Annotated in this window: 56 protein-coding genes, 1 pseudogene and 1 riboswitch (1 of these 58 cut by a window edge); of the genes and pseudogenes, 45 read left to right on the top strand and 12 right to left on the bottom strand. The window is 35.8% G+C overall.

Annotated features, from left to right (window positions below):
* Positions 1-605, bottom strand: the 5' portion of a protein-coding gene (locus J2Z26_RS14915) for an RMD1 family protein (protein ID WP_193534718.1). The gene continues 235 nt to the left of window position 1, outside the view; only the first 605 of its 840 coding nucleotides appear in the window; the start codon lies at positions 603-605; its stop codon lies off the left edge, out of view.
* Positions 606-755: 150 nt separating this feature from the next.
* On the opposite strand from J2Z26_RS14915, the gene J2Z26_RS14920 reads away from it, so the two are divergent.
* The 7 genes from J2Z26_RS14920 to J2Z26_RS14950 all read left to right on the top strand — a co-directional run bounded on the left by J2Z26_RS14920 (position 756) and on the right by J2Z26_RS14950 (position 6,922).
* On the top strand, positions 756-1,235 hold the full coding sequence (locus J2Z26_RS14920) for a GNAT family N-acetyltransferase (RefSeq protein WP_193534717.1): 480 nt from the start codon (positions 756-758) through the stop codon (positions 1,233-1,235).
* A 79-nt stretch (positions 1,236-1,314) separates the two neighbouring features.
* Positions 1,315-1,461: a hypothetical protein gene (locus J2Z26_RS14925; protein ID WP_193534716.1), complete on the top strand. Its 147-nt coding sequence runs from the start codon at positions 1,315-1,317 to the stop codon at positions 1,459-1,461.
* 118 nt (positions 1,462-1,579) lie between these two features.
* Positions 1,580-2,215, top strand: coding sequence for an FMN-dependent NADH-azoreductase (locus J2Z26_RS14930; protein ID WP_193534794.1), 636 nt, complete (start codon positions 1,580-1,582; stop codon positions 2,213-2,215).
* 389 nt (positions 2,216-2,604) lie between these two features.
* Positions 2,605-3,333 carry a tetratricopeptide repeat protein gene (locus J2Z26_RS14935; RefSeq protein ID WP_193534715.1) on the top strand — a complete coding sequence of 243 codons (729 nt, stop codon included), beginning with the start codon at positions 2,605-2,607 and terminating at the stop codon, positions 3,331-3,333.
* 140 nt (positions 3,334-3,473) lie between these two features.
* Positions 3,474-4,904 (top strand): S8 family serine peptidase, encoded by a 1,431-nt coding sequence (locus J2Z26_RS14940; protein WP_193534714.1) that lies wholly within the window; start codon positions 3,474-3,476, stop codon positions 4,902-4,904.
* Positions 4,905-5,016: 112 nt separating this feature from the next.
* The gene (locus tag J2Z26_RS14945; protein ID WP_193534713.1) at positions 5,017-5,769 is read left to right on the top strand and encodes a BsuPI-related putative proteinase inhibitor; all 753 of its coding nucleotides are present in this window, start codon (positions 5,017-5,019) and stop codon (positions 5,767-5,769) included.
* A gap of 259 nt (positions 5,770-6,028) precedes the next feature.
* Positions 6,029-6,922: a CPBP family intramembrane glutamic endopeptidase gene (locus J2Z26_RS14950; RefSeq protein WP_193534712.1), complete on the top strand. Its 894-nt coding sequence runs from the start codon at positions 6,029-6,031 to the stop codon at positions 6,920-6,922.
* 62 nt (positions 6,923-6,984) lie between these two features.
* Here the strand turns inward: J2Z26_RS14950 and J2Z26_RS14955 are convergent, their stop codons facing one another.
* Together J2Z26_RS14955 and J2Z26_RS14960 are read right to left on the bottom strand one after the other, a co-directional pair.
* Positions 6,985-7,638: a DsbA family oxidoreductase gene (locus J2Z26_RS14955; protein ID WP_319638022.1), complete on the bottom strand. Its 654-nt coding sequence runs from the start codon at positions 7,636-7,638 to the stop codon at positions 6,985-6,987.
* Positions 7,639-7,908: 270 nt separating this feature from the next.
* Positions 7,909-8,133, bottom strand: a pseudogene (locus tag J2Z26_RS14960) (TM2 domain-containing protein); the annotation flags it as partial.
* A gap of 723 nt (positions 8,134-8,856) precedes the next feature.
* Here J2Z26_RS14960 and J2Z26_RS14965 point away from each other — a divergent pair.
* The 28 genes from J2Z26_RS14965 to galE all read left to right on the top strand — a co-directional run bounded on the left by J2Z26_RS14965 (position 8,857) and on the right by galE (position 37,726).
* The gene (locus J2Z26_RS14965) at positions 8,857-11,319 is read left to right on the top strand and encodes a S8 family serine peptidase (protein ID WP_193534710.1); all 2,463 of its coding nucleotides are present in this window, start codon (positions 8,857-8,859) and stop codon (positions 11,317-11,319) included.
* A gap of 155 nt (positions 11,320-11,474) precedes the next feature.
* Entirely contained in the window at positions 11,475-11,624 is a 150-nt protein-coding gene (locus tag J2Z26_RS14970) for a hypothetical protein (RefSeq protein WP_209794364.1), read from the top strand.
* Between the two features lie 763 nt (positions 11,625-12,387).
* Complete coding sequence (locus J2Z26_RS14975) at positions 12,388-12,750, top strand: helix-turn-helix domain-containing protein (RefSeq protein WP_193534709.1); 363 nt, start codon at positions 12,388-12,390, stop codon at positions 12,748-12,750.
* Between the two features lie 53 nt (positions 12,751-12,803).
* A complete protein-coding gene (locus tag J2Z26_RS14980; protein ID WP_193534708.1) occupies positions 12,804-13,532 on the top strand; it encodes a YveK family protein in 729 nt (242 codons plus the stop codon).
* A complete protein-coding gene (locus tag J2Z26_RS14985; RefSeq protein WP_227413604.1) occupies positions 13,522-14,211 on the top strand; it encodes a CpsD/CapB family tyrosine-protein kinase in 690 nt (229 codons plus the stop codon). Before J2Z26_RS14980 ends, J2Z26_RS14985 begins: the two co-directional genes overlap by 11 nt.
* A 68-nt stretch (positions 14,212-14,279) precedes the next feature.
* Positions 14,280-15,170, top strand: coding sequence for a UTP--glucose-1-phosphate uridylyltransferase GalU (galU, locus tag J2Z26_RS14990; protein WP_193534792.1), 891 nt, complete (start codon positions 14,280-14,282; stop codon positions 15,168-15,170).
* Positions 15,170-15,862 (top strand): sugar transferase, encoded by a 693-nt coding sequence (locus J2Z26_RS14995; RefSeq protein WP_193534706.1) that lies wholly within the window; start codon positions 15,170-15,172, stop codon positions 15,860-15,862. The genes galU and J2Z26_RS14995 overlap by 1 nt, the downstream gene beginning before the upstream one ends.
* 146 nt (positions 15,863-16,008) lie before the next feature.
* The gene (locus J2Z26_RS15000) at positions 16,009-17,067 is read left to right on the top strand and encodes an EpsG family protein (protein WP_227413603.1); all 1,059 of its coding nucleotides are present in this window, start codon (positions 16,009-16,011) and stop codon (positions 17,065-17,067) included.
* A gap of 29 nt (positions 17,068-17,096) precedes the next feature.
* A complete protein-coding gene (locus tag J2Z26_RS15005) occupies positions 17,097-18,098 on the top strand; it encodes a glycosyltransferase family 2 protein (RefSeq protein ID WP_193534704.1) in 1,002 nt (333 codons plus the stop codon).
* An 18-nt stretch (positions 18,099-18,116) separates the two neighbouring features.
* A complete protein-coding gene (locus J2Z26_RS15010; RefSeq protein ID WP_209794365.1) occupies positions 18,117-19,235 on the top strand; it encodes a glycosyltransferase in 1,119 nt (372 codons plus the stop codon).
* Positions 19,236-19,280: 45 nt separating this feature from the next.
* The gene (locus J2Z26_RS15015; RefSeq protein ID WP_193534702.1) at positions 19,281-20,111 is read left to right on the top strand and encodes a 6-hydroxymethylpterin diphosphokinase MptE-like protein; all 831 of its coding nucleotides are present in this window, start codon (positions 19,281-19,283) and stop codon (positions 20,109-20,111) included.
* Between the two features lie 54 nt (positions 20,112-20,165).
* Entirely contained in the window at positions 20,166-21,182 is a 1,017-nt protein-coding gene (locus tag J2Z26_RS15020) for a glycosyltransferase (RefSeq protein WP_193534791.1), read from the top strand.
* Between the two features lie 54 nt (positions 21,183-21,236).
* On the top strand, positions 21,237-21,626 hold the full coding sequence (locus J2Z26_RS15025; protein WP_193534701.1) for a sugar 3,4-ketoisomerase: 390 nt from the start codon (positions 21,237-21,239) through the stop codon (positions 21,624-21,626).
* A gap of 55 nt (positions 21,627-21,681) precedes the next feature.
* Positions 21,682-22,818, top strand: coding sequence for a DegT/DnrJ/EryC1/StrS family aminotransferase (locus J2Z26_RS15030; protein WP_193534700.1), 1,137 nt, complete (start codon positions 21,682-21,684; stop codon positions 22,816-22,818).
* A 36-nt stretch (positions 22,819-22,854) separates the two neighbouring features.
* Positions 22,855-23,754 (top strand): glucose-1-phosphate thymidylyltransferase RfbA, encoded by a 900-nt coding sequence (rfbA, locus tag J2Z26_RS15035; RefSeq protein ID WP_193534790.1) that lies wholly within the window; start codon positions 22,855-22,857, stop codon positions 23,752-23,754.
* Positions 23,755-23,774: 20 nt separating this feature from the next.
* Positions 23,775-24,782 (top strand): dTDP-glucose 4,6-dehydratase, encoded by a 1,008-nt coding sequence (rfbB, locus tag J2Z26_RS15040; RefSeq protein WP_209794366.1) that lies wholly within the window; start codon positions 23,775-23,777, stop codon positions 24,780-24,782.
* Between the two features lie 19 nt (positions 24,783-24,801).
* On the top strand, positions 24,802-26,349 hold the full coding sequence (locus J2Z26_RS15045) for an oligosaccharide flippase family protein (protein ID WP_193534698.1): 1,548 nt from the start codon (positions 24,802-24,804) through the stop codon (positions 26,347-26,349).
* A gap of 68 nt (positions 26,350-26,417) precedes the next feature.
* On the top strand, positions 26,418-27,170 hold the full coding sequence (locus tag J2Z26_RS15050) for a 3-deoxy-manno-octulosonate cytidylyltransferase (protein WP_193534697.1): 753 nt from the start codon (positions 26,418-26,420) through the stop codon (positions 27,168-27,170).
* Positions 27,163-28,779, top strand: a complete 1,617-nt coding sequence (locus J2Z26_RS15055; protein ID WP_193534696.1) for an aldolase catalytic domain-containing protein — start codon at positions 27,163-27,165, stop codon at positions 28,777-28,779. The genes J2Z26_RS15050 and J2Z26_RS15055 overlap by 8 nt, the downstream gene beginning before the upstream one ends.
* A gap of 15 nt (positions 28,780-28,794) precedes the next feature.
* Positions 28,795-29,448 (top strand): HAD hydrolase-like protein, encoded by a 654-nt coding sequence (locus J2Z26_RS15060; RefSeq protein ID WP_193534695.1) that lies wholly within the window; start codon positions 28,795-28,797, stop codon positions 29,446-29,448.
* Between the two features lie 77 nt (positions 29,449-29,525).
* The gene (locus J2Z26_RS15065; RefSeq protein ID WP_193534694.1) at positions 29,526-30,419 is read left to right on the top strand and encodes a PIG-L deacetylase family protein; all 894 of its coding nucleotides are present in this window, start codon (positions 29,526-29,528) and stop codon (positions 30,417-30,419) included.
* Positions 30,420-30,488: 69 nt separating this feature from the next.
* Positions 30,489-31,628, top strand: a complete 1,140-nt coding sequence (locus J2Z26_RS15070; protein ID WP_193534693.1) for a GNAT family N-acetyltransferase — start codon at positions 30,489-30,491, stop codon at positions 31,626-31,628.
* 79 nt (positions 31,629-31,707) lie between these two features.
* On the top strand, positions 31,708-32,880 hold the full coding sequence (locus tag J2Z26_RS15075) for a GNAT family N-acetyltransferase (RefSeq protein ID WP_209794367.1): 1,173 nt from the start codon (positions 31,708-31,710) through the stop codon (positions 32,878-32,880).
* A 109-nt stretch (positions 32,881-32,989) separates the two neighbouring features.
* Positions 32,990-33,547 carry a D-sedoheptulose-7-phosphate isomerase gene (locus J2Z26_RS15080; protein ID WP_193534691.1) on the top strand — a complete coding sequence of 186 codons (558 nt, stop codon included), beginning with the start codon at positions 32,990-32,992 and terminating at the stop codon, positions 33,545-33,547.
* Positions 33,548-33,549: 2 nt separating this feature from the next.
* The gene (gene hldE / locus J2Z26_RS15085) at positions 33,550-35,031 is read left to right on the top strand and encodes a bifunctional D-glycero-beta-D-manno-heptose-7-phosphate kinase/D-glycero-beta-D-manno-heptose 1-phosphate adenylyltransferase HldE (RefSeq protein ID WP_193534690.1); all 1,482 of its coding nucleotides are present in this window, start codon (positions 33,550-33,552) and stop codon (positions 35,029-35,031) included.
* A 9-nt stretch (positions 35,032-35,040) separates the two neighbouring features.
* Positions 35,041-36,192, top strand: a complete 1,152-nt coding sequence (locus tag J2Z26_RS15090; RefSeq protein WP_193534689.1) for a glycosyltransferase family 9 protein — start codon at positions 35,041-35,043, stop codon at positions 36,190-36,192.
* A complete protein-coding gene (locus J2Z26_RS15095) occupies positions 36,167-36,673 on the top strand; it encodes a D-glycero-alpha-D-manno-heptose-1,7-bisphosphate 7-phosphatase (RefSeq protein ID WP_233459452.1) in 507 nt (168 codons plus the stop codon). The genes J2Z26_RS15090 and J2Z26_RS15095 overlap by 26 nt, the downstream gene beginning before the upstream one ends.
* 66 nt (positions 36,674-36,739) lie before the next feature.
* The gene (galE, locus tag J2Z26_RS15100; protein ID WP_193534687.1) at positions 36,740-37,726 is read left to right on the top strand and encodes a UDP-glucose 4-epimerase GalE; all 987 of its coding nucleotides are present in this window, start codon (positions 36,740-36,742) and stop codon (positions 37,724-37,726) included.
* A gap of 41 nt (positions 37,727-37,767) precedes the next feature.
* On the opposite strand, the gene J2Z26_RS15105 is transcribed toward galE, so the two are convergent.
* Together J2Z26_RS15105 and J2Z26_RS15110 are read right to left on the bottom strand one after the other, a co-directional pair.
* Positions 37,768-38,652, bottom strand: a complete 885-nt coding sequence (locus J2Z26_RS15105) for an LCP family glycopolymer transferase (RefSeq protein WP_472924479.1) — start codon at positions 38,650-38,652, stop codon at positions 37,768-37,770.
* Between the two features lie 336 nt (positions 38,653-38,988).
* Positions 38,989-39,273: a hypothetical protein gene (locus tag J2Z26_RS15110; protein WP_193534685.1), complete on the bottom strand. Its 285-nt coding sequence runs from the start codon at positions 39,271-39,273 to the stop codon at positions 38,989-38,991.
* 162 nt (positions 39,274-39,435) lie between these two features.
* Here J2Z26_RS15110 and J2Z26_RS15115 point away from each other — a divergent pair, with 162 nt between their 5' ends.
* Both J2Z26_RS15115 and J2Z26_RS15120 read left to right on the top strand, forming a co-directional pair.
* Positions 39,436-40,524, top strand: coding sequence for an SEC-C metal-binding domain-containing protein (locus J2Z26_RS15115; RefSeq protein WP_193534684.1), 1,089 nt, complete (start codon positions 39,436-39,438; stop codon positions 40,522-40,524).
* Between the two features lie 292 nt (positions 40,525-40,816).
* Complete coding sequence (locus J2Z26_RS15120) at positions 40,817-41,371, top strand: tetratricopeptide repeat protein (protein WP_209794368.1); 555 nt, start codon at positions 40,817-40,819, stop codon at positions 41,369-41,371.
* Positions 41,372-41,468: 97 nt separating this feature from the next.
* On the opposite strand, the gene J2Z26_RS15125 is transcribed toward J2Z26_RS15120, so the two are convergent.
* Together J2Z26_RS15125 and J2Z26_RS15130 are read right to left on the bottom strand one after the other, a co-directional pair.
* Positions 41,469-43,859: a S8 family serine peptidase gene (locus J2Z26_RS15125; protein WP_193534682.1), complete on the bottom strand. Its 2,391-nt coding sequence runs from the start codon at positions 43,857-43,859 to the stop codon at positions 41,469-41,471.
* A gap of 332 nt (positions 43,860-44,191) precedes the next feature.
* A complete protein-coding gene (locus J2Z26_RS15130) occupies positions 44,192-47,293 on the bottom strand; it encodes a S8 family serine peptidase (protein WP_193534681.1) in 3,102 nt (1,033 codons plus the stop codon).
* A 528-nt stretch (positions 47,294-47,821) separates the two neighbouring features.
* Between J2Z26_RS15130 and J2Z26_RS15135 the strand changes: the two genes are divergently transcribed.
* The gene (locus J2Z26_RS15135; protein WP_193534680.1) at positions 47,822-48,112 is read left to right on the top strand and encodes a hypothetical protein; all 291 of its coding nucleotides are present in this window, start codon (positions 47,822-47,824) and stop codon (positions 48,110-48,112) included.
* Positions 48,113-48,140: 28 nt separating this feature from the next.
* Here J2Z26_RS15135 and J2Z26_RS15140 read toward each other — a convergent pair whose 3' ends face one another.
* Together J2Z26_RS15140 and J2Z26_RS15145 are read right to left on the bottom strand one after the other, a co-directional pair.
* Positions 48,141-48,620: a hypothetical protein gene (locus J2Z26_RS15140; RefSeq protein ID WP_193534679.1), complete on the bottom strand. Its 480-nt coding sequence runs from the start codon at positions 48,618-48,620 to the stop codon at positions 48,141-48,143.
* A gap of 123 nt (positions 48,621-48,743) precedes the next feature.
* Positions 48,744-49,766 carry a hypothetical protein gene (locus J2Z26_RS15145; protein WP_193534678.1) on the bottom strand — a complete coding sequence of 341 codons (1,023 nt, stop codon included), beginning with the start codon at positions 49,764-49,766 and terminating at the stop codon, positions 48,744-48,746.
* Positions 49,767-50,259: 493 nt separating this feature from the next.
* A riboswitch (cyclic di-GMP riboswitch) is annotated at positions 50,260-50,349 on the top strand.
* A 22-nt stretch (positions 50,350-50,371) separates the two neighbouring features.
* Between J2Z26_RS15145 and J2Z26_RS22315 the strand changes: the two genes are divergently transcribed.
* From J2Z26_RS22315 to J2Z26_RS15160, 4 genes are all read left to right on the top strand, one after another.
* The gene (locus J2Z26_RS22315) at positions 50,372-50,494 is read left to right on the top strand and encodes a hypothetical protein (RefSeq protein ID WP_264467069.1); all 123 of its coding nucleotides are present in this window, start codon (positions 50,372-50,374) and stop codon (positions 50,492-50,494) included.
* Positions 50,495-50,713: 219 nt separating this feature from the next.
* A complete protein-coding gene (locus J2Z26_RS15150; protein WP_193534677.1) occupies positions 50,714-51,457 on the top strand; it encodes a YveK family protein in 744 nt (247 codons plus the stop codon).
* Entirely contained in the window at positions 51,447-52,148 is a 702-nt protein-coding gene (locus tag J2Z26_RS15155) for a CpsD/CapB family tyrosine-protein kinase (RefSeq protein WP_406565544.1), read from the top strand. Before J2Z26_RS15150 ends, J2Z26_RS15155 begins: the two co-directional genes overlap by 11 nt.
* A gap of 134 nt (positions 52,149-52,282) precedes the next feature.
* Positions 52,283-53,047: a tyrosine-protein phosphatase gene (locus tag J2Z26_RS15160; RefSeq protein ID WP_193534676.1), complete on the top strand. Its 765-nt coding sequence runs from the start codon at positions 52,283-52,285 to the stop codon at positions 53,045-53,047.
* 603 nt (positions 53,048-53,650) lie between these two features.
* Here J2Z26_RS15160 and J2Z26_RS15165 read toward each other — a convergent pair.
* Positions 53,651-53,998, bottom strand: coding sequence for a hypothetical protein (locus tag J2Z26_RS15165; RefSeq protein ID WP_193534675.1), 348 nt, complete (start codon positions 53,996-53,998; stop codon positions 53,651-53,653).
* Between the two features lie 11 nt (positions 53,999-54,009).
* Positions 54,010-54,372 (bottom strand): hypothetical protein, encoded by a 363-nt coding sequence (locus J2Z26_RS15170; protein ID WP_193534674.1) that lies wholly within the window; start codon positions 54,370-54,372, stop codon positions 54,010-54,012.
* Positions 54,373-54,754: 382 nt separating this feature from the next.
* Here J2Z26_RS15170 and J2Z26_RS15175 point away from each other — a divergent pair, with 382 nt between their 5' ends.
* Positions 54,755-55,618: a hypothetical protein gene (locus J2Z26_RS15175; RefSeq protein ID WP_193534673.1), complete on the top strand. Its 864-nt coding sequence runs from the start codon at positions 54,755-54,757 to the stop codon at positions 55,616-55,618.
* Between the two features lie 219 nt (positions 55,619-55,837).
* The gene (locus J2Z26_RS15180) at positions 55,838-56,110 is read left to right on the top strand and encodes a hypothetical protein (protein WP_193534672.1); all 273 of its coding nucleotides are present in this window, start codon (positions 55,838-55,840) and stop codon (positions 56,108-56,110) included.
* 268 nt (positions 56,111-56,378) lie between these two features.
* Here J2Z26_RS15180 and J2Z26_RS15185 read toward each other — a convergent pair whose 3' ends face one another.
* Positions 56,379-57,224, bottom strand: coding sequence for a GNAT family N-acetyltransferase (locus J2Z26_RS15185; RefSeq protein WP_227413600.1), 846 nt, complete (start codon positions 57,222-57,224; stop codon positions 56,379-56,381).
* A gap of 205 nt (positions 57,225-57,429) precedes the next feature.
* On the opposite strand from J2Z26_RS15185, the gene J2Z26_RS15190 reads away from it, so the two are divergent.
* Positions 57,430-57,648, top strand: a complete 219-nt coding sequence (locus J2Z26_RS15190) for a DUF1659 domain-containing protein (RefSeq protein ID WP_193534671.1) — start codon at positions 57,430-57,432, stop codon at positions 57,646-57,648.
* The last annotated feature ends 23 nt before the right edge of the window (positions 57,649-57,671 follow it).

Raw genomic sequence — 57,671 nt, forward strand, 5'->3', positions numbered from 1 at the left:
GTGATATCTGGTTTGTCCAAAATCATGATATAGGCTAGGGTATTATACTCGTGTCGCACAATTTTAGCAGTTGTTCGTGCCAGTTCTTTATTACCAATTCGTAACTTTCCCTTTTCTAGTCGATCAATCATATTTTCAAGCTTGTCATGGATTTTTCCAAGCTGCTCTTCTGTTTTCTCGAGAGCCACTGATTTAGCAATGACAGTTGAAATCAACTCTGGGTAGAATTCCTCGTAAGTAGGCACCACTACATACTCATCATCGTATTGAATTCGATCGGTCTCCTTAACATGCAATGAATAATCATCTGAATACTTATCAAAATGAGTTAAATCTACTTCAGGCTCAAAGGACTGGATAAACGTTAAAAATTTCTTAATCTCAGCGGGTTCCGAGTAATTGATAAACACAATGCTTCCAAACGAAAAGACCATAATCTGTTGGGTATCCTTCACTTCTTGCGGAAGGATTGACTGCAGGATATCACCTCTTAAAATTAACGGTTCCTCCCACGTGAATTTTTTCGGTATCCCGCAATGAACTGCAATTTTGTTCAAATCAATTTCATGTGTGATTGCAAATGCTTTAAACATGATCGGCTCCATATCGTTCCACTCTTTCTGAAATTGTTTTATTCATTTTATTCTGTGGGTGTTAAAAACATGTCTACGTGGATTTTTAATGAGAAAAGGAAATTGTGATTGGTTGGAGAATAGTATTTTTAGAAGTACCATTGAAAAAAAGTGAGGACATGTATGACAACGATTCAATTAGGTTTTTATAAACCAGAGTACCAAACTATTGTGGAAGATTACTACCTGCCACCAGAGCAGCAAGAATTTACAGCGCTACCTTCTGATGCATTAGAGGCATGTGAAACGGATTCGGAGCGTCATCCAGTTGTTATCCTATACGCGAATCAACCAGCTGGCTTTTTTGTCCTCCATGACTGGGAGGGTGTTAAAACATACAGTGATAATCAAGATGCTATTCTTTTACGAGCTTATTCAGTAAACCATTTGTTTCAAGGTAAAGGGATTGCTAAAAAATCATTAGAGATACTACCTCCATTTGTAAAGGAACATTTTCCGAAGAAAAGAGAAATCATCCTTGCTGTGAACCACGGAAACTCGGTAGCACAACATCTTTACCAAAAGGCAGGCTTTGTTGATAAAGGAATACGAGTAATGGTGAGAAAAGGGGAGCAATTTGTTTTCCATATGAATTTGAAATAGTTTGAAAAATTAGCTTTCCGTTGTGGCAAATAATTAGTAAAATATAGCTAATACTAAGTATGGAGGTGAATACATACAGATGGAATCTAAACCGCTACATTATGATGGAAGTATTCAAAATTCAGAGGCTTACGAGGCTTCTAGCCCGAACGAAACCTTCGTACTTACAGAAGAAATGAGAATGAATATAAGTGGAAATCCTTATGTTCTTGAGAAAAGCGAATAAACACATAACCCTTCTAGGTGTCTTTTAGTGAGACATCTTTTTTTATTTTTAAAAAGCATTAGTTTCTCTCTTTTAGCTAAAACTAAAATGCACAAACAGACGAGAGGAATGATTAGTGATGACTAAAGTCCTATACATAACAGCCCACCCTCATGATGATACAATGTCCTACAGTATGGCGGTAGGTAAAGCGTTTATCGACACATACCGAGAGGCAAATCCAGATCATGAAGTGATTAATCTTGATTTATATTCAATAGATGTACCGGCAATTGATGTTGACGTTTTTAGTGGCTGGGGAAAGCTCCGGTCTGGTCAGGATTTCGAAGCTCTATCTGCTGAAGAAAAAACAAAAGTGGGCCGACTATCCGAACTTTGTGAGCAGTTTATTGCAGCAGACAAGTATGTTTTTGTCACACCACTATGGAACTTCTCTTTCCCACCAGTGATGAAGGCTTATATTGATTCTGTTGCTGTCGCGGGAAAAACCTTTAAGTATACGGAAAAAGGACCAGTGGGACTATTAACAGATAAAAAAGCACTCCATATTCAAGCGAGGGGCGGAATCTACTCAGAAGGACCAGCTGCAGCCATGGAAATGGGTCACCGCTACCTCGATATCATGATGCAATTCTTCGGAGTGCCATCATTTGAAGGCTTATTTGTCGAAGGACATGCTGCAATGCCAGACAAAGCAGAAGAAATTAAGGCAAATGCCATTGCTAGAGCGAAGGATATGGGGAAAACATTCTAATAGGTAGAGATGAAGGATGAAATCAACGGGATTTCATCCTTTTTAGGTGGTTTTATTAGGTATTGCTCTTGGTTATTTCCATTTAATTGGCAATACTTACTTAAAATCACCAAATACTTAACAAAAAACACAATTTACTTAACAAAATTCATAAAATACTTAACAAAATAGCCCAAATACTTAACTAAATCTGATAAAAACTTAATTAAGAACACATAACACCCTTTATTATGCACAAATGTGTCCACCGGGGCCTGACCCCCGGTGCTTTAAAGTGGAAAAGGACCTTCCCAAATTAACATCAAAACAGCTTTAAAGTGTTATACTAAGTTTATTGAGAATAGACCGGTTATAGGAAAAGCTAAAGTTACAATTATGAGGTGCGTTTAATGGATATTGTTAGTGGGCAAAAGGAATTACAATTAATTGACCGTCAAATTAAAGCGGAGCAATATGAAGATGCTGTCAATCATCTTGAAACCTTAATAAAAAATGATGTAAACGGTCAGAACTATCTAGAAGTTCGGCAAATCTATGCAGAGGCACTCCAATCGAACCCAATGTCTGCACCTCTACATGCTACGTATGGGTATTTGTTGCTCCTCAAAGGCTTTGAGGAAGAAGCACTAAAGAGATTGGAAAGGGCACTTAAACTCAATCCAACAAATCAGATCGTAAATAATCACATTCAAAAATTCTATATTGTCATAACAGAGGTAGCTAACCAAAACGAAATTGATAAACTACTAAATAACTCAGGTCCCGAAATTCAAAGATTAGTAAAAAATGCGATGATCAAGGAACTCCATGGTGACATAAAGGAAGCAAAAGAATTTTACCGTAAAGCAGCTCAACTCGATCCAGAAAATAAACTACTATTAATTTTACTTGAAAGAGCAATTGAAAAAGCGCACCCAATGTATCTCCCCCATCGGCTAATGAATAAAATCGGCGGGTCTGGAATCTTTTGGGTCATTGTAATGACCGTTCTTTTTATCGTATATTACATGATGTATTATGTAGCGGCCATTGTAATAGCTATTAGCTACATCTTTTTTCTCGTGTACATATGGAAAACTCCCAAGCTATATAAACGTATTAAAGGTAGGAGGAGATGAGCTACGAGTTCTCTCCCTACTACTTAAGTAGTAAAAAAATAGTACTTTCGCTCACCCCTTTTATGCCCTATGCAGAATAGTACCTATCCCAAAACGGTGCGATAATAGTGAAAACGATTACTGTTAAGGGAGTTGGCGAAATGAAAGGAAAAGCACTACTACTATCAATGCTACTGGCGATAGCAACGATTTTTGGATCCATTTATCCTGCTTCATCTTCAAAAGCAATATCTCTAAGCGAAACCTCCATCATCGATCCCAGCCTACTAAACTTATTATCTATAACTACAGAGTTACAAGAAGTCATTGTTACTTTTAAATCAGAAAACAGTCCTACAAACAATTACCTTGAGATTTTAAAGGGTGTAGGAATAACGCAAGGCTATACATTTCAAAGCTTACCAATGGCTGGAGCACTTGCAACCCCAAGCCAAATTCTAAAGCTTTCTAACAAAAGTCAAGTACACTCCATCTATTTGAATAAAAGTTTACTTTTTAACAACGAAGAGGCGACCGACCTAACCGGTGTTGATCTAGTGCGCACTGATGAAAAAATGAGACAGTTAAACGGCGGCTTACCTGTGTCTGGAAAAGGCATTGGTGTCGTAATTAACGACAGTGGAGTAGATGGAACGCACAAAGACATTCAATATGGTGACCATCTAGTTCAAAACGTACTAGGTTCAACAAATCTTCATGCTATTAATTCACTACTGCCTATTACGTATGTGGAAGATGTACCAACTACAGACCATTCATCAGGACACGGTACACATGTAGCGGGCATTGTTGGTGGAACAGGTGCAATGTCTAGCGGGAAGTACGAAGGTGTAGCACCAGGCGCAAACCTGATTGGCTACGGATCTGGTGCTGCCGTTGCAATGCTAGATACACTAGGTGGATTTGATTATGCACTAACTCACCAACATGAATACAACATCCGTGTCATCACGAACTCATGGGGCGCCACAAGTGATGCAGGTACAGATTTTGATCCGAATGATCCAATCAACATTGCTACAAAAATGCTCTACGACCGCGGGATTGTTACTGTTTTCTCTGCAGGGAACTCGGGCCCAGGCCAATCAACGATCTCTGGTAATTATAAAAAAGCACCATGGGTAGTAACAGTTGCAGCGGGTGATAAAAATGGCAACCTAGCAGACTTTTCTTCACGTGGTGTAAAAGACAAGGGTGGAACAGTCACGATCGATGGTCAAACGTGGAACTGGGAAGACCGTCCAACCGTAACAGCACCTGGAGTAGACATCATTTCAACAAGAGTTATTTCACCAATTACATTATTAGGAGCAACAAAAGACGTTGAATACCTTGACCCAGCACACATCCCGTACTACACAACAATGAGCGGAACATCGATGGCAGCACCACATGTAGCGGGGGTGATAGCATTAATGTTAGAAGCTAACCCTTTACTATCACCAAAAGACGTGAAGCAAATCTTACAATATACAGCTACTACAATGGAAGGTTATGAATCATGGGAAGTAGGAGCGGGCTACGTGAACGCTTATAAAGCAGTAGATATGGCATTTAAGAAAAAGAAATAGTAGTTCATTAGTGGTGTCCTAAAGCTGGCACCACTTTTTACTTTTATCTTGTAACGTTTTTGTAATACACACCGTCTACTTATATGAAAGACAAATTAACGAGGTGATAGAGATGAAATTAAATAAAAGTATTTTAAATGTAGTATCTACAATGTTTCTAACAGTTGCATTAGTAGGTTGTGGAATGACAGTTGAAAACCAAGTTGAAGAAGGTAAGAGTGGCTCAGAGGTTGCTGAAAAGCCAGGGAATGTAGGAATTGTAGAAGGTTCTTTAAAAACAACACTTGAAAAAGTGGAAGGTACTGCGTATAAGTATACTTTTACGATTCAAAATGATAAAACAGAAGACCTAACACTAGTATTCCCATCATCACAAGAATACGATTACAGCATCAAGAATGAAAAGGGAGAAGTTCTATACACCTTTGGTATGGATAAATCATTCTTGACAGTGATTACTGAAAAGGTACTAAAACCAGGTGAGAGTTTAGAATTTGAAGTAGACTTTTCAGAAGGCCTGCAAAATGTTGAATCAGGGAAGTATACATTGGAAATTTGGGCAACATTACAAGATAACAATGGGTTAAGAGCTAAGGTCGATGTTGATTTTGACAAATCTACTTTAGAAGCTGAACCAAATTTAGTTGGAGAAGTATTTACTACTGAACCAGTAACCTATGTCGGTCAAATCGACTTGAATTCAATTGAAATCATAAACGAAGAAGGGTTGGCTGAGGTTTATCGTTTATCAGACTCAGCAAAAGAGCAAGTGGCAGACTTAGTCGAAGAAAGCACAATCACAATTGACTTCACAATTGATTCAGACGGACAGCGTGTGGCTGAATCGTTTACAGTTAAAAATTAATTAATTGGCACAAAAACGGAAAAAGCTTGAGGGAAATATCAATCCTCAAGCTTTTATCTATTTTATGTGGGGATTTATTCAAGGTATTTATCGAATTAACGCATCGGGGGCCTGACCCCCGATGCGTTAATTCGGTAAAGTGACATTACATATTTAGCAGAAATGTCCATTTTTACAAAAAGAAATCCATATTATACTGGGCCCCTTTTCTATATAATGATGGTAACTATGTTACCAACCAAAAGGGGATACCAAAACGATGCTATCAAACATAAATCTTACATCCTCCGTCACAAAAAGAGACATTGGACTAATTCTTATCATTACGATCCTCGTAGATCTTGTCTTATACTTTACTAAGTTTTCTAGCTTCATGTTCACACTTTATGATTTACTGTTGATGATTACGTTTTACGTCGGGATTAAGCTTCATCATGTTCTTAGGGGCAACGATGATGGTCAACCAGAAGACAGAAAGTCCCTACTAAGTAAATTCGTCATCGTCTTTATTGCTTTTTACTGTGCAATGACGGTTATCGACTCATTATCTTACTCTCTTTTTGAATCGTACTGGGATAATCATGAGCAATATGTGGAGGATTCGGCAGCCTATGTAGATTCTGCAGTAGCTGAACCGCCTAAAGAGAACGCAACTGCCGAGGACATGACCTACTATGTCTTTAGTATCATCGATTCAGTAGGCTACGAGTTTCTGAGCTCGATTCTTGCGGGAACGGAAGAAATCTGGAGACTCGGTTATATGATTCTCATTTTGCTAGTACTAAAGGCAATCTTCCAAAAGAAATGGGATAGTGGAAACCATAAACCTTTCATAATCACAGCCCTGGTACTTAGCTCCTTCATGTTTGGTTGGAGCCATACTTTCGCATCTTATTACGACGACACATCTGTTTATATTGGTACTGTCATTCTATACTCAGCAGCTGGTATCATTTTAGGCTCACTTCTTTTATGGGCAAAAAATTTATGGATCCTCGTCGCGGTCCATTCTCTATACGATGTGCTCGTAACTATCTCTTGGTACTACTTTAATCTTGCTTTAGAAGTAACCATTCTTCTTTTACTAGTTGCCTATGCTTTAAACCACGTAGGGGCTAAGAAAAAGGTCGACATGCAACAACAAACTTTTTAACTTTAAAAAAGAACTAGTTTCCGATTTCTATCTTAGAAATCAAGGAACCTAGTTCTTTCATTTTATTTCTTAGGAATTTCGCACCCATCATCGTCACAATTAAGACCATCTTGGTTGTTTAGTACAACAATTTGATCTTCTGCGGAAATTTTTTCAAGTGCCTGTACAAATACTTCAGTTGGTTGTGCACCAGTTAGAGCATATTTTTTATTAATCAAGAAGAAGGGAACGCCTGTAACACCAATCTGTTGTGCAGTACGTTCATCAGCACGAACATCTTCTGCCATCGCATCACTTGCTAACATTTGGCTTACTTCTTCCCGGTCTAATCCAACCTCAACTGCCAAATCTGTAAGTGTGTCATGATCCCCGATATGCTTGGATTCTGTAAAGTAAGCATACAAAATCCGCTCAGTCATCTCTTTCATTAATCCCTTTGTTTTAGCAAACATGACCAAACGGTGCGCATCAAACGTATTTGTTTGAACTAATGTATCCATTTGAAAATCCAGCCCAGCTTCCGCTGCCATTCGTACCATGTTATTACTGTTTGCTTTTGCTTGGTCAATACTCATACCATATTTCTTAGCTAAGCTTTCGTAAATACTTTCTTTTATATCTCGTCTCTTTGTTGGATCCAACTCAAAGCAACGATAAATGACTTCTACAGGTGTATTAAGTTTAGTAATGGCCTCTTCCAGACGCCTTTTGCCAATATAGCAAAATGGTCAAGCGAAGTCTGTCCACATTTCAATTTGCATGTGTATCCCTCCAGGTTTGTTATAACCTATAGTATACCTGCAGCCGTTGTAATTTACACGTAATATAACTTCTCAAGAATGGACTTCGGGAAAATGACTTTTATATTGCGCTTGAAGTCAAAATTATCGGACTATTAATAGTCTAAGTATTAAATCAAATACTACCGAATAAAGAAGGGTATCAGGCAAATGTCTGATACCCCTTGATTATATATAATATACTAGTTAAACCATTCTATATCCTTTATCATGTTTAACTGCAAATGATTCGTCGTTAGATAATAAATAAGCAATACCTTCAATTAGTCCAATAATTGCAGGAATATAAGTCCAACAAAATACCAAATATAATATTCCTAATCCCGATTTTCCTAAATAGAACTTGTGAATACCTATTCCACCTAAAAGTATTGCAAGTACTCCTGCTGTTACTCTACTTTTAGTATAGACTGGTCTCCTTACTTCTCCAGCCCCTGAAGAGGAACTTGAAGAACTAGAAGAAGAGCTTCCGCCACCACCACCTCCAGCATTCATAAATACCATAGGCTGATTGCTTTTATTATCTTCTAGTTTTTCTATTTTTTTATTATTCTCATCAAAAAGAGAATCAACACACTTTTTACAGTAATTTTTACCCTTAAGTTCAGTATTGCAGTCTTCGCAAATAAATTTACCACACCCTACACAAGTCCCAATTGATGACTTCTCACTATGTATATAGCAAGTAATACTCATGAATAATCCCCCTCTTTAAGTTATTACTTTAGTATACTACTATTTTCGATATGTTTCACCAATATATTACAAAAAATGAAATTTATTTCCATGGAAAAATGTAGATACAGCATAGACGTTAATATAGACAATTTTTTCTAAAGTATTATTTTAATAATACTAAAGCAGGAGAGATATTTACTCCAAATGTTACGACAATTTATAACCTTTGTGTAATAGGAAACACCTCACAAAATCGTGATAATTAGAGTAAGAGGTGCAGCTAGAGTGAATAGTAAGTCTGCATTCAGGTAAGAAGACTCAGCTTCTAGTATGGAGTTGTAGCTCCTAAGCATACTTGCGGTTACATCTAGCATTGACGAGGCCTTCGACAAATGGGTGGCACTTGTCGAAAAGGGCACTTGTCGAATAGCACCAATCACGAAAGGGGCAAAAAATATGAAGCGTTGGTTATCAATTGTGTTTGCGGCAGTTTTACTTTTTTCGAGTTTCTTCTCAGGTTTTCAAACAGCGAGTGCAAGTGAAACGAGTGGGGTTTCAATCGATCCACTTTTAGACAAAGCGTTCCAAGTGGAGGCTTTACAGCAAGTCATTGTATCGTTCAAGGGAGACGGGGCACCGAGTACAAATGCACGTCAACTTTTACAAGACATTGGAATTGGAACAGGAGTTACGATGCAGTCTCTTCCAATTGCCGGAGTTCTTGCGACAAAAGCACAGGTAGATCTTCTTGCTAAAAGTAGTGAAGTCCGCTCAATCTATTTAAATAGCAAACTTCAATACTTCAACGGAGATTCTACTGATATTACTGGCGTGGATAAAGTTCGCACGGATAATGAATTCCGTCAGCAAAACGGAGGTCTACCACTTTCAGGTAAGGGTGTTGGGGTTGTTGTCAACGACAGTGGTGTTGATGGTACACATAAAGATCATGAGTTAGGTAAAAATTTAGTTCAAAACGTTGCGGCAAACTTGAATCTGAATGCAATTGATCCGACTTTATTACCTGTTACTTACTTAGAAAATGTACCTAACACAGACACAAATTCAGGTCACGGTACCCATGTTGCCGGCACGGTTGGTGGAACGGGTGCCATGTCTAGTGGGAAGTATGAAGGAGTTGCACCTGGTGCTGACTTAATTGGGTATGGTTCTGGCGCGGCGCTTTTAATCTTAGACGGGATTGGCGGATTCGATTATGCGATCACAAACCAAGCGCGATATGATATCCGTGTTATCACGAATTCGTGGGGATCATCTGGTGACTTTGACCATAATCACCCAATCAATATTGCAAGCAAAGCAGCATACGACCGCGGAATCACAGTTCTTTTTGCAGCAGGAAATGAAGGACCTGGGGAAAATACACACAACCCATACGCGAAGGCACCTTGGGTTATATCGGTAGCTGCGGGTGTAAAAAATGGTAGTTTAGCAGACTTCTCATCACGAGGAACGAAAGGTGTAGGTGGAACATTCACGATGGATGGAGTCGAGTGGACGTGGGAAGATCGCCCGACAATCACAGCGCCGGGTGTCGACATTGTATCGACAAGAGTGCTAGCACCTGTTTCGAGCTTAGCTGCCGAAAAAGATGCAGCAACTATTGACCCAGCTCACTTACCTTATTACACAACAATGAGCGGAACATCGATGGCAACTCCACATGTAGCGGGAATTGTAGCATTATTATTAGAAGCAAATCCATTATTATCACCAGACCAAGTGAAGACAATTTTACAAGAAACAGCAACGAATATGCCAGGCTTTGAGGCTTGGGAAGTTGGTGCAGGCTATGTGAACGCCTACGCTGCAGTGGATAAGGCGCTTAATGGTAAAAATTATGGAGAGACCGTAAATCTCTATCAAACGTTTAATAACAATGTTGTGTCAACAACTGAACGAGTTCCTTTTTCAGTAAACTATAATCCACTGACTCTAGTATCTACCAATGCATATGAATTTAAGGTGGAAGAAGGTCTATCTAGCCTTGTAGCAAAAGCAAACGGAGCAGGATTGTTAGGAGAAACAGGAAATCCAATTAATCTAGTGTTAATTGCTCCAGATGGAACTGAATATAGCTCAGGTGTCAGCCTGTTGTTCCCACTTTACTATGACCGGACGGTGTCGGTAAACGCACCTATGGCTGGAACATGGAAAGCTGAAATCAGAGGTCTTCGTGGAAATGAACTAAACCCAATTGGGATCTCACTGCCAGAAGAAGTTCAGGGTACATTAGCTTTTTCAAAAGTAAGCGGGTTCTCAGGTCTGAATGACATTAACGGCCACCCTGCAGCCGGTGCAATCCAAATGGGAGTAAATGAAAGACTATTTGACGGGTATTCAAACGGTACATTCAAACCAGATCAAACGCTAAAGAGATCAGAACTGGCGAAATACTTAGTGATGGGAGCAGAAATTCGTCAAACACTACCGGCAGCAGCAACATTTACCGATGTAAAAGCAACTGACTTAAGCTTTGTCGAAGCCGTGCTTGCAAAAGGTGCAGCTTTCCGTGGAGCTCAATTCTACAATGGTGTTATGGTAGGCAAAAATGGAAAGTTTGCACCGAATGATGCAGTAACTAGAGCAGAACTAGCATACTCGCTCGTTCAAAGCCTTGGCCTACAAAAAGAAGCACAAGCCTTTACTGGAGATGTGACAGTGCAATACAAGGATGAACGCGTGAAAATCCAAGATGCAGGTCAAATCCCAGCTGAACTAAAAGGCTATGTCCAGCTAGCATTAGATCTAAACATCCTAAACGCAAACTTCTCAGTCACACAAGGACCATTTGACTTACAACCAAAAGTAACAGCAACATTCAGCCCAACAGCACAAGTCACACGTGGGGAATTTGCAGTAGGAATGACAAGATTCTATAATGCATACCTAAACTAGTTTGGGGCCTGACCCCCACCGCTTTACAGCGATGAAGGGTCAGGTGTTTTTTGCATTGATACTATAGAGTGTTTGTTAAGACGGTTGTTGCGAACTTATATGATAACTCAAACAATAAACAGGGTGTCCTATTGTACGCATTAGGACACCCTTAAGTGTGTTTTAGCGAAGTCGTTGTTTTGTTCATACTTAGAAAAGATGTAACAGCTTTCTCAGCCAACATCTCTGGATTTGTTCGAAAAAGAGTAAGAATAAAGATTATCAATGCAATCGGAACAAGAGTGATTATCAATGGGGTAACATAATTTTCCTATATCATCTTCTCCTTCTAAATGTCATAGCACGTCTCCTTAAAAGCTTGTTTAGTTACATGGATATACTGTAAAGAAGTTGTCCTATGCAAAGACCACAAAAGAAGTGAGTAGCTAGGGAATATAAATGCTGCTTCAAAAATAAAATTTCAGTTTTAAAACTCCTTCTTGATTGAAAAATTGCAAAGATTCTAGAAAGTTATTCTAAAAAAAAATTAGATTTTCGAAAGTGATAATAACTAAAACGCTATTACGATTATTTCTACTTTTTCTTTATTTTAGTATATGAACATCCTCAAAAGAATTGTAGTACTGTGTACCCTTATTAAGGAATTTATTGTTTGAATTTGTAAGAATACCAAATAAAATACAGAGGCTTGTCGTAAGAAAATTGAATTTATGAAGAATAACCAATGTTCTATATAGAAAAAAATGTGAGTATATAAGATTATAGTTCTAATGATTACGAATGAAAGAAGTCCTACTTTAAAGCAGTACTTGAAGAAAAAACAATATATATACTATCACTGTGTTCTTTATTAAGAACTAGCTTATTGTAAAGATAAGAGTGATATGGTGATGTCTCCTAACCACTACTAATGGAGGCACTCGGTTATGCTGTGGGTTGTTAAACCTTAGATGCTAGTCATCAAGAGTGTAGTGTGAGGCGGGGTTAAATGCCCCAATTTATATAAATATAGTTCTGTGGAAGGAGATTGACTGCGTACGTTAATAACTAATAGAGTGGGGTAAAAAAATGATTGGTAAAAATATAACGAACCTGAGGAGACAAAGAGGATATAGTCTTTCAGAACTAGCGGATTTAGCGTCCATCTCTAAATCATATTTAAGTAGTATCGAACGAAATATAAGCAAAAACCCCTCAATCCACATTATTGAGAAAATCGCAAAAATATTAAAGGTAGATCTTATTACATTATTGAAGACAGGGACAGAATTAGATAATCATCTGCTAACAGAAGAAGATTGGGATGAGTTTTTAAAGGACTTAAAAGAACTAGGAATTAAAAAGGATAGACTAGAGCATTACAAAACGTTAATAGAATTTATTAAATGGCAAAATGAACAAACCATTCAAGAAAGAGATGTCTTGTTGTGAAACCATGCCTAAACAAAATGTGGTAACAGACATAGACCGAATTGGAGGCTTTTATGGGAGGAGTAAATAGCATTAAAGACTTGTTTAGGGTAATTCTGAATAGGTGGCTACTTATTTTGTTAATTACATTAGTAACGACGGGAATCAGTGCTGTAATTACTTATTATGTAATAACGCCGGTATACCAAGCAAATACACTAATATTGGTCAATCAGAATGATTTAGGAACAAGTCAAATTGATTTATCCCAAATAAGAACAAATATTGATTTAATTAACACCTATAGTGTCATCATTAAGAGTCCAGCTATCTTAGGAAAAGTGATTCAATACCTTGACATCGAGGAAAATATAGATCAGCTTGATGCAAAAATTACCGTAAATAGTTATCAGAATTCTCAAGTGTTTTTAGTAAAAGTAGAAGATGAAAATGCAGAGCGTGCTGTTGAACTGGCAAATGTAGTATCACAAACTTTTCAAACGGAAATAAAAAGGATAATGCATGTAGATAATGTAAATATTTTAGCGGAAGCCACATTAATGGAAAATCCAGTGCCTATTCATCCTAAGCCACTGTTATATATAGCTATTGGTCTAGTGTTTGGATTAACGATGAGTATTGGTCTTGTCTTGCTATTGTGGTATTTAAATCACACGATTACGGATGGTCGTGACATTGAATCTACGATTGGTCTTCCGGTACTCGGATCAGTTGAAAGAATCGATATAAAAAAGTTAAAAGCAGCTAAATTAAATGTAGGAGTTGAAACAGTTGAGGGTTAAAAAGAACCGGAAAGAAGCACAATTAATTGCCCATAGATACCCAAAGCTACCAATAACCGAACAATACAGGCAAATTAGAAGCAGCATTATATTTTCTGCAATTGAAAGGGATATTAGAAGTCTAATCATTACATCCCCTGAACCTGGAGATGGGAAAACAACCACAGCTATCAATCTTGCAATTGTCTTAGCTCAACAAGATAAGAAGGTATTATTAATTGATGCAGATTTAAGAAATCCATCCATTCACCATAACTTTCTTGAAAGTAATAACGAAGGACTAGTAAATGTTCTAGCAAAAACACTCGCCTTATCTGATGCAATTATCCACACTCAAGTTCCGAACTTGGATATTTTAACAAGCGGACCCATTCCACCAAATCCTTCTGAATTATTAAACTCACAAGAAATGAATCTAATTATGAAAGAATTGAAAGAAAGCTATGAGTATATCGTCTATGATACCCCTCCTGTGCTAGCAGTTACCGACCCACAAATACTAGGAAATAAATGTGATGGTGTTGTTTTAGTTACACGGAGTGGTAAGACACGTATCAATCGTGCGAATGAAGCAAAAGAACTATTAGAAAAAGCTCAGTCACATTTGCTAGGTGTAGTAATAAACGGTATTGAATCTAAGAAATCCCCGTACTTTTATAGCCAATACCCTAACTGCTAAGGATAAACGGAATAGAGAATATGAATAAACGAAGTCCAACACAAGTCCCTCAGGAAAGGTCTGAAAATATGAAAAGAATTCGAAAGGCAATCATACCAGCTGCAGGATTAGGAACTAGATTTCTTCCTCTAACAAAAGCAATGCCCAAAGAAATGCTACCAATTGTTGATAAACCAACGATTCAGTATATTGTGGAAGAAGCTGTTGCCGCAGGAATTGAAGACATTATCATTGTAACAGGCAAAGGAAAACGATCAATTGAAGACCATTTTGATAGTGCATTTGAACTCGAAAATAACTTAATGCAAAAAAACAAGTTTGATTTATTGGAAAAAGTTCAAGCTCCTTCAAAAGTTGATATTCACTATATCAGACAAAAAGAGCCTAAGGGGCTCGGGCATGCAGTTTGGTGTGCGAGAAAATTTGTTGGAAATGAACCATTTGCAGTCTTATTAGGCGATGATATTGTTCGAGCGGAAGTTCCGTGTATTAAACAGTTAATCATTGAGTATGATCGAACACATTCTTCAATTATAGGAGTGCAACCTGTTCCAGAAAATGAAACTCACAGATATGGAATTATCGATCCGGGAAACAAAATAGGAAGACGCTATGATGTTCGTAACTTTGTTGAAAAACCATCAGTAGGAACTGCACCATCTAACTTAGCTATCTTAGGACGTTACGTCTTCACACCAGAAATTTTTACATTTTTAGAACAACAGGAAGTTGGGGCAGGCGGGGAAATTCAACTGACAGATGCCATCCAAAAATTAAATGAAATTCAAAGGGTGTTTGCTTATGATTTTGAAGGAAAACGTTATGATGTAGGAGAGAAATTTGGTTTTCTACAAACAACCCTTGAGTTTGCATTGGAAAATGAGGAGTTAAGGGATCAATTGTTGGACTATTTACGAGCGAAAGTATTGCATGAACCTTCATCACTAGAGGTGAATTGATGAAGACAAAGATGAATGTTAGTGTCACTAAAGTTGAGGCCTCTGAAGTGGAAATTACATCAAAGGCTACTAACAATCTTTTCTACCTTTTTGTTAAGCGATTGATTGATCTCATTGGAGCGGTTATTGGAATGCTAATGATTCTACCTTTTATCATTACCTTCTCTGTGATTTATAAGATAGGAGAAAATAAAGGGCCAATGTTTTTTAGACAACAAAGAATTGGTAAAGAAGGCAAAGTATTTTATATTTATAAATTTCGTTCAATGGTTGTAGATGCTGAGCGAAAGTTACAATCAAACAAAGTGCTTTATAAGAAGTATATTCGTAATAATTTTAAATTAGAGCAGCATGAAGATCCGAGGATTACAAAGTTTGGTAGATTCATAAGAGCAACAAGTATAGATGAATTACCTCAGTTTATCAATGTATTAAAAGGTGAAATGAGTCTAGTTGGACCAAGACCGGTTGTAGCAGAAGAACTTAAAGAGTACACTAATCGTTTAAGTGAATTTTTATCTGTTAAACCAGGAATTACAGGCTACTGGCAGGCAAACGGGAGAAGTAATGTGGGCTATCCTGAGCGTGTGGACATTGAGTTATACTATGTTATTCACAAATCACTATCACTAGATTTTAAAATTCTGATTAAAACAGTATGGCAAGTAATTAATAGACGAGGTGCATATTAAAGAGAGAACAGTAAATAGAATAGAAAGGGCCCCCTTATGATAAGAGATCTCTGCAAAATAAGATATATTTCAAGGAGACATTCATGTTAATTTATTTTATAGTGCCCTTAATGATAGTTTATTGTTATTTTCTTTCAAGGGTTACTATGTATAGAAATAGTGATAGGTATAATGATGAACGATTTGTTGCTAGAAATAATTCAACCATCTTTTTTTGGTTCATTATTTTGTTAGCATTTGCTTCCCTGAAGGGAGAAAATGTAGGTGTAGATTATCCAATGTATTATGGTTTTTTTCTCCAAGAAAACTATCATGCATTGTTGGAACCAGGTATTAATTTTATCTATGATATCGCTGTACACTTTGATAGCTTTTATATTTTTGCGGCCAGTGTTTACTTTCTATTTCTATTCTTTATTTTGCTCGGTATTTGGAGAAATAGTCCCAATTACTTAATTAGCATATTCCTATTTATCATCATGCACATTTATTACAATGCCTTTAATCAAATACGTCAGTTAATAGCCGTTTCAATCATCTTTTGTTTTGCCCACATCCTAGTATCGAATAAGAAGTTAGATAAGTTAATCTATTTTTCCATTTTATTACTAGCCCTATTATTTCATAATAGTGCTATTTTTCTTTTTATCTTATTTTTTCTTCCCAAAAAAACATTCCATCCAAAGGTTGTCATCCCTCTTTTTGTAGTGACGGCAGTCTTGTATTTTATACCATCCGTTAAAAATCAGATAGGGGAACTAATTATATCAATATCCGGAACATATGGAGAGAAGTATTCACAGGGTACGTATAATTTTTTTGGAGTAAATAAAGAAAAAGGCTTAATGCAATTCATTCCTGTCGTTATCCAAATGTTTATTGTTTCATGCTCTCTGTACTTAACAAAGTCTAAAGCGAATCTGCATATAAATGATCGTCTCTATCAATTTAGCACAAATGCAGTCGTCGTTAACCTTTGTCTTTATTCATTGGCAGGTATAGAGGCAATTGATCGATTACAAATCTACTTCTCTTGTTTTAATATTTACTACTACTCATATTTGCTGCACATCTTGTTTAATTATGAAAACAAACTTATTGGTCAGCTTTTTGCCTGTTTTATCGTTTCATTTTGGATTTTATATTATATCTTAAGGCTAATGATCAATGTCCACGGGGTTGTACCCTATAAATTATTTATCTAGCCAATTTTCCGTAAAAGGAGATCTTTACCATGAATGGATTAAGCGTAGTAATCCCCATCTATAATGTTGAGGATTATATCGAAGAATGCTTACAAACGATTGTGGGTAGTTTGAATGGTTTTGTGAATGTACAAATTATCCTTGTTAATGATGGTTCAAAGGACCGCTCTGGAGAAATTGCTCAAAAATACGCAAAAGAGCAACCTACTTTTCACTATGTATCAAAAGAAAATGGAGGGTTATCCGATGCGAGGAATTATGGGCTGAAGTTTGTTAAGTATGAATATGTGACTTTTATTGATAGCGATGATTATATCACTGAATTCTATTTTACTGAAGTATTTAGGGCATTAAGCAAACATCCAGATTTAATTATCTTCGATTGGATGGATATTGGGGATGATGGGTACAGAAATAGGGTGAAGGGCATGGAATTTTCTGATTCGTTATGGACAGTACAACCGAGCGCGTGGAATAAGGTCTATAAGACGAGCTTATTTACAGAGGTGATTTTCCCTAAGGGAAAGATTTATGAAGATGTTGGTACCATTTATAAACTACTTTGGTATGTAAAAGACTATTTGTATATCAATAAACCATTATATATGTACAGGAAGAATAGAGCAGGGAGTATACTAACGACCATTTCACCGAAGATAAATGATATCTACGATGCATTAGAGGATACTTATTCTTTTTATAAAGAGAAGGATGCATTGACGAAAGAGAATGTAGAGGGACTCTGCTATCAATATGTGAAAATATTGTTGTGGTCTAATATGTATAGACAATTAAAGTTCTATAAGTTTAACTTTATTGGCTTTTATAAAAAAATGAAGGAAACCAGAAAATTAGTATATAAGTACTTTAATAGCTGGAGACTTAATTCCATATTATTAAGAAATTCGACTTACTTCACAAACAGGTTTGGCGAGAACTATATTAGTAGGTTGGATAAAGTAGGTGGGGGCTATTTTTCAACTGCATACACTATTTGTATAGTAATCATTCGAAATATAAGGAAACGCTGAAAGGAAGAAATCATTTTAGTGGAAAGAATAAAGATATTATTTATTATGCAAAGTTTCCAGGGTGGAGGTGCTGAAAGAGTCACCCTTGATTTGATTAATCATCTTGACCGAAAAGTATATGAGCCGTCCATACTAGTGGTGAACTGTTTTGGCGAATTAGTTCCTTCTATTCCAAGAGATTTAACTATAATAGAAGTACTATCTAAAAACGAAAAAATGATAACCCATCCTATTAAGGTAATTAGTGCTGTAATTAAGGCTGCAAGAGAGGTAGATCTAATTTTTGGAACATTAGAAATGACCCCTACTTACTTAGCGTCTATTGCTTCGATCATTACTAAAAAACAAGCCATAGGTTGGATTCACACAGATGTACGGGAATATCCTAAGACAAATCATTTGGTGCATAAGTTTCTTATCCGCACCTTATATAAAAGGTTAAAAGCAATCATTGCTGTTTCAGAAGGGGCAAAAGTTTCATTTGAAAAGATGTTTCCGCAAATAAAGGTTCCAGTAGTAAGAATTTACAACCCTATTAGATTAGATGATATCTATAAAATGGCACCTGAAGAAAATGATGTAGAAGATACAGAACCCATCATAATAGGTATTGGACGATTATCTGAAGTAAAAGGTTTTGATCATTTGATAAAGGCCCATCACTACTTAGTAAAAAAAGGTGTAAAGAATAAGTTATTAATTCTCGGAGAAGGTAGCCAACGAAAAGAGTTAGAGGCATTAATACTTGATTTAGGTGTAGAAGAAAGTGTGACTTTAAAAGGCTTTGTTGAAAATCCTTACAAGTATCTGAGAAGTGCTAGTGTATTTGTGTTAAGTTCAAGATATGAAGGCTTTTCAGTAGTTATTGCCGAAGCGTTATCATTAGGTATTCCAGTAGTTTCTTCAAACTGCCACAGTGGACCTTCCGAAATTCTAGAGGATGGTAAATATGGGTCATTAACACCTATCGGAGATTATGAGGCCCTAGCTATCAAGATTATGGAAACCTTACATTCAGTTGATTTAGAGAACAATAGAAAAGAAAGAATCAAACGCGGGCAGGATTTTTCATTACAAAAGATCATACCTGAATTCGAAAGATTGTTTTTTTTAGTCCTCCACAATAGACAAATTTGATGTCTTATTTACTAACTATATGATAGGGAGGCATTATAAAAGTTGATGAAAAAATTAATAAAGCATAATAAGTATGTCTATTCTACAGTTATGTTAGGTATAAATCTTCTTCTATATATAATCTATATTTTTACCTTTAATTCAAGGTGCTTATTAAGAGTTAGTGGGTTTAATAGAAATACCCCTTATGAAAAAATAAAAAGGTTAAAGGATAAACATAAAGGAGAAAGGTGCTTTATTGTTGCTACAGGACCAAGCCTTTTAGTCGAAGATCTAGAAAAGATAAAAGATGAGATTACATTTAGTATGAACTCTATATTCATGTCATTTGATGAAACTACCTGGAGACCTACGTATTATGGTATCCAATTCCCGGAATTCTATGAAAAGTATAAGAACCAAATAGATACACTAGATGTTAAATATAAATTAGTGGGGGATGTAATTAAAAGGGCAAAGCTATCAGATCATGATTTTTTATTCCCACTTAATATGCTCAATCATAATTGGACTCATGCTAAGTATCATACAAAGTTTAGTTCTGATGCGTTTAAGGCTATTTATAGTGGATATACCATTACTTACTCATTAATCCAGTTAGCCGTCTATATGGGTTTTAGAGAAATTTATTTGGTTGGTGTGGATTGTAATTATGCTACCAATCAAAAGCATCATTTTAAAGACTACGGAATTGTAGATCCTTCATTTATATCAGTAGGAGATAAGATGAGAGTAGCCTTTCAAGAGGCAAAGAGATTTGCGGATGCCCACGAAATAAAAATTTATAACGCGACTAGAGGCGGAATGCTCGAAGTATTTGAACGAGTTGACCTTGACAGTTTAATAGAAAAAGAGAGGTATGTAAATTATAGGTAAGATAAGTAACGTTGCTTTTTGAAAAAAAAACTTAATCATCAGTTGGTGAGAAGAATGAATCTAATAAAAGTTAGTATTATCATACCAGTATATAACAATGAGAAGTTTTTAGACAAATGTCTTAGTAGTGTGATTAACCAAACCTTGAAAGACATTGAGATTATCATCATAAATGATGGCTCAACAGATGGGAGTTTACTGAAATTAAAAGAATATGAAAGCCAAAATTCTAACATTATTCTTCTAAATCAAAAGAATGCGGGGCAAGCCTCAGCAATTAATCGTGCTTTAGAGATTGCGTGTGGAGAATACATTGGGTTTGTCGATGCAGATGATTTCGTTGACCATCATATGTTTGAAACGTTATATCAAGAAGTGAAATGCAACAATCTTGATTTGATAATCTGTAATTGGACGAAAGTTGACACGAATGGCAAAGTGTTGAGCTATAATGATCATGATAAGTATGATAATAAAATCCTAGGAAGAGATGAAGTTATTCAAGAGTTTCTATTAAATGACAAGGAACTTGTAGAAGGCTTTTCGTGGAATAAATTAATTAAACGTACTTTGTTTATGGACTATAATATTCGCTATCCTAACATTAGGTATGAAGATATTCCCACAATATTTAAAGTGTTAACTAAGGTAAATAAATGTAAATATATTAATAAAAAACTATATTACTATGTACAGCACGGTGCTTCAATTACCAATACGAAGAATGTAAATAATATTATAGGGTTTATTGCTGCTGTTGAATTGCTGTATGACATCATAGTAGAAGAAAAGTTAGAATCAGAATGTATGGAAGCCTATTATATCTACAGAAGTAAATGCTTGATAGCAGAATATATCTTAACAATTGATGTGGTAAATCATTCTAGTGTATTAAGAACAACCTTTGATACTATTTTTCAATCAATTAAAATGAATCAGTTACTCAAACCCCCAATACAAATTAAACTTATCATTCAGTTATTCTTATATAAAATTCGATTATTGCCACAATTAATGCTAACGTATCAAAAATGTAAATCTTTATATAACAAATATCTGCTGCACTCTTAGAAAAGATTCTAAGAGTTTTTTTATTGGGCAGTTTTAAGTGGGTTGATAATATTAATGAAAAATTTACTTATAGAATTTCAGATTATCGCGGACAAAAGGGGAGGATTAGTTTCCCTTGAACAATTTAAAAATATCCCCTTTGATATTAAGCGGGTTTATTATATCTTTGACACCAAGCCTGATGAAGAAAGAGGGTTTCATGCACATAAAAATCTACAACAGGTTCTGATTTGTTTAAACGGATCATGCAAAGTAAGACTAGATGATGGAACAAACAAAAGAGAATATTATCTCTCTAAACCCAATCAAGGATTACTTATTGAGAAGAGTATTTGGCGAGAAATGTATGACTTTACTGAGGGGTGTGTTCTACTCGTTTTGGCAAGTGATTACTATGATGAAAACGACTATATCAGAAATTATGAAGAATTTAAAAGGAAATAATGAAACCACGGAATAACTCATAAGATTAAATTCGTTTCTAGAAAGAGGTATAACAATGATAAAATTCCTAGATTTACAAGCTATAAACCATAGACTTCACTCAGAAATGATAGAAAAGTTTAACGAATTTTTAATTCGCGGGAATTATATTTTAAGTGAAGAGGTTTCAAGGTTTGAACAAGAATTCTCTCAGTACTGCAATACTGAATTTTGTATTGGAGTGGGCAATGGACTTGATGCCTTAACACTTATTTTAAAGGGCTATGATATTAAAGAGGGTGATGAGGTAATCGTTCCTTCTTATACATTTATAGCAACGGTATTAGCTATTACGGCAACTGGTGCTACCCCTATATTTGTTGAGCCTGGTGCACATACATTTAATATTGATATAAATCGTATAGAAGAACAAATTACAGATAAAACAAAGGCAATATTGGTTGTTCATTTATATGGAGAAGCAGTTGATATGGATAAATTAAGTGTAATAGCAGATAAGCACAAGATAAAAATAATAGAGGATGCTGCACAGGCCCATGGTGCTGAAAGAAATGGAAGAAAAGTAGGGAGTCTAGGTGATGCAGCGGCATTCAGCTTTTATCCTGGGAAAAATTTAGGTGCCCTCGGTGACGGTGGTGCGATTACGACAAATGACAATGTGTTAGCGGATAAAGTAAGAGCTCTTAGGAATTACGGCAGCATACAAAAATATGTTCATTTATACAAGGGAGTCAACAGTAGATTAGATGAGATCCAAGCAAGTTTATTAAGGTTAAAGCTGCCATTATTAGACAGTGATAATGATACCAGAAGAGAAATAGCCAAAATATACAATGAAAATATAAAAAATCCTCATATTATACTCCCACAAATGCCTAGAGATGAAAAAAGTCATGTTTGGCATCTCTATGTTGTTAGAGTGGAAAATAGGAACGAGTTTCAGGAGTACATGAAGTTATGTGGAGTAGAAACACTAGTACATTATCCTATAGCTCCGCATAATCAAAGGGCTTACTCAGAATTCAAGACGATTCATCATCCTATAACAGAATCAATGTCAAAAGAAGTAGTAAGTTTACCTATTTCTCCAGTAATGACGATGGAACAGGTGAATTTTATCGTGACTGTTGCAAATAAATACAAATCTCCTAATCTTGAAAAAAATAACAAGGAATATGTCTCACAAAGTTAGAGTGTGGGTTATAAAAAAAAGGAAAAAGGTGATCGTTTGAAAGGTATTATAATGGCGGGCGGATCAGGCACTCGACTATACCCATTAACAAAAGCTATATCAAAACAAATACTACCGATCTATGATAAACCTATGATTTACTATCCCCTATCTGTTTTGATGTTAGCAGGTATAAGGGAAATATTAATCATTTCAACTCCAAGAGATATTGATTTGTTCAAGGATCTATTAGGTACTGGGAGACATTTAGGGATAGAAATTGAATATGCAATACAGGATAAACCGAATGGTCTGGCTGAAGCGTTTATTGTAGGTGAGGAGTTTATTGGAAATTCATCTGTCGCTTTAGTTTTAGGAGATAATATTTTTTATGGAACGGATTTCGGACATCGAGTACAAGAAGCAGCCTCCTTAGAACAAGGGGGTATTATTTTTGGCTGTTTTGTGAAAGATCCAAGCGCTTATGGAGTAATTGAAGTTGATGAAAATGAAAAACCGATTTCCATTGAAGAAAAACCTGTATTTCCAAAGTCTAAGTTCGCAGTTCCGGGTTTGTATTTCTTTGATAATCATGTTGTTCAGAGGGCCAAAGAAGTGACACCATCTCCTCGAGGAGAGCTTGAGATTACATCTGTTATTGATCAATACCTTTCAAGAGGAGAGTTATCCGTAAAACTGTTAGGTAGAGGGTTAGCCTGGCTTGATACTGGGACAAATGAGTCGCTTCTTGAGGCATCAAATTTTGTTGAAGCTATTCAAAAACGCCAAGGTCTATATATTGCTTGCATTGAAGAAATCGCGTATCGGAGAGAGTATATCTCAAGAACTCAACTAATTGAGTTAGCTAGGCCACTAATGAAAACAGATTATGGAAAGTATCTTATGGACATAGCAAATGAAGAGAGCAGTAGTGTACCATTCTTGTTTTCTTCCTAAGGATAGAAGGAGGGGCAATGTTGAATATTTTAGTAACAGGTGGAGCAGGCTTTATCGGGTCTAATTTTATCAACTACATGCTAAAGAACTATACCTATAACATTATTAATATCGATGTATTAACGTATGCAGCGGACCTTAGAAATTTACGAAAAGTAGAAAATGCATCTAACTATCGATTTATAAAGGGGACCATATGTGACCGAACTTTGATAGAGAAACTATTTAAAGAATTTGATATAGATACTGTTATTAATTTTGCAGCAGAATCACATGTTGATCGAAGTATTGAGTACCCAGATATTTTTATAGAAACAAATGTAGTAGGAACTCAAGTACTTTTGAATGCCGCTAAAAAGCATTGGCAGGTAAACGGAAAATGTGAATATAAAGAGAACGTTAAATTTATTCAGGTATCAACGGATGAAGTGTATGGTTCATTAGGAAAAGAAGACTTTTTTACAGAAGAAACAAACTTAGCACCTAATAGTCCTTACTCAGCATCAAAAGCTGCTGCAGATGTGCTGGTAAGGGCCTATCATAACACGTACGGATTACCCATGAATATTACAAGATGTTCTAACAATTATGGACCTAACCAGTATTCGGAGAAGCTCATTCCATTAATGATTAAGTCTGCTTTAGAAGAAGTACCTCTGCCAGTCTATGGCGATGGTATGCATATACGAGATTGGCTACATGTTCTAGATCATTGTAAAGCAATTGATATCGTTCTTCATAAGGGTAAGTCAGGGCAAGTATATAACATTGGTGGAAATAATGAAATGAAAAATATAGATGTAGTTAAATTGATCCTACGTTATCTAGGGAAAAAGGAAACTCTAATAAAGTTTGTTCCTGACCGGTTAGGGCATGACAGGCGTTATGCAATAGATCATTCTAAAATCACTTCAGAATTAGGATGGATCCCAACCTATTCATTTGAAGAGGGGTTAAAGCAGACAGTCAATTGGTATATGGAGAACTTACCTTGGTTGAATATTGATAATCCCTTGCTTAGTCATTAGGTTACTTAAGGAGCTGATGATGAATAGTAAAAAGCAGCTAAGTATCAATTTAATAGCAAATATAATGTCCTTTTCCATTAGCATAGGTGTAAGTTTTCTACTTACACCTTTTTTGATTAAACATATTGGAAAAGAAGCTTATGGTTTCTTTCCATTAGCTAATAATTTTGTTATGTATATAAATTTAGTTGTCATTGCCTTAAATTCAATGGCCGCAAGGTTTATTATGCTGGAGATCATGAGAAAAGACGATGAAAAGGCTTCGATCTATTTCAATTCAGTTTTTTACTCGAACATAATTTTAGTTGTTTTATTATCAGTCCCACTATGCTTAGTCGTCTTGTTCATAGATCGTTTATTAAATGTCCCTCACCAATTGTTGAATGAAGTACAAATATTATTTAGCTTAATTTTTCTTACATTCTTGATAACGGTGTTAGGCTCTGTATTTAATGTGGCTACACTAGCAGTGAATCGAATTGATTTACGTTCCTACCAAGACATTATCCAAAGTGGTTTAAAAGCAGTGCTATTTATTGGTTTTTTCTCACTCTTCACTCCATCGATCTTTTATGTTGGGGTTGTCAGTCTATGTGTGTGTGTCATTGGAACTTTTATTTCAATATACCTTACCAAACGTCTGCTGCCGAAGCTATTAATCTCTCTTTCTTATTTTAATATTCATACAGTAAAGGAGCTCCTAAGCTCTGGAATATGGGTATCTTTTAATCAATTAAGTGTTGTCTTACTAATCGGATTTGATCTTTTAATCGCAAATCTGTTTTTTGGTGCATCTAAAGCTGGTGAATATTCTATAGCTCAAACGGTTCCTGCTTTTTTGGTATTTCTTATTAGCATGATTGCTGGAGTATTTGTTCCTCCTATGGCAGCACGTTATGCTGACAACGATATTAATGGACTTGTTCGCGAGATTAGGTTTTCAAGCAAGGTATTGAGTGTGCTGATTAGTGTTCCTATCTCTGGTTTTATCGTTTTTGGTGACGAATTTTATCGATTGTGGGTTCCGGGAGAAAATGCAGAGTACTTGCATTATCTGTCTATTATTATGATGGGGCCATATCTTATAAATGGTTCAATAAGTACTTTGTTTAATGTAAATACAATATTGAATAAAGTTAAGCTACCCTCGATTATATTGTTTATTTCAGGTGTGCTAAATATCCTATTACTCTTTATATTACTTAAATTCACGAATTTGGGATTGTTAGCAATACCCATTTGTAGTTCATCAATCAGTGTATTGCGAAATCTCATTTTTACTCCTATTTATCCAGCAAAGTGTTTAGGGGTAGAGTGGCATAAATTCTATAGTCTACTAATCCGAAACATTATTACAACAGTTATTTTAGTTTGTCTGTTTAGTTTGCTTAAAGAAATGATTCCATTTGGTCAATGGTCAATTTTTATTCTTACGGTAGTAGGCTGTGGCTTACTTGGATATATCATCAGTCTATTTACTACATTGAATAGTAAAGAAATTTCAAGGTGTAAAATTCTAGTTATTTCAAGGCTACTTCAAAGCAAGAAACTAAAGGAATCAGCCTAAAGTATGGGTGTTAAGTAAAACAATTAAGTAGGTAAATACAAGTCATTAATATATAGGAGGACCAATTAATGAGGATAATAGGAATTATTCCTGCAAGATATAATTCGTCAAGATTACCAGGTAAACCAATAGCCAATATTCATGGGAGGCCGATGGTTTGGTGGGTATTTCAAAAAATGAAAAATATACCTGAACTTGATGAGGTCATTGTAGCAACGGATGATATCAGAATTAAGGAAGTCTGTGATCAAATGGAGATTCGTAGCATAATGACTTCAAATTCCCATAAAACCCATTTAGATAGGCTTTACGAGGTTTCTACAATAGTAGATGCGGATTTTTATATAAATGTTAATGGAGATGAGCCTTTAATAGAAACTGAGGCAATTCGAAAAATTCTACCTACCAACGTTGACCCAAATTCGTTATACGTCGCAAATCTGATGACAGAACTTATAAGTCCATTAGAAGCAGTAGATTTTTCAAAGATAAAAATTGCTACAGATGTAAATGGGTATGGCTTATACCTAGCAAGAAGCCCTATTCCCTATCCGAAAGGCACCTCAGACTTTACCTTTAAGAAATTTGTGGGTGTTCAATGCTTTACAAAGAGTGCCTTGGAATTCTGTTATAACGCGCCAAGAGGCCCTATTGAAGCAGCTGAAGATATCGATGAATTTAGATTTTTGGAAAATGGCAAAAGGATTAAATTTGTAGAAGCTAAGGTTACTACATTGTCTGTAGATACACCAAAGGATTTAGATAAAGTTAGATCCCTGATTGGTGAGCACGTAGGATTGGAGGAGTACACTTATGAGTAAGGTAAAGATTCTAGACTGTACCCTGCGTGATGGAGGTTACATTAATGGCTGGGACTTTGGAGAAAGGACTATAAAAAAAGTTATTTCCAAGTTAGCCAAAGCCAAGATTGATATTATTGAATGTGGATTTCTAGAAGAACGGGACTTTGACAGCAATAAGGCTCTGTATAACAGTGTTGAAAGAATAAGAGACTATATTGAACCTAAGAGTGAAAATGTCATGTATGTTGGAATGATTGCTCAGCCCTATATCTCGATTGACAAAATTTCTCCTTGTGATGGTACTTCTATTGATGGAATTCGGGTCACCTTTCATGAAAACGAGATCGAAGAGGCATTTATCTACGGAAAACAATTAATGGATAGAGGCTATCAGGTTTTCATTCAGCCTGTCGGAACAACTAGTTATTCTGATTCAGCCTTGTTAGATTTGATTGAAAAAGTGAATGCTTTAAAGCCCTACGCCTTTTATTTGGTAGATACACTTGGAATCATGTATAAAAATGACCTACTTAGAATGTTTCATCTTCTCGATAATAATTTGGATTCAGGAGTTTCTGTTGGCTTTCATTCACACAATAACCTTCAGTTGTCTTTCTCAAATGCACAAGAAATACTGTCCCTGCATACAAAAAGAAATATTATCATTGATGCTTCAGTTATGGGAATGGGAAGAGGAGCGGGAAATCTATGCACAGAGCTTATTACTCACTATATAAATGAAAATATAAATGAAAAGTATGACACAATTCCTTTATTAGAAATTGTGGATGAGCATCTACTTGCTATTTTTAATGAAAACAACTGGGGCTATTCCATTCCATATTATCTTGCAGCGGTAAATGGCTGTCATCCGAATTACACTTCAAATTTAATTAATAAACAAACCATTTCAGTAAAGTCGATTAATGCAATTTTGAGACAAATACCAAGAAGGAATCGAGATATTTATGATAAAGAGTTGATTGAACAGTTATATATCGACTATCAAAGTCATTATGTGAATGACATAGAGGAACTAATGGTCATAGGAGAACTGGTGAGAAACAGGAAAATCCTTGTGATTGCACCAGGAAAATCAATTGAGCTTCAGAGGGAAGAAATACAAGATTTTATCATGATAAATAATCCTATCGTCTTCAGCGTGAATTTTGTTCCGGATACATTTACGACGGATACTGTTTTTATTAGTAATCAGAAGCGCTTTAATCTTTTATCAGACGGGTATGATGGCCAGTTTGAAAATACAGCTTTTATCACCACATCCAATATTAAAGCTGCTAATGGATTTACTTCAATTGTCGTGAATTATACAGATTTATTGGTTGATAATCCAATTATTTCAGATAATGCAGGTTTATTGTTATTAAATCTCCTACATCGTGTATCGGCAAAAGAAGTGTATGTTGCTGGTTTTGATGGATTCAGTATAGATAAAGCAAATAACTACTTTTCAAATGAATTGAATAATAACACAGAGCTGAATGAGCTAATAAAGAAAAACGAAGCAATGAGTCAATTTTTATCATTTTTAGATAAGAAAATGTCTATTCATTTTATTACATCGACTGTGTATAACGAGATGCATAAAGATGTAATCACGAATTAGGGGATTGGAGGCAATATGAAGTACTCTACGCTAGTCTTCGACCTAGATGGTACATTACTTGATACCTCAGAAGGAATTATGTTGGGTGCAAGTGAAACAGCGCGTAAGATGGGTGCTGGCAAATTAACGATTCAACAGCAAAAAAGCTTTATTGGTCCACCTTTATTGGATTCATTTATGCGTGAATGTGGATTTTCAGAAGTAGAAGCGAGGAAAGCTGTTAACTTGTATAGGAAGAGATATAAAGAAAAAGGATTATATGAAGCAAAGCATTACCAACATATAAAAGAGCTGTTAATGGCTTGTAAACAGACACATTGTAAAACAGCTGTTGCTACTTTAAAAATGGATACATTTGCAAAGGAGATCATAAAGCATTTTGGATTATCGGAATATTTCCATTCAGTTAATGGGATAGATCAGCAAGATACACACTCAAAGGCAGATATCATTTCAATGTGCTTAAAAGATCTGGATCAGAATGATACATCAAAAGTCGTGATGATTGGTGATAGTATTTATGATGCAATGGGTGCTGAAGAAGTTGGGATAGACTTTATAGCTGTAACATACGGTTATGGTTTTACAAGCAAAGAATCAGCTAGTCAGTGTAAAAATGTATTTATTGCTGAAGATGTGCGAGAAATAATAGAATTTCTGGAACTTTAGGTTAGATTGTATGAATAGGGCCTTGCACAGGTTGCAGGGCTATTTTATATGGTAAAGATGTGTAGGGAGGTGAGGTAGTGCAACTTTTAAATCCAGTAGTTAGAAAGTTTCTCAGAAAGGTGAAACAATACCTCCTAAAATTTGATAGCTTTATAAAAATGGTAGAGTATTGTAGAGGATTATATAGATATCCACACAAAATGATAGGGCGGGAATTAGTTATCTGCACTAGTGATGAAGAGACAGATGTACTTGTATTGGCTGCACATCCTGATGATGATGTACTAGGGTTATGTAGTACTTTATATCGCCATCGCATGAATGGAGATCGGATAAAGATAGTTTTTGTTACAAATGGAACAGCTGGTAAGGGTGAAAGCTGGCACTTAAAAACAAAGCATTCAAGAAACAAAGCGAATGTAAGATACATGGAAGCAGTTAGTGCCTTGTCGCAAATCAATATAAAAGAGGATACTATTTTTTGCTTAGGATTTCCTGATGGTGGAACACAGAGGTACCTGCAAGAAATATCAATGGATATCATGATGCTAATGGAAAAGCTTAATCCTAAGAGGGTGTATGTTCACTGTATAGAGGGAGGACATGTTGATCATGATATTACGAGTTTTATAGTCAAGTCCATTTGTAACAAGACGGGATACGTCAATCTATATGAATGGGCAGAATATAATCCTTCACAACCAATAGGGACTAGGAACATTCAGTTTTTCAATCCTAACAAATATAGTATGGAGCAATCTAAGGTTGAGATAACTGAACAGGAACGGGTCCTTAAAAGAAAAATGCTAGCACTACATAAATCACAGGATGTGGAACAGTACTATATGCAAGGAGAAGCAATTCGTAAAGCGGATAGTACTAAGCTAGAAGAGGAACTATATGAATACTGCGAACTATCTAAAAGAAGGCTAACTCCATTAGTGGCAAAATATTATAAATCAATTTCTTAAATAGTATTGTTTCATTTTTCCTTATCAAAACTATTGCTTTGTATTGTATAAACTGCTGAGGTGAATTAATTGGAAGTACTGATTCATAAAGAAATTGATACTCTAGAATTAATAATTCCGGTTTGGAAAACGTTAAGAGAAGAATTCCACGAAATTACCGTTTTTCAAGACATTAACTGGATTAAAAGCTGGTGGGTATATAAAAGCAGCCAATCAAACATTATACCTTATATTATAGAAATCAAGGATAAAAATCATACAGTTGGAATTATTCCATTATATTGTTCTACCATACGCTTTGTATTAATGGATTTCCGAGTGTTAAAACCAATTGGATCAGAGATTTCGGACTATTTAATACCTATTCTCTCTAAAAATTATTCTCATGAAGTACTACTCAAATTAGCCCTTGATAAACTCTATGAGGATAAAAACAGCTGGGACTATATTGAGTGGGTAGATGTTCCAGGGGATTCATTATTTGCTAAATTTTTAAATGGTCAACCCCCTATATCTAAATACGTTAGTAGTTATAGAACAGTGGTTTGTCCATTCTTAAGGCTAAGCGAAAATATAGAAGAAGTAAAAAATCAATTTAATAAGAATTTCTTAAAAGGAATCTTATATAACATAAGAAGAATATCAAGAAATGGTATCCTTCAATACTCGAAGGTAAAGACAGAAGAAGAAATTGAACCAATGTTGAATACTTTTTTTGTATTACACTGCAAAAGATGGGAAAACACATCCACACCAAGTAGATTTAGAAATAAAGAGGATAGAGAACAAATCATTCAGGCAGCCAAAACTTTATTTTATAGTAATTTACTATACTTAGCCTATTTAAGTTATAACGATGAAATTATAGTTGTTCATTTTGGGATGACTGATGGTCAAAAGAATTACTTATATCTGCATGCTATTAATAATATATACAGACACTTTTCTCCCGGTAACATATTCGTTTACAACCTTATTCTAGATGCATGTAAAGACGGTTATGAAATCGTAGACTTTCTTAGAGGTGACGAGGATTATAAACAAAAATGGGGAACAATCAATAGATATAATTTTACTTATATCATTACTAATCAATCAATAAAATCCTTTCTGTTTAGAAAAGGTTACCAACTTATTCATTTAGAATCAAATTGGTCGAACAACCTAAAACACCTAATTAAGCGATTAAATCTAAGATCCGTTCAGTGAGATATAACAGTGTTTAGCTGCTTTATGTAGGCATTTTATTGTTTAAGGTAGCCAAAGAAACTATGTTGAGGTGGAGATGTTGCATGTTATTATTCATAAACAATTATCTATTTTAGAAGAAATTTTTCCAGCATGGGAAGTAAGTAAGCAAGAGTTTTATGATGTTACTATCTTTCAAGAATTAGGTTGGCTTTTAAACTGGTGGAGGTATAAAAGTAATTTGGTAGACATTTCACCCTACATCATTGAAATTAAGGACGGTACAAAGACAATAGGAATTATTCCACTCTATCGTGTAGAAAGCTTTTTCTATAGAGTACTAAAACCTATAGGTGCAGACCAATCAGATTACCTGATGCCCATACTCTCAAAAAAGTACCCTCCAGAGCTACTACTGAAACTAGCTTTAGAGAAAATCTTTGATGACAAAAAAAGCTGGGATTATATTGATTGGGGTGATGTACCTGAGGACTCCATTTTTGCGAGAACATTAAATTACAAAAAAATGAAATATACAAAGTTAATCGACAGCTATAAAGCCGTTACATGTCCATACCTATATCTTGACAAGGACATTGAGATCACAAAGAGTAAAATGAATAAGCCCTTTATGAAGAAAATCCTCTATAAAGAAAGAAAAATTTTAAGGGAAAGAGGAGGAGAGCTTACTTTCTCTAAAGTGATGAAAGAAGAAGAAATTGAACCTATTATGAATATATTTTTTAAATTCCATTGCGAAAGATGGGAGAAAACAGATACACCAAGTAAATTTAGGTTCAAAGAAGAAAAGGAGCATGCACTCCAATCAGCTAAAAGCCTATTTAAAAACAATTCATTATACTTAACCTACTTAAGCCATGAAAAGGATATTGTTGTAGTTGACTTTGGTATGACAGATCAGAAAAGATTATACTTATATCTTCATGCTATAAATATAAAATACAGTAGGTACTCCCCGGGTAATCTTTTACTATATCATCTTATTCTCCAAGCCTGTGAAGAAGGATATGAGATTGTCGATTTTCTAAGGGGGGAAGAAGATTATAAACAAAAATGGGGTACCGAGGACAAATTAAATTTGAAGTATAGAATATACAATGGTTCTATAAAGTCATTATTCTATAGATTAATCTATCGTACTACTCGTAAAAGTCATTTTGTGAAAAAATATATCAAGCCATTTGCAATGAAGGTACTAGGTAACATAGAGCCATCAAAAATGGTCGTATTACCAATAATAAGTTTGTTATAAAACATATTCTTACCATGAATAGGTTTATCTATTAGGCATTCCATTTGTCAGTTTGACTTGGGGATGCCTCTTTTTATAATCTCTCTAAAAAACGTAAGGAGCGGTTTGCATGAGTGTACATTCAGCATTAACAGAACATATTGAAGTGGTGGGGTTAGTAAAAAGTGATTTAATGGGCGAGATTGAAATGATTGGTTCTAAATGTAAGAACGCTTTAGATGATGACCACACCATCTTCTTCATGGGAAACGGAGGCAGCGCAGCTGATAGTCAGCACTTGGCTGCTGAACTTGTCGGAAGGTTTGTAAAGGAAAGAAAGGGGTTACCCTCAATTGCACTAACAACAGATACATCCATCTTAACGGCTGTCGGAAATGACTATGGCTTTGAGAAAATCTTTAGTAGACAAATAGAAGCCTTAGTAAAACCAGGTGATGTGGTATTTGGTATTTCAACTTCAGGAAATAGCCCAAACATCATAAACGCTATTTATAGTGCCAAAGAGGCTGGTGCGCTGACAATTGGATTGACGGGTAGAGGTGGAGGCATATTAAAGGAAATTTGTGATCATTGCATAGTGATTCCTTCAGATAGTACTGCTAGAATTCAAGAGGCTCATATTTTAATAGGCCATATTATCTGTGAAATAATTGATGAGGGGATATAAACATGATTTCAAACATCCAATCTCTTGTTCAAATGTTTAAGGAGAATAGAAGAGACTGTAGGGTGCTTGTAATTGGCGATGTTATGCTAGATAAATATTACTTCGGAGACATTACACGCATTTCTCCAGAAGCACCTGTACCTGTAATAAATATGAAAATGGAAAATAAAACACTTGGTGGTGCGGCAAATGTTGCGAAAAATTTAGCGCTGTTAGGATGCAAAGTTTCCCTCGTGGGGGTAGTTGGCAAGGATCAGGGGCAACAAGAACTACTTCAGATGCTAGAGCATGAAAAGATTGATGGATCAGGGTTGCTAACAAGTGAAAGGTGCACAACGACTAAAACAAGAATTATTAGCGGAAACCAACAGTTATTAAGGATAGACCATGAAGATAAATTTGAAATCATGGATAGTCTAGTTGAACAATTTGAGAAGTGGTATCTACAAAGAATAGAGATGGAGACATTTCATGCCATCATTATTTCTGATTATGAAAAAGGATTTTGTCGTAAGGAGCTTTGTGAAACGGTTATTAGTATAGCAAACCAAAGAGGAATTCCGGTAATAGTAGATCCAAAAGGTCATGACTGGAGCAAATACACAAATGCAACAATAATCACACCAAATTTTAAAGAGTTTAGCAGAATTATAGGTAGTGAATTATCAAATACAGAAGAAGTAATAGCGAAATTTGCACCGATGCTACGGGAGAAATACTCATTAAATTATTTATTAATCACTAGGTCTGAAAAAGGTATGAGTTTAGTTGAAGAAGGGGATATGATTCATATTTCGACGAAGGCAAAGGAAATCTATGATGTTTCAGGTGCAGGTGATACCGTGGTCTCCACCATTGCAGCATTTATAAGCATTGGAGCTCCGCTAGTAGATGCAGTAAAGATTGCAAATATTGCTGCAGGGATTGTCGTTGGAAAGCGAGGAACTTATGCGGTCCGATCAGATGAGTTGCTTGAAGAACTTGAGGACCTAACCCCTTTGGAGAATTTAGATACGAAAGTAATGGCTCGTGAAGAACTAAAACATAGAGTGAATCAGTGGCGGTCCCAAGGTGAAAAAATCGTCTTTACGAATGGATGCTTTGATTTGCTTCATATTGGTCATGCAAAGTATTTGAAGGATGCTCGTCAATTAGGTAATCGGTTGATTGTTGGACTAAACAGTGACTTTTCAGTGAAAAGATTAAAAGGACCAAGCCGGCCGATTGTTAGCGAATCGGATCGCGCAAGGATGCTCTCGTTTTTTGAATTTGTGGATGCAGTATGTATCTTTGAAGAAGATACACCCCTCGAACTCATCTCAGAAGTCTTACCCGATATATTAGTGAAGGGTGGAGATTATAAAGCAGATGAGGTAGTTGGAAAGGAGTACTCAGGAAGAGTTGAGATTATTACTTTTGTTGATGGCTATTCTACAACTAACATCATTGAAAAAATATCAAATTTTGAAAGTGCTAAGGTGTGATGAAACAAAATGAATGAACGAGGAAATACCATATTAAAAAGAATGGATACGTATATCGGCATTCCACTCGTATTTTTACTGAGTCTTTTGAGAAGGCGTAAAAGAGAGATTCCTCAAGATCCTCAGAGCATTGTAATCATTATGATTGCAGCAATAGGTGATACCATTCTGCTTTCATCCATTTTAAAGGAATTAAGGTATTTGTACCCCAATGCGGTGATTAGCATTGTTTGTTCAAAGGGTAATATTCAAGCAGCAAAAAATTTGCAGGAAATTAATGATATTGTCACATTTGATTTGTCGAAGATAATGAGAAGTTTTCTTTTTCTAAAGAAACAACGCACATTCAATCTATTGTTAGACTTTGGAGCCTGGTCTAAATTGAATGCGATCATTTCATATATGATAAAAGCAGACTATAAGGTTGGTTTTAAAAGGAAAAGAATGTACAGACATTATCTATATGATCGAACAGCTGAGCATTTAGATACACTCCATGAACTTGAAAACTACCGAAATCTTCTTAGGTCGCTAGGTTGTCGATTACAGGGATTTTTGCCAGAGTTTGTAGTGAGTTCAAAAAGTAGTACTAAGGTTAATAGGATAGTAGATCCTAATCAAAGGTATATTGTCTTTCACTTGTTCGCGTCTGGGTCACATAAGGAAAAAAAGGAGTGGCATGAGGATTATTGGATTGAACTAGCACATCGTTTCATTTGTGAGGATTACCACGTGCTTTTTACAGGTGGGCCACAGGATCAGGAAGAGACAGACAGGATTGTTCGAAAAGTTGCTTCGTCTGAGTGTATTTCCCTAGCAGGAAAGCTTTCTCTAGAGGAAACAGCAATTTTGATTAAGAAAGTAAATTTGATTGTGACCGTTAATACAGGCGTTATGCATTTAGCTGCGGCACTCGAAACTCGTATTATTGCCTTACACGGTCCAACATCACCAGACAGATGGGGGCCGGTTTCTGATAAGGCTGTTATATTAACACCTCAAATAAAATGTGATTCCCTTTTAAGTTTAGGATTTGAACAGCATCAATGTGTGATTAAAGAAGGCTGTATATCTACCATAAGTGTTGACGAAGTGTATAGAGCAGTAAAATACTATCATGAAAATGGTGAAAAACTTGCGAAAACCAGCAATCTTTTTTGATAGAGACGGTGTATTAAATGAGGATGATGGATACGTATATAAGCCACCTGATTTTAAATGGATTCCTGGTGCGACAGAAGTAATAAGAAGGTTGAAAGAGAAGGGATATCTCGTGATAGTGATAACAAATCAGTCTGGGGTAGCAAGAGGTTTTTATACAGAGGATGACGTAATACATCTGCATACATGGATGAATAAGGATTTATATGGCAGGCATCAACAACAAATTGATGCCTTTTATTATTGTCCGCATCACCCAAAAATAGGGAACGAGGTTTACCAAAAAGAGTGCGAATGCCGTAAACCAAGACCAGGGCTAGTCAGAAAAGCTTTGACTGATTTTACGATTGATCTTGACTCAAGTTGTTTGATTGGAGATAAAATTACTGATTTAGAAACGGCTGAAGCAATAGGCATTAAGAGCTATAAATTTACCACTGAGAACTTATTAGAATTTATGGTGAGTAAGCGAATTTTATAGAGTGTTAGTGTAGGGCAGGGAGAGTCCCTGCCTTTTCCAATTACATCTGTAGAAAGAGGGATTAGGTTGATATTAGTTATTGGTGGAGCAGGTTATATTGGTAGCCACTTAGTAAAAGGATTAGTAGATAAAAAACAGGTGATTGTTCTTGATCAATTTTCAACAGGACATGGTGCATTAGTTGATCGTAGAGCAGTACTGGTAGAAGGTGATTTAGGAAATGAAGACGTACTGGACAGTGTCTTTCGAACATACCCTATTGAAGCAGTTATGCATTTTGCAGCACATAGCTTGGTAGGAGAATCAGTAGTCGAACCGTTAAAGTACTATGAAAATAATGTTGTTGCAACGTGTACGCTACTTAAAAAAATGATGAAATATGACGTGAAGAAATTTATCTTCTCATCCACAGCAGCCACCTATGGGATTCCTAAGGTAGACATTATTAATGAAGAAACTCCAACAAATCCTATTAATCCATATGGGCGTTCGAAGCTCATGATTGAACAGATTTTGGAAGATTTTAATAAAGCTTACGGATTAGAGTATATAGTATTGCGGTACTTCAACGCTGCCGGTGCAGATGACTCTGGGTCTATTGGTGAAGACCATCACCCTGAAACACATCTTATTCCATTAATCCTAAAGCATCTGCTCGGCCAAAGGGAGAAGATCTCAGTCTTTGGTACAGATTATGATACACCAGATGGTACTTGTATCAGGGATTATATCCATGTAACAGACCTAGTAGATGCCCATATAATAGCACTCGAAGCTCTAATAAAAGGTGAAAAACAAGCAGCAATTTATAATTTAGGGAATGGCGTTGGCTTCTCTGTGAAAGAGGTCATAGCAATGTGTGAGAAAGTAACAGGATTGAAAACAAAAATTGAATTTACAAAGAGACGCGAAGGAGATCCAGCAAGGCTTGTTGCCTCTTCAGATAAAATCTATGAAGAATTAGGTTGGAGGGCCAAAAGATCGCTTGAAAACATTATCACAAGTGCTTGGAAGTGGCATTGTGTAGTGGGAAGCAGCGAAAGTAAACATTAAGTTTATGGAGCGAGGGGGACCTGGCTCCATGGTATTATGATTTATTCACTCTGGATTTCAAGATGCTCTTTAAGTGTACCGATCACTATTTCTTTATCATCTTCAGAAACAATATAATAGTAGATTTGATTAATCATTGTTCCTTCTCCAGCTAAGGCGAGAGTTTCAAGGTTGTGACGTGATTTTTTGTAGTTTTTTTGAATATCATACATTTCTTCAAAGGTTAAGTTGGTTGTTACATTGTTACCGATCGTCTGTAGGATTTCTTTAAAATGAACGATTGATGAAATGCCTGCACCTTTATCCATTATAGAGCCAATGATTTGCTTCTGCCGATCTTGGCGACCAAAGTCTCCTCGCGGATCATCGTATCTCATCCTTGCGAAACTCAAGGCCTGCTCACCGTCTAGTACAATCTCTCCTTCTCCAAAGGCGATCCCGTCAGACTCAAAGGCAAAAGGATTATTAACAGTTACCCCTCCAAGAACATCAACGATATCTTTGAAGCTTTCCATATTTACTTTAATGAAATAGTCAATTGGAATATCAAGAAAATGTTCAACGGTTGTTAAAACCATTTCGATTCCGCCAAAGGCAAAAGCGTGATTAATCTTATCTTCAAATCCTTTGCCAATAATTTCAGTTCTTGTATCTCTTGGGATGCTCACCATTTTCAAGGACTGTGAATTCGGATTCACGGTTATGACAATTAGTGAATCAGAGCGCCCACGGTCACCTTCCCGTTCATCCACTCCCATTAATAAAAAAGAAATTGGATCTTTCTCCTCAAACACGACTTCTTGCATTCTCTTTTCAGACACTTCTCTTTGGATTGGTTCATGAATAGCGATAATCGTTTTTTTGACGGTTTGATACACAGTTGGGGCATAGATTATGAAGCTAGAAAGAAGTAGAAGTAAAATCATGCTAGAGGTGATTAAAATCTTTTTTCTATTTGAAAAAGTAAACCAATTTCTGTTCCCCATCTTGCCCCCGCCTTTAGTAGACTTTCTAGATATAGCTAGTTTATGAAAGTATATGGGAAATCAATGACAACCTCTGATTACTTGGTTATTTCATTGATATGCTTGGAAGTAGTTGTCCTATTCCAACATCGGAACGTGGAATAGGTAAATTTATAAAGAATAGTTAAATAATAGACAGGAAATTAGAACTATAGGTTCCTTGCCAAAATTATTAAGATACCTACCTCTTGTCTCATTGAACAAACCGACCTTAAATCAATTTCCATTCATAAATTTTTAAAACAATTTTGGAGCCCCCGTATTATTTGAAAGGTTAATAAGTACAAAGTAAAGACCATAAACAATCAATATGCCCAAGATTACCAAAATTATCCTCCTAATCCCTACAACCCTCACATACAAAAATCCAACCACAAAATAGCCAATCAACACCACAAATCCAATCAAACCAAAATTCAAAGCAAGAAATATCTCCATCTCTTCAGCTGTAGCAAAAAGAAAACCCAATACTACAGCATAGACGAAAACCAACATAACACCAATTTTAATATAGTAAGCCATCCTCTGCCTCCATTTTCACAGCCTTATATACCTTAGTCGTATTAACAACCTATTCCGTTTCATATTCAGCTTAACATCTAGCCACTGATTTCCACCCACTATGTTTAAAATCCTGCAAAACTACTATAATAGTAATAGAATCTAGCAAAGGACGGGGAGTTAATGTTAAAGGTAGGCAGAAATGATGTGTGCCCATGTGGTAGTGGGAAGAAGTTTAAGAAGTGTTGCGAGAAGAAAGAAGTAATTTCGATTACTTCAATTATCGATCAAGAAATGATTGATATTAAAAATGAGATTGTTGGTTTTGCTCATTATCATTTTGGAGCAGAATTGGAACAGGTGATAACTGATAGATATAGTGAGTTTGATGTCCCAGAAGATGATGAAGACATAAGTCAAATAATAACCTTGATAGCGTGGGGGTGGACTATATTCAATGAGCCGATAAAGAAAAAAGGTAATCAAAGAATCATAGACCTTTACCTAGCTGAAAATATAAATAGAATTAGCAGACCTAGAACTCGGGAAATCGTTCGTTCTTGGACAAATGGACAATCCACCATTTCAAGACTACTAGAAAAAAATAGTCATGAAATTTTGGTTCAGGATCTTTTTACAAAAGAAAACAAGAAAGTAAAACTGCTAACAAAAGATATGTTTAAAGAATTTGAGATTGGTTCACTTTTACTAGGAACATTAGTCCCTCTAGGTGATAGCTACATGTATTTTCTTGAATGCGTGGGAATTGAAGGTACTCAAAGCATGGAGTCCTTAATTTTTAAAATTTATGAAGATACACATCTCGAGGACCCAGCTGAATTTTTAAAAGAAGATTTTCTATTTATAGTAGGTATGTCTCTTCTCGATGAGGATGGAAATACTGACCTTGACGTGGATGTAGATAATGTCGAATGGGTTACTCCGTTACATCAAATGATCGCTAAATTCTTTCAATCTAAAATGGTTAACGAACCAGAACAGTTCACTGCCATAGGCCTTATACTCTGGAAAGCGTATACCGATCGAAAAGCACCACTTATTAAAAATCCGAACATTGCAGTTGCAGCACTTCATTATTTGCTTGATCAATTGTTTACAGGAATTCATACTCAAAAATCAATCGCAGAAATATATGGTGTAACAGCAGGAAGTGTTTCGTCACGTTATCGCGATATTTATGATACAACAGAGGATATTATTGATGAAATATCTCAGGATAGAATTATACCTGAAATAGACGCAACCATCTAACGGCGAATTGAAGAAAATGAAAGAAGGATTGCAGAACTTGAGGCGGAATTGGCTGGTTATGAGGCTAAGTTAGAAAAATCGACACCTCAAGAAATCAATAAGCAACCTTCGGAAAAGAAACCTAAAAAGCCGAGTCAGCGTAATAAATCAAAAGCCTAGGATTTAATTTATCAAGCAATCAACGCAAACGGAAAAGAACGAATAAAACTAGCAAAAAAGGGAATTGAGCTAGACCCATTCAATGCAGATGGTTATACGATTTTAGCCGAAGAAGCTAGGACACTTGAAGACAATGAACCTATTAAAACGCGGAGTGGAAATGGGCTCAGAGGAGTTAGGTGAAACCATCTTCAAGGAAGATAAAGGACACTTCTGGGGACTGATTGAAACAAGGCCATTCATGCGAGCAAAGTCTAACTATGCATTCGCTCTAAGAAAAAGTGGCAATACACAAGAAGCAATAAAGCACTATGAAGAGCTTCTTGAGCTAAATCCAATGGATAACCAAGGAGTACGATATGAGCTTATAGAGGCATACCTAGCAACCAAATCCATCAAAAAAGCTAAAGACCTTTTGAAAAAATACCCTGAAGATAGTACTGATAATTTGTACAATCTTGCTCTGATTGAATATATGGAACACGGTAATACCGTCAAGCTAAAAAAATATTTAAAAGAGGCGAAAAAACACAATCCATTTGTCGGAGACTATTTAAGCGGTAAGAAGAAATTACCTTCAACCCTGCCTGAATACTACGGCTGGGGCGATGAAAACGAAGCGATTGTTTATGCGGCTAAGTTTAAAGATGTTTGGACTGAAGAGCCAGCATTATTGAAAATTCTTTAATAAGTAAGGAAGATAAAAAGGTTTCAGGCACAAGCCTGAAACCTTAAATTATGTCGGTGGGGGCCTGACCCCCAGTCCTTTAAAGTATTAAAGATTATTACTTAAGCTGGAAATTTACGCCTGCTAAATCTGTTTTACCAGCTTTTGTCGCATACGCATATACGTTGTAGTAGCCTGGTGCTAATTTTTGACCATTGATGGTTCCATCCCAGTCATAAGCTTGGAATCCTGCACCAACGTTTGTTAGTGTTGTGATATCGCCAACATACTTTAGTGGAGCACCTACGCTGTTTGATTCGTAAACGAATAATTCAACTGTTTCTGCACCAGTAGGGTAATAGCCTTCAATAACAATTTTATCGCTGCTAACTTGTGTAGCATATAAGTGTGTTACACGCTTATAATCTGGCTCTTGTACAAATAGAATTGTAGGAATATTAAATGATGTTGTACCATCACTTACAACAATTGTTCCTTCATAGTAGCCAGGAGTTAATTTTGAAGTATCAACTTGAACATTGAAGTTTACTTGCTGAGTTTTTCCTGCTGGAACATTTAGGTTCTTACTTGTCATAACCTTAATGCCACTTGGATTACCATTGAAACTTGCTTCATACGTATACTTTTTTGCATTGGTTGAAAGGTTTTGAATGGTAAAACTTTGCTTTTTCACTTGTACTCCGTCTGTCTTTAAGAAAGTTCCAAACGAATGGCTACCAGGAGTAACTAATGTTTTGGCATTAATAGCATCTAATGGACGGATGCTACCAGCACCTTGTGAGTTGTGTGGATACTGCTTACCAGTTGGATCAACTAAATCCACAGCTGTATTCATTAAAGCAGCTTTTACTTGATCTACAGTCCAAGTAGGATTTGCTTGTAAAATTAATGCTGCTGCTCCAGCTACGTGTGGAGAAGCCATACTAGTTCCTTGTAAAGCTGCATAGCTATTTCCAGGGAATGTACTTACAATAGCTACACCTGGTGCAGATACATCAGGCTTAATCATCCATGTACCGATAGCAGGACCACGAGATGAGAAGCTTGCTACTGTTTCACCAACACGGTGAGAATATGCAACATTAAACTTAATTTTATTTTTTCCAGCTGCTAATTCAGCAAGAAGTTTTTGACCATCTGCTAATGTTGTTTTAATTGTTGGAACTGCTAAGCCAGGAACATCTGCATGCTCACCAGCAACGTTATTATAAATAATTGCCCCAACAGCACCTGCATTTTTAGCATTTTGTGCTTTATCAACGAATGCAAAATCGCCACGGCTAATTAATGCGATTTTACCAGTAAGGTCTTTACCTACAAAATCAGAAGCTGCACCTAAACCAACATGTACAAATTCAAATTCCCCACTATTAAGTTCAAGTAATGAATCTACACTTGGGAAACCTTGTACTTTTGCAGAAGGATAAGCTACACCTTCAGAAGTAAATAATACTGAATTATACACATCATAAGGAAGTTGTGTTGCACCTACAGAGATCGCCTGACGAGATGTTCCAGGTGAACCAACTGTCCAGTTGTTCGGACCGCTGTTACCATTAGAAGTTACAGCCACAACACCCTCTGCCATTGCCCAATCTAAAGCAATACTTGTTGCCCAGTCAGGAGCATTTAACGAGTTTCCTAAAGATAGATTCATAATGTCTGCGCCATCTTTAACCGCTAATTCAACACCAGCTACAACATCTTCTGTTGTACCGCCATTAGGACCAAGAACACGGTATCCTAAAAGTTTTGCCTGTGGAGCAACCCCTTTGATTATTCCGTTAGCCGCTACAGTACCTGCAACGTGTGTACCATGGTATTGGCCAGGACCTTCTTGTGGATCATTATCGTCATTTACAAAGTCATACCCTTTGTAATCCCCGAAAGCATGTGCTAAATCAGGGTGTGTATAATCAACTCCAGTGTCAATGACTGCTACAGTGATGCCTTTACCAGTGAATCCAGCGTTCCAAGCTTGATCTGCACCGATAAATGGGGCGCTATCAACCATTGCAGGGCTGAATACTTCTTCAGTTAGGATTTGCCCATCGCCAACTTGAGTTTCAGTATATGTAACGTTAGGATAAACTGCTTTAACTCCAGGTATAGCAAGTAGTGCAGGGATTTCATTCGCTGCTAGCTCTACTGAGAATCCAGAGAAAACATAATCATATTCACGTCCAACTTTACTAGACTTTGCTGCTTTTGAAACCGCATCTTTCACTTGTTTACGAGCTTTTGCAAGACCTGCTTTTGTTTGATTCTTGCCTTTATGCTTTGCTTCAACAATTGATTCTTCTACTAATTCAACGATAACAGTCGTAGATTTTGAAGAGTTTACATCTACATTACCAAATAGTTCTGCTAGTTTTTGAGGTGTTACAGTTGCACCTGTCTGTGCAGTCGTACCCATTCCAAACGTTGAAAAAACTAATAGAAACGCCAAAAGAATAAGGGAGGACCGTAGGAATCGTTTCTTGCTCATTGTCATTTACATCTCCTTTTCGCTTTAAGTTAACCTGAGGGATTAGGCTCATTATTTTAATTTTAGGTAAATTCAGACAAAAGTACTATAGGACATTATAACTATTTTTTATAATATTCTAAAAATTTTTAATAAGGAAAAAGTAACATATTAAAGGTCTTTTTAGAAAAAGGGTTAACTGAATAGTATATTGACTGAAACAAAGTCATTAATAAAGATCTATTATTGAAGTAATCTAGTTAACGTTGACGCCTACAATTTTTACAAAATTTAAGGAAACAAAAAAGACTAGTAACCTAAATAGATTACTAGCCTTTATTTTTTAATCGTTATTAATTTTTCCCTTTACCGTTGTTACCGATTTTTACAGTCTCTGAAGATTCATTACCTGCATTATCAACTGCAACGATCGTAATTTCTTGACCTTGAGTAACTTTTTCAGCAAAAACATGCTCTGTTTCACCATTTACATATGGTGCTTCTGTAACAAGTTCTCCATCAACCAACACATACCAGTATGCAACACCACTTGTTTTATCTGTAGCATCAACTGAAACTGATTGATTGTCTTTACTTAACTTCGTTTTAACTTTAGGTGCTGTTACATCTAGCTTCACTGGGAATGTAAAGCTTTGAGCTTTAGCACCATCAAAGTCAAGAGTTGCTTCTACTTGCATGAAATATTGTCCTTCTGGAGCTCTCTTACCATTATGCATTGTACCATCCCATGTCCAGTCAGAATATAGGTAGTATTGTGCTCCGCTGCCACCATCAAAGTAGTTCTTACGTACGAATTCTTCAGAAGCAATTTCTCTAACTACCTTTCCATCCGAATTTAATACGTTAAGATTTAATTTTTTGGCATTTCGAAGTAGAGATAATAGGTAAGTTGCACTGTCATTCTTACCATCACCATTTGGTGAGATAGCAATAAGATCCGGGTTTAATTCACCCGTTGTTTGGTCAACACCTAAGAAATCGTAGCTGCCTTCACCAGTGTGAGTAAGGATACCTGTCATTTCATAGTATGACATTGGATCCCAAGCTGGAGAGTCTACAATTGGTGCTGAGTTCCATTCACCTTTAAATCCTACATAAGGTACAACTAAATCCGGATTTGTATCAGTTGGATCTGTTAACTTAACAAAACCTTCTAACCAATAACCGTTTGTGAAATAAGATTTTAAATCTTCATCCAAATCACTAACATCAATAGTAACTTCAAATGTTGCTGTACCATTTGCAGGTACTTCTATTGTGTTGCTGCTAATAGATGCCACAGCTCCTAAATCCATTGCTCCAAACATATTAGGAGCTGATACAAACACTCCGCCTCCGTTTACAGGGGTATCTGTTTGTGCACTTGCACTCACATTATAAGTCACAGCCACATCAGAATGGTTTTCAGCAGTTAAAGAGAATGTAACAACATTGCTAGTAACTTCTTTAAGAGCAACTTTTGCTTCACCAGTAGTTGAGTCAGTTACTGTAACTGGAGTTGATAATGCTTCATGAAGCTGCATTAATCCAGCACCTTGACGACGTGGAGATACAGGTGCTCCATCAAATTCTACAGGCTTAGCAGTGTTTAATAATAACTTTTTCGCAAGTTTAGATCTTGCAGCACCATCAAATCCAAATTCTTCGTCAACTCTTTGTAATACTAGTGCTGAACCACCAGCAACGTGTGGAGCAGCCATAGATGTACCACTCTTTACTCCATATTCATTATTATCAAGAGTAGAGTAAATTTGTCCACCTGGTGCTGTGATTTCTGGTTTAAAATCCAGGTTTGGCGTAAGCCCCCATGATGTGAATCCACTCATTTGACCAGCTGCACTGTTTACAACTGTCATTTTATCGCCACCGAAGTTAACTGAAACAGCTTTTCCTTCTTTTAATGCAGCAGCAAAGCGGTCTCCATCAGCTTTTAACATGAACAATTGCGGAATATTAATGGCAGCATCCGTTGCCATGTTTACTGTTCCACTTGCATTGTTATAGATAATAACCCCAGCTGCACCAGCTGCCTGAGCGTTAAGAGTTTTATCAACGAATCCAATTGCACCACGTTGAATTAATGCATATTTACCCTTAAAGTCTTTACCTTCAAAATCAGCAGGATTTCCTAATTCAGCATGAACTAATTCAAATGGACCACCTGAAGGTGCCGTTTGACCAGCAGATAAAAACATCACTTTTTCTACGTCAGCATCACCCACTTTAACACCAATAGCATCTACATCCATATAAGTGTTTTCAAACGAAGCTACTGAAGTAGAATCGTAGGAAACGCTTGGTGATCCAGTTAAACCGTAATCAGGATTTGAAGCATATGGATAGAAAAAGCCGTTTCCAAAGTAAGTTGAGTTACCAGCTGAAATGGACATTACAACTCCATTATCAACTGCACGTTTAACCGCTTGTTGCTCAGGAGATGAAGCGTCAACGAATCCAGCTGTAGAACCAAGACTCATATTAAGTACGTCCGCCCCTAATTTAAGAGCATCGTCAATGGCTTTAATATAAATATCGCCATATGTTGTTGCTACATTGTTACCGAACACACGTAATGCTAATAATTGCGCTTCTGGTGCAACACCTTTAATGCCGCCGTTTTCTTCGTCACCGTTTGCAGCAACCGTTCCACCTACGTGCATTCCGTGCATACCAGTGTCAGCGTTGGTGTCAAGAATAACATCGTTTTTATCCATATAGTTATAAGCATATGGAACTTTTTCATTAATGTATTTACCTGGAAGATCAAACTCAGCTTTAACCTCATTAACACGATCTTCCGATAATTTTGCAGCTGATGGATTTGTTAAAAGGAAATCTTTGTGAGCTGGATCTAGACCAGAATCTATGATTCCAACAACCATTCCTTCACCAGTGTATCCGAAATCTCTCCAGGCTTGTTGAGCTTGTACTAGCTCTTTACTATATTTCATATCTGGGCTGTCAGTTGGAAGTGTGTACTCAGTAGCAAGGTATACACCCTTTACTTCTGATACTTCTTTAATTTTTGCGATTTCACCGTACTTTACTTTAGCACTAAAGCCATTAACAATGGCATTGAATTCTTGTAGATATTCAATATCTACGTTTTTACCTTTGATTTTATCCTTTGCTGCTTTTTGTTTGTCCTTAGCAGCCTTCTCTAATTGTTTACGTTCACCCTTAGAAAGGTTGTCGTACTTTACACCCTTTTTAGTAGCTGTTTCAACAGGTGCATCACCGTCCAATTCAATGATAATTCGGACTTCTTTGTTTGGATCAATGTCTTGTAGGTCTGTTGCTAAAAGATTTGTTTTTTGAAGTTCAGGTTTTTGTATATCTAACTGTAGTGGAGTAAGTCCTGATGAGGCAAAACTGATACTGCTACTAAATACGAATAATAAAACTAGTAAAACGGTAGTAATCCTTTTAAACATGTTTTTCCTCCCTAATCTTTAATTGAAATCATAGAATAAAAAGTGACAAATCCTCCTTTCATTTGTTAGAAACTGAAATATATTAACATTCAGTCAATTCCTAATATACTAAACTATAAAAAAACGAACCACCCCTAAAGAGAAATGATATCTATCCATTTTGTTGATATTTGTCTTATTCTTAAGTCGAAAAAAACCCCAACATATGAAATAGATGTTGAATTTTTATGCTTTTTGTCTTACTGAGTCTTTTTTTGGAGAGAGAATTAAGTAGAAGTGTGTCGAGAAATTTTATAGTATAAAAGTATTACTTAGACCTAATACTTAAAACTAACAAAAATATAAAAAAAAGTTGTATTTTATTAAGACGATAAACTATTCATGTTATTGCAGCTAATAATTATTTAACGTAGAACTGCATCTATAAGCAAATGGATAAGAAAAAGTACCTAAGTACTTCGAATCTTTCTACTCATGTATTCCTTGTGTATGATTAGTGAAAGCTAGTATAAATGAGGAGGGCTGAAAATGAAGGGATTCTTGGTAGGTAGCAGCATGTTCATAGCACTAACCATACTACTATTCAACGGTACATTCGGATACTTCATCTTAACTTCAAATTACGGAACTCCAATAGGAGTGTATATTTTTATTACATTATCCATTGTTGCTATTATTGCATCATTCCTCCCATTATTAATGAAATATGCGGCATATCGTTTCTATTTTAGAGTCCTTTTATATACCAATGTTGTGGTTATCTTCTATCCTTTGTTTTATAAAATAATCGCCGAATATATCATTTCAAGATTACTTTAAATAAAGAGGAAGATTCACGCTTCCTCAATCAATCATACGACCATAGAATTCTCCACTCACCTTCATTCTTAACCACATAGATATTTTGTTGATGTGTAAAGTTGCCAAACGTACTTTTATATTTTTGGGTAACTGGAACTTCATATACTTCACTTAGAGACTCCGCTTGTTCAGTCATTTTCCAGTTGCTCAAAACTTTGGCTTCACCTACGGAATAATCAAACGTTTTGGCGCCGAGTTGATCGACAAATATATGATTTCGGTAGCGAATGTAATCACTCTTTGTGAATATCGTTTTCATTTGTGGATGGAATAATTCCCACGAGCTCGCAAAGTCGTTATTCTGTTCATGCTGATAAAAAGAAGACACTGTCTTCTCGGCAGCTGTTTCAGGTGATGATTTGAAATAAGAGAAAGCAAAAAGAAGTAATGCAATGGGAACAACTATAATGAACAGTTGCGCAGGTATAGGACTTCTGTTATATCTCCTTCTCCTTCTAAATTTCATAGGCGTAACTCCTTTATAGCTTGGTTATAGTTATGGTTATGCTATAGAGAAGTTGTCCTATTCTATGGAAAACTAAAAAACTCGCCAAGCACAATAGACCCCGCATAACGAGGCCTGGTAAAATTACTGAATGAAACTAATATCTAAAATATAGAATCGAGGCGAAGCACCTGGAGTCGAATCATATGGATAAATAAATACCGTATATTCATATCCTATAAATTCAAAAGAGATAATCTGTGTTTGATTATAAACAAAAGGTGATTCTAATTCATAAGGTACTTTCTCAATATGTGTCATCATATCGAAATTAACGACAAGTGATGTTTGGTAAAAGTCTTCTGAAAAAACAGTGTCGAACATCGGGCCTTCAAACTCATATTCAGAAATCGCACTGAACTCTTGAACAATTTTAACAATGTCACTTTGTAATGCCATCTGAACATGATCTGGTTTAATTGTTGATAACATATCATTAGCAGCGACTAAAAGATCAATAATGTAGTAAATATCTACTTCCTCATAGGAAAGTTCATTATTTGCTGATTGAACTAAATCGTAAACAGTCACAAAGTGAGCTAATTCATTTTTTACTGCTTCACCAGGTGCTTTATATTTTGCTAAAATTGCATCCCTTGTTGATTTCCCATATACACGGTAAAGCAAAATAGCTTGCTTTCTAATCTCAAACGAAAGTTTATGGTAGTACTCACTCGTACGAGGAAGCATTAGGATTTCGTTATCAACTTGATGCCTTAAATCTTTAGTAAGTGCTTCGATTTTTTTACCACCTGTAAGTGCATCAATGTAAGCCACTGCACGGTCAATATGAAGCTTCACATTAGTAGCTAATCTTGATTGAAGATTTGTTTTTGTTGTCCCATTCTTTAATGAAGAAACAGCCTTTAATGCTTTGGCATAGGAATCCTTTGTTTGGTTGAAAAGCTTCATATCTGGGTACGTTAACGCCTTATTATATTCATATGATATTTGCTTTTTTAATTTAGTCCCGTTCGTTTCTGCTATTTTAACAAGACTCTCAGCATAGGCTGGAGATACTGCAGCGGAAACCTCTATAGAAGGTGTCACTAAACTAAGTAGTAAGAAAAAAGATAAAATTGATGGTAATAGTTTTTTTGCATTCATAATATCCTGCTCCTTTCATAATAGAATATAAGTGATAGCTTCTAATTTAGCTATAGGTATATTAATGGAAAAAAAGTTCTAATCACATATAATACAAAAACAAACAAAATACATGGTGAATTATCACAAAATAGCAAACGTTATTTGTAATATCAGCGTGGAATACCCTTTATGCTTATAGGTAATACTAGTTATTATCTATACGGTGAAGGGGGATTCAAATTGAAGGGTTAATCAAAGTATTTTCAAAGGATTACTATGGGGAACCGCGTTAAGTATTCCTCTTTTGATCTCATTTTTCGGTTGGGTAAAGGTTGTTCTTTTTTTGATCTCCGGTTTATAAATTCTCCTTTATTAGCAATGATATCCTAAAGTCTAACACTTCAAATGTACTCCAAGACCATATAGTATAAAACTATGTTACAAAAATATTTCTAAAGTCTTATAAATAACCCTCGAAATTGTCGATAAACTAAAAGGTATTGACAACAGTGTTCGAAAACGGAAAATTATTGAAAGGTAATGACGCAAAGCTGTATGGGCTTCAGATCTTTTTTTGTGCCTATGCTAGCCAGCTGCCGAAAACGAGGAGGAATAATAATGAATTGGCTAACACCGAGGAAATTAAAAGAAGAAAAGACAGAAATCGTGTCATTATGTACTGTACATTTCCGTTAATAGGATTTGCATTAGGAGCTATCATTACAATCGTAGCAACCGGTTTATAAAATTTAAAAGCTGTGTAGGGAAACATTAATTCTTCACACAGTTTATTAATTGTAAAAAAACATGTGTCGAAACTTGACATTGCTTGTCGAAGGAGCAAAAAGGAATAAGTTTTGTTAGGAAATGTGGATTTAAAGGATAAAGACAGATTATTATAAGCTTTGTATATTTTTGATTCTAATGTAATATTTTCAAATAAATTATAAATAGCGGAGGGTACTATGGAAGAAACAATTACCTTACGAGAATTATTTCAGACGATCAAAAAACATCTTTGGTCAATTACATTAATAACAGTCATTGCTACAGCGACAAGTGGGATTGTTAGTTACTTCTTTTTAACACCAATCTATCAATCTTCTACTCAGATTCTAGTAAATCAAACCAAATCAGACCAACAGGCATATAACTATAATGAAGTACAAACAAATTTACAGTTAGTTAATACGTATAATGTAATTATTAAAAGTCCGGCTATATTAGAACTTGTTGTAAGAGAACTTGATTTAGATCTAACAACTGAGGAGTTAAATAAACAAATTTCAGTAGCAGCAGAGAAAAACTCACAAGTAATTTCAATTTCAGTGCAAGATTCAAATCCTGCACAAGCAGCTGCAATTGCTAATACAACAGCAAGTGTTTTTAAAAGTGAAATTGTAAAAATCATGAGTGTCGATAATGTTAGTGTATTATCTGAAGCAGTTGTAAAAGAAACGCCGACACCAATTAAGCCACGTCCAGCACTAAACATGGCGATTGCCTTGGTCGTAGGACTTATGGCAGGGGTTGGGCTAGCTTTCTTACTAGAATTCCTTGATAACACAATTAAAACAGAGCAAGACATTGAAAAACTTCTAGAACTACCAGTATTAGGAGCAATTGCAGTTATTGATCATGAAAAAGAAGAACAAGCAAGCACTGCAAAAAGACAAAGCAGAGTAAGAGGTGAAAACGTTGGCGCGTAAAACATTAAGAGAAAAATTTCAACAAGCGAACCGTAGCTTAATTACAATGACGAACTCAAAATCACCTATTTCTGAACAATACCGTACGATTCGTACCAACATCCAGTTTTCGACAGTTGACCAAGAGATTCGCTCATTAATGGTAACTTCTGCTGGTCCTGGTGAAGGAAAATCAACAACAACAGCTAATATCGCTGTAGTATTTGCACAGCAAGGGAAAAAAGTACTGTTAATCGATGCGGATTTAAGAAAGCCAACGGCTCATTATACATTTAGAGTTGATAATAATGTTGGATTAACAAATGTTCTTTTAAAGCAAACAACACTACCAATGGCTGTTAGAGAAACGCACCAAGAAAATTTATATGTTTTGCCAAGTGGACCAATTCCTCCAAATCCAGCTGAATTACTTGGATCACGTTCAATGGAACAGTTAGGGAACCAAGTATTTGAAGAATTTGATATGGTCATTTTTGATACACCACCTGTTCTTGCTGTAACAGATGCCCAAATTCTTGCGAACAAAAGTGATGGAATTGTCTTAGTTGTGTCAAGTGGAACAACTGAGAATGAGGCAGCAATAAAAGCGAAAGAACTTCTTGTTAATGCCAAGGGTAAGATACTAGGTGTTGTACTAAATAATAAGAAGATGAAAGATAGCCAATATTACTATTATTATGGTGCAAAATAAATAAATTGTAAAAAAAAGGGTGAAGCGGGTGAAAAAAGTCATGATTCGACAAAGTACACCCATTTTTCCTTTATTATTCTATGATAATATGAGAAAAGTAACGAAATATGTTACTTGAGGGGGATTTTGACAGAATGATAGATATTCATAGCCATATCCTCTATGGAGTAGATGATGGTGCGAAAGACCTAAATGATAGCATTGAAATGGCGAAGGCTGCAGTGGATGAAGGAATTACAACAATCATTGCAACGCCCCATTTTAATGGGAAGTACGTAAATTATAAACAAGAGATCATAAATAAGGTTGCTAGACTAAACAAAGTTATACAAGAAAAACAAATCCCACTAACCATCCTACCAGGTCAAGAACCACGAATTTACGGTGATTTACTAGAAGACTACAATAACGGTCAAGTACTTACATTAAATGATGCAGGGAAATACATGCTTATTGAGTTACCATCCAACCATGTCCCTAGATATACAGAGAAGTTACTATTTGATTTGCAAATTAATGGAATCACACCGATCATTGTACATCCTGAACGAAATCAGGAAATCATTGAGAATCCTGATAAGTTATACCAGTTTGTGAAAAAGGGAGCATGTACTCAAGTGACAGCTGCTAGTTTAGCTGGCTACTTTGGGAAGAAGATAAAGAAGTTTTCACTGCAATTAATAGAAGCGAATCTTACACACTTTGTGGCGAGTGATGCTCATAATCTTACAGGTCGATCGTTTAAAATGAGAGAAGCGTATGGATTGGTTGAGAAAGAGTTTGGTATGAGTGTTGTCTATCTATTTCAAGAGAATGCAGAGTTATCGTTGGGAGGTAAAAGTATATTGAAAGAGTTTCCTGAACAGATAAAAAGTAAAAGGATTTTGGGATTGTTTTAAAATTATCAACAAGATTTACATTTAAGTAGAGATTAAAAGGAATGCGTTTGAAGTAACCTAACTATCTCTACTTTTTTGAATGAAATTAAAGATTCTAGTTATAAAGTCTTGCCTAAAGACTCTATACCTAGAATCTTTACTTATTTTATTGTGTGAAAGGGAAACCTTTTGTGACCTACAAAAAGTGAGTTTCATTTTGGTATGGTTTTTAGGGAATCCTATTGCGGATTTCTATTTGTGTCGGAACAGAAGATTGTTATAAACCTATCTCTCACAGAGCAAAAGAAAAATAGTCTTACCTGTGCATCGAAATCCTCAAAAGTGGACAAACAGCTCTAATATGATGATGGAATGCTTTCTGTTGCAGGTATAGATGTAAATGGTTCCTTCCATTTTACCTCCCTTAGCCCAAGATGCTCAACTAGAGGTACTAAGCTTACCAACTTGCAAATTTAGCCTTATATTATATATATTATGTGTAGTTTTAGGGGGCATAGGGATAATTTATCATCTATCTAAAACGTTTAAAAGAATTTTTCCGAATCCCGCTGTTAATAGAAAAGTAATAAATGAAACTGCTGTGCCACTTTCTTTTAGTTAAAGTTATGTATCTACTTTGAGATAATTTCCTTCTACAGCAAATTGATGAACTTTTTCAAGGACCTTATTAATCCCCTTTGGTTCCTCTATGTTTATACGTTGAACATTATAGCGATTCATTGTATTCCCTTTTACAGTAGAATCATATTCTTCTACAAAAATAGCGTTCTTGCTTGCATAATAATCACCTGCAGCTGTCAGAGTATAAGTTGGAATATGAGCATGTTTTTTGCTTTCAATATCGTAAGCTAGAAATCCACCAGTAGGGATACCTTGAAAGCTAATGATACTTTTTGTCAAATCAAGAATGACTCCATGGTCTTGAACTTGATCTCCCGAAGGTTGTTTCATATTAATAAATGCTACAGCAGCCAATTTTGTTTTACTTGGTGTTTTATACGTAAATCTTGATCTCGATCAACAAAATAGCCACCACCAACATCTAGCATTCCTGGTTTAAAAGAATAGATACGATAAAATTCTCCAGCCCTTAGTGTTCTTGAAAATACTTTTTTATCACCATCTAATTTAAATAATGGAGTGTCCTTCTCGATTATAGGTTTTTCAATTTGTCCGAATCTTAATTCTAGCCCTTCCCACATTATTTTCTTTACACCTTCAAACTGATCACAGAAATTTTCATCATATTTTTCTGCTATAGTTGATGGACTGTAAATACCAGATGTAATCATTAGTAAAACTAATAAAATACTAATTTTTTTCACAAATTTAACCTACTCTTCCAAATTATAGTACAACTATAATAGAGAACCTTTTGGAAAGGAAGGTCTAAAGCACTAAAATGTTAACAAATTTCCTCTTTAAGATATGTAGGGTAGTTTTTTTCGCTATTTGTTAGATTTAGTTTGCATGCCTATCACTACCGAAAAACCTTGTTTCACTTGAAAAGCAGAGGGATGGTTATAGAAGTAGTAGAGATGCTTCATTAACAGCTATCCCCCCCTAGTAGAGTGAGTGAAACTACAATAATGTACTAATTTGTTAGAAAAAGGAAGGCTGTATAAGTATTTTGTCGAATACTAGTACTTGGAAATTAAGCTTTTAAAATGATAGTTACCAGATCGATAGAGGAGGTGGATATCCTAGTTGAATCAAAATCAAAAACGATTTAGAAGGCAGATGGAGAAAATTGAAAAAGAGCAAAAGAAAGAAGAAGTTTATAGCTATATTCAAAAAAAATTTGTAGGTGGTAATAATAGATCAGAGACACCTATTAGAACAACTACTTTAACTGCTCCATCAGTAAAATTAAGTCCATTTGCGTTGGTAATGAGGATTCTAATGTTTGTACTGATTGGATTTGTTTCTCTAGTATTTGGTATAGGGCTTGTAGTTTCACAAGACAAAACATCAGTGTTTTTCTTATTACTATTTATTATATCCTTAATTCTCTTATTTTTTGGATTGGTAAATCCCCAATCTGTCTTTCATAGATCACGACGAAGGGTTTTAGCCTATTGTGGTTCATCAGTAATCTTGCTTTTTCTCTTAGCAATATCTACAAGTCCAACAAATGATGTTACTTCTAATGAAAATCAAATTGGTATAAAAACAAATGCAGTACCTGTGAGTACACCGGCAGTTACAGAGACTAGGGAACAATTTATAAGTTCGGCTAAGGAAATTCCATATTTAGATTTAGCTAGAAATCCAGATAAGCACAAATCTTTAAGAGTAGAGTACATAGGTAAGGTTAGTTACGTAACAGAAATGGGAAATAAAGTGACATTACTCGTTGATGTTAGTAGAGATGAATATGGTATCTGGAGTGACGGTCTATACATAAATTATGAACGGTCGAATGGAGAAGACCGTATTCTCGAAAATGACATCATAACTATATGGGGAACAGTCCAAGGTCTAAAAACTTACACGGCAGTTTTAGGGCATAGTGTATCTCTACCTGAAATCAACGCAAAATACATATTTATTAATGAACACGAAAAATAGATGGAGAATATGGTGAGGCCCATGGTGAGGCCCACACTCTCACTCATTTATTTCCGGTTTCTGAACATGCTTTCTGTCGATCACTCTATTTTACTTATTTTTCATTTAGGAATTACCATGAAAAACACTGGGACGGTAGTCTGATGTTTCTATCACTCTATTTTAAGGGGAACGGCAGAAACGTCCCGGTGATTTAAATACATGAAAGGAAAATATATTATGAACAAAGTACTATTTTTTAATAATGAAGGTAAGGCTAAGCTCTTAAATGTTATAAACGAAATTTTAAGAACAAAAAACCGGCTACTAATGCTAATTTTAACTAACCCAGATAAAAAGACAAACGTTGCAACTAGAAATAAAAAGCAGTCAAAGTATGAAGAGCAGATTATAGTATTAGAAAATATTAAACAGTTAGTTGAGTCGTGTAGTACGAGAGAAGACTTAGAAAGTGTGAATAATATGATTAGGTACTATAACACTTTGTCCTAACAATTGAAATGTCTACATTACTAGAAAAGGTCATATATCACGGACAGTTGAGGGTCCAATAGATTCATAGGTACTACACCCTCTGATAAGGATACACCACCATCTCCTGAAACGGCTTTGTAAACTTTAAGACACAGTCCCCTGTTCGTTGCATTTGCTTTTGTAAGGTGTGATAGGATTCGTTCATCGGGAGTTCAAGGCCGTTCTTATTTGTCCCCTTATTAATTCGTAGAAAGGCACTAACTAATAACATTACTAATTCAACAAACTAAAATAGCAAATCTCTCATAAGAGTAAGATCAGAATAATTTGGATGATCCTGAGAAAGTTCATTTATACCCCCACTGTTTATATCATTCTCAAACTCATATAACTCCTCAAAATACAATTCATCCATCTTTTTCGTTAAAACCCCATAGTAATACGCAATTGGATTATGAACCTTAAATAGCTTCGTTTTTCGTATCATTTGCTTAAAGGAATCAATAGAAAGCTCAAGTACAGTCTCTTGTTCTTTTTCACGATTACTTTGATACGCAGCTATGCTTGTCATTTTCCAATATTCTTCGATTGTCTTGGCATCTTGGAAAAAGGATTTCACTAGATTCACAAAAGGTTTAGGAACACTGTCATTCGTATAGGTGTAATCCAGCTCCGCGTCATTACGTGTAGTTATATTATTTTGGTTAGTTTCAGAAAGATTGCTAGTTTCAGGGTGGTTCACTTTTTCCACTTTAGGTGGTTCATTTTGTTGGAAACGATTAAAAATATATAAATTACTAGACTGTGATCCATTCTTACGCTCCGTTTCATATACACAAAAGATTCCCAACTTGATTGCCTTTTGAATCATCCTTTTAAATGTAGATCGTGATATACCTTGTCCATTGTAATCTTCATGAATCGCTTTTAAGACGGTAGCTATTTTCGCATTACACACACCAGGATACTTTGCTGTAAAACGAACTAACCTCTTGAACCCTGCTAATTCCCCCTTCGAAAACTCGCGCTTATGCGCAACCATCCACATTTCAATATGACTGTTAAACTCGTCTAAACTACTAAACTGTGAAAGCTCCTTAAAGCTTTCTGTACCTGCAGATTTAAAATTCATATTCCTGCACCACCCTTTCGCAGTAGTTATATAAGTGAGTGGTATAAAAGGGGGCATAGGAATGTATAAAATTTTTATAGTTCTGTGTTTCTGTCACATTTTGGACAAATTTGTAGGATTGAGAATTTTTTTAAAAAAAATATAAAACTCACGCCCCCTTTTACTCCCCTCGTCCATATAATTAGGGCGAAAGGAGGTGAGAGACATGGCACAAACATACTTACAAGATGTACAACTTCGATTAGTGTTAGAAACTGGCGTTGACAGTGAAGGTAAGCCGCTATTAAAAGGAAAAAGCTACAACAACATCAATTCAAAAGCAACAGCAGATCAGCTTTTTGCAGTAGCGAATGCAATCGCAAGTCTACAAACGTTATCACTTCACACAATCGAGAAAAACGACTCTTTCATTTTAGGAGCGTAATGAGTGAAAAATAAGAGAGAAAG

Source organism: Cytobacillus luteolus (genome assembly GCF_017873715.1).
Lineage (GTDB): Bacteria > Bacillota > Bacilli > Bacillales > Bacillaceae_L > Bacillus_BV > Bacillus_BV luteola.

What these genes read in the sequence shown, in the direction of transcription:
- J2Z26_RS15145 (WP_193534678.1), bottom strand. Translation starts at nt 49,766, where the DNA reads ATGAATGCAAAAAAACTATTACCATCAATTTTATCTTTTTTCTTACTA.
- J2Z26_RS15060 (WP_193534695.1), top strand. Translation starts at nt 28,795, where the DNA reads ATGAAGTACTCTACGCTAGTCTTCGACCTAGATGGTACATTACTTGAT.
- J2Z26_RS15130 (WP_193534681.1), bottom strand. Translation starts at nt 47,293, where the DNA reads ATGTTTAAAAGGATTACTACCGTTTTACTAGTTTTATTATTCGTATTT.
- J2Z26_RS15045 (WP_193534698.1), top strand. Translation starts at nt 24,802, where the DNA reads ATGAATAGTAAAAAGCAGCTAAGTATCAATTTAATAGCAAATATAATG.
- J2Z26_RS14965 (WP_193534710.1), top strand. Translation starts at nt 8,857, where the DNA reads ATGAAGCGTTGGTTATCAATTGTGTTTGCGGCAGTTTTACTTTTTTCG.
- J2Z26_RS14925 (WP_193534716.1), top strand. Translation starts at nt 1,315, where the DNA reads ATGGAATCTAAACCGCTACATTATGATGGAAGTATTCAAAATTCAGAG.
- J2Z26_RS15120 (WP_209794368.1), top strand. Translation starts at nt 40,817, where the DNA reads ATGAACCTATTAAAACGCGGAGTGGAAATGGGCTCAGAGGAGTTAGGT.
- J2Z26_RS15125 (WP_193534682.1), bottom strand. Translation starts at nt 43,859, where the DNA reads ATGAGCAAGAAACGATTCCTACGGTCCTCCCTTATTCTTTTGGCGTTT.
- J2Z26_RS15005 (WP_193534704.1), top strand. Translation starts at nt 17,097, where the DNA reads ATGAATGGATTAAGCGTAGTAATCCCCATCTATAATGTTGAGGATTAT.
- J2Z26_RS14935 (WP_193534715.1), top strand. Translation starts at nt 2,605, where the DNA reads ATGGATATTGTTAGTGGGCAAAAGGAATTACAATTAATTGACCGTCAA.
- J2Z26_RS14980 (WP_193534708.1), top strand. Translation starts at nt 12,804, where the DNA reads ATGGGAGGAGTAAATAGCATTAAAGACTTGTTTAGGGTAATTCTGAAT.
- J2Z26_RS15165 (WP_193534675.1), bottom strand. Translation starts at nt 53,998, where the DNA reads ATGAAACAACCTTCGGGAGATCAAGTTCAAGACCATGGAGTCATTCTT.
- hldE (WP_193534690.1), top strand. Translation starts at nt 33,550, where the DNA reads ATGATTTCAAACATCCAATCTCTTGTTCAAATGTTTAAGGAGAATAGA.
- J2Z26_RS15020 (WP_193534791.1), top strand. Translation starts at nt 20,166, where the DNA reads ATGAATCTAATAAAAGTTAGTATTATCATACCAGTATATAACAATGAG.
- J2Z26_RS14920 (WP_193534717.1), top strand. Translation starts at nt 756, where the DNA reads ATGACAACGATTCAATTAGGTTTTTATAAACCAGAGTACCAAACTATT.
- J2Z26_RS14940 (WP_193534714.1), top strand. Translation starts at nt 3,474, where the DNA reads ATGAAAGGAAAAGCACTACTACTATCAATGCTACTGGCGATAGCAACG.
- J2Z26_RS14930 (WP_193534794.1), top strand. Translation starts at nt 1,580, where the DNA reads ATGACTAAAGTCCTATACATAACAGCCCACCCTCATGATGATACAATG.
- J2Z26_RS15000 (WP_227413603.1), top strand. Translation starts at nt 16,009, where the DNA reads ATGTATAGAAATAGTGATAGGTATAATGATGAACGATTTGTTGCTAGA.
- J2Z26_RS15160 (WP_193534676.1), top strand. Translation starts at nt 52,283, where the DNA reads ATGATAGATATTCATAGCCATATCCTCTATGGAGTAGATGATGGTGCG.
- J2Z26_RS15140 (WP_193534679.1), bottom strand. Translation starts at nt 48,620, where the DNA reads ATGAAATTTAGAAGGAGAAGGAGATATAACAGAAGTCCTATACCTGCG.
- J2Z26_RS15190 (WP_193534671.1), top strand. Translation starts at nt 57,430, where the DNA reads ATGGCACAAACATACTTACAAGATGTACAACTTCGATTAGTGTTAGAA.
- J2Z26_RS15055 (WP_193534696.1), top strand. Translation starts at nt 27,163, where the DNA reads ATGAGTAAGGTAAAGATTCTAGACTGTACCCTGCGTGATGGAGGTTAC.
- J2Z26_RS15030 (WP_193534700.1), top strand. Translation starts at nt 21,682, where the DNA reads ATGATAAAATTCCTAGATTTACAAGCTATAAACCATAGACTTCACTCA.
- J2Z26_RS15110 (WP_193534685.1), bottom strand. Translation starts at nt 39,273, where the DNA reads ATGGCTTACTATATTAAAATTGGTGTTATGTTGGTTTTCGTCTATGCT.
- J2Z26_RS15015 (WP_193534702.1), top strand. Translation starts at nt 19,281, where the DNA reads ATGAAAAAATTAATAAAGCATAATAAGTATGTCTATTCTACAGTTATG.
- J2Z26_RS14945 (WP_193534713.1), top strand. Translation starts at nt 5,017, where the DNA reads ATGAAATTAAATAAAAGTATTTTAAATGTAGTATCTACAATGTTTCTA.
- J2Z26_RS15115 (WP_193534684.1), top strand. Translation starts at nt 39,436, where the DNA reads ATGTTAAAGGTAGGCAGAAATGATGTGTGCCCATGTGGTAGTGGGAAG.
- galU (WP_193534792.1), top strand. Translation starts at nt 14,280, where the DNA reads ATGAAAAGAATTCGAAAGGCAATCATACCAGCTGCAGGATTAGGAACT.
- J2Z26_RS14995 (WP_193534706.1), top strand. Translation starts at nt 15,170, where the DNA reads ATGAAGACAAAGATGAATGTTAGTGTCACTAAAGTTGAGGCCTCTGAA.
- J2Z26_RS14950 (WP_193534712.1), top strand. Translation starts at nt 6,029, where the DNA reads ATGCTATCAAACATAAATCTTACATCCTCCGTCACAAAAAGAGACATT.
- J2Z26_RS14975 (WP_193534709.1), top strand. Translation starts at nt 12,388, where the DNA reads ATGATTGGTAAAAATATAACGAACCTGAGGAGACAAAGAGGATATAGT.
- J2Z26_RS15150 (WP_193534677.1), top strand. Translation starts at nt 50,714, where the DNA reads ATGGAAGAAACAATTACCTTACGAGAATTATTTCAGACGATCAAAAAA.
- J2Z26_RS15185 (WP_227413600.1), bottom strand. Translation starts at nt 57,224, where the DNA reads ATGAATTTTAAATCTGCAGGTACAGAAAGCTTTAAGGAGCTTTCACAG.
- J2Z26_RS15050 (WP_193534697.1), top strand. Translation starts at nt 26,418, where the DNA reads ATGAGGATAATAGGAATTATTCCTGCAAGATATAATTCGTCAAGATTA.
- J2Z26_RS15090 (WP_193534689.1), top strand. Translation starts at nt 35,041, where the DNA reads ATGAATGAACGAGGAAATACCATATTAAAAAGAATGGATACGTATATC.
- J2Z26_RS15135 (WP_193534680.1), top strand. Translation starts at nt 47,822, where the DNA reads ATGAAGGGATTCTTGGTAGGTAGCAGCATGTTCATAGCACTAACCATA.
- J2Z26_RS15080 (WP_193534691.1), top strand. Translation starts at nt 32,990, where the DNA reads ATGAGTGTACATTCAGCATTAACAGAACATATTGAAGTGGTGGGGTTA.
- J2Z26_RS15105 (WP_472924479.1), bottom strand. Translation starts at nt 38,652, where the DNA reads ATGATTTTACTTCTACTTCTTTCTAGCTTCATAATCTATGCCCCAACT.
- J2Z26_RS15180 (WP_193534672.1), top strand. Translation starts at nt 55,838, where the DNA reads ATGAACAAAGTACTATTTTTTAATAATGAAGGTAAGGCTAAGCTCTTA.
- J2Z26_RS15025 (WP_193534701.1), top strand. Translation starts at nt 21,237, where the DNA reads ATGAAAAATTTACTTATAGAATTTCAGATTATCGCGGACAAAAGGGGA.